At 66.9% G+C, this 55,919-nt stretch carries 55 protein-coding genes and 1 tRNA gene (2 of these 56 running past the window's edge); 19 read left to right on the top strand and 37 right to left on the bottom strand.

Translation table 11 applies throughout. The features are described from left to right. Window positions 1-417, bottom strand: partial view of a catalase family peroxidase gene (locus tag U5798_RS12580; RefSeq protein ID WP_322082193.1) — the beginning only. Its footprint begins 672 nt before the window's first position; the window shows 417 of its 1,089 coding nt (coding positions 1-417); its start codon is at window positions 415-417; its stop codon lies beyond the left edge, outside the window. A gap of 157 nt (window positions 418-574) precedes the next feature. Between U5798_RS12580 and U5798_RS12575 the strand changes: the two genes are divergently transcribed. Continuing rightward, window positions 575-1,096, top strand: a complete 522-nt coding sequence (locus U5798_RS12575) for a sigma-70 family RNA polymerase sigma factor (RefSeq protein ID WP_124454496.1) — start codon at window positions 575-577, stop codon at window positions 1,094-1,096. After that, window positions 1,093-1,851, top strand: coding sequence for an anti-sigma factor (locus U5798_RS12570; protein WP_322082192.1), 759 nt, complete (start codon window positions 1,093-1,095; stop codon window positions 1,849-1,851). The genes U5798_RS12575 and U5798_RS12570 overlap by 4 nt, the downstream gene beginning before the upstream one ends. A 561-nt stretch (window positions 1,852-2,412) precedes the next feature. Here U5798_RS12570 and U5798_RS12565 read toward each other — a convergent pair. From U5798_RS12565 to U5798_RS12555, 3 genes are all read right to left on the bottom strand, one after another. Beyond that, the gene (locus tag U5798_RS12565) at window positions 2,413-3,033 is read right to left on the bottom strand and encodes a hypothetical protein (protein ID WP_322082191.1); all 621 of its coding nucleotides are present in this window, start codon (window positions 3,031-3,033) and stop codon (window positions 2,413-2,415) included. A gap of 113 nt (window positions 3,034-3,146) precedes the next feature. Further along, window positions 3,147-3,464, bottom strand: coding sequence for a hypothetical protein (locus U5798_RS12560; RefSeq protein ID WP_322082190.1), 318 nt, complete (start codon window positions 3,462-3,464; stop codon window positions 3,147-3,149). Window positions 3,465-3,685: 221 nt separating this feature from the next. Then, window positions 3,686-3,925 (bottom strand): hypothetical protein, encoded by a 240-nt coding sequence (locus U5798_RS12555; RefSeq protein WP_322082189.1) that lies wholly within the window; start codon window positions 3,923-3,925, stop codon window positions 3,686-3,688. Window positions 3,926-4,527: 602 nt separating this feature from the next. On the opposite strand from U5798_RS12555, the gene U5798_RS12550 reads away from it, so the two are divergent. After that, window positions 4,528-4,604, top strand: a tRNA-Val gene (locus U5798_RS12550). Window positions 4,605-4,899: 295 nt separating this feature from the next. Beyond that, window positions 4,900-5,415, top strand: a complete 516-nt coding sequence (locus tag U5798_RS12545) for a DUF2628 domain-containing protein (protein ID WP_124454507.1) — start codon at window positions 4,900-4,902, stop codon at window positions 5,413-5,415. Between the two features lie 94 nt (window positions 5,416-5,509). On the opposite strand, the gene U5798_RS12540 is transcribed toward U5798_RS12545, so the two are convergent. Together U5798_RS12540 and U5798_RS12535 are read right to left on the bottom strand one after the other, a co-directional pair. After that, on the bottom strand, window positions 5,510-6,391 hold the full coding sequence (locus U5798_RS12540; protein ID WP_322082188.1) for a sigma-70 family RNA polymerase sigma factor: 882 nt from the start codon (window positions 6,389-6,391) through the stop codon (window positions 5,510-5,512). Then, window positions 6,391-6,867, bottom strand: coding sequence for a carboxymuconolactone decarboxylase family protein (locus U5798_RS12535; RefSeq protein ID WP_322082187.1), 477 nt, complete (start codon window positions 6,865-6,867; stop codon window positions 6,391-6,393). The genes U5798_RS12540 and U5798_RS12535 overlap by 1 nt, the downstream gene beginning before the upstream one ends. Window positions 6,868-7,440: 573 nt before the next feature. Here U5798_RS12535 and egtB point away from each other — a divergent pair. The 5 genes from egtB (at window position 7,441) to U5798_RS12510 (ending at window position 11,116) form a co-directional block, all read left to right on the top strand. Next, a complete protein-coding gene (gene egtB, locus U5798_RS12530; protein ID WP_322082186.1) occupies window positions 7,441-8,667 on the top strand; it encodes an ergothioneine biosynthesis protein EgtB in 1,227 nt (408 codons plus the stop codon). Further along, window positions 8,651-9,664: an L-histidine N(alpha)-methyltransferase gene (gene egtD / locus U5798_RS12525; RefSeq protein ID WP_322082185.1), complete on the top strand. Its 1,014-nt coding sequence runs from the start codon at window positions 8,651-8,653 to the stop codon at window positions 9,662-9,664. The genes egtB and egtD overlap by 17 nt, the downstream gene beginning before the upstream one ends. Window positions 9,665-9,956: 292 nt before the next feature. Then, window positions 9,957-10,262, top strand: coding sequence for a hypothetical protein (locus U5798_RS12520; protein ID WP_124454516.1), 306 nt, complete (start codon window positions 9,957-9,959; stop codon window positions 10,260-10,262). Window positions 10,263-10,299: 37 nt separating this feature from the next. Beyond that, a complete protein-coding gene (locus U5798_RS12515) occupies window positions 10,300-10,554 on the top strand; it encodes a hypothetical protein (RefSeq protein WP_322082184.1) in 255 nt (84 codons plus the stop codon). A gap of 187 nt (window positions 10,555-10,741) precedes the next feature. Next, window positions 10,742-11,116, top strand: coding sequence for a hypothetical protein (locus U5798_RS12510; protein ID WP_124454519.1), 375 nt, complete (start codon window positions 10,742-10,744; stop codon window positions 11,114-11,116). A 184-nt stretch (window positions 11,117-11,300) separates the two neighbouring features. On the opposite strand, the gene U5798_RS12505 is transcribed toward U5798_RS12510, so the two are convergent. From U5798_RS12505 to U5798_RS12425, 17 genes are all read right to left on the bottom strand, one after another. Continuing rightward, on the bottom strand, window positions 11,301-14,327 hold the full coding sequence (locus U5798_RS12505) for a type III restriction-modification system endonuclease (RefSeq protein WP_322082183.1): 3,027 nt from the start codon (window positions 14,325-14,327) through the stop codon (window positions 11,301-11,303). Continuing rightward, the gene (locus U5798_RS12500) at window positions 14,327-16,345 is read right to left on the bottom strand and encodes a site-specific DNA-methyltransferase (protein WP_124454523.1); all 2,019 of its coding nucleotides are present in this window, start codon (window positions 16,343-16,345) and stop codon (window positions 14,327-14,329) included. Before U5798_RS12500 ends, U5798_RS12505 begins: the two co-directional genes overlap by 1 nt. Window positions 16,346-16,647: 302 nt before the next feature. Continuing rightward, window positions 16,648-17,778: a porin gene (locus U5798_RS12495; protein WP_322082182.1), complete on the bottom strand. Its 1,131-nt coding sequence runs from the start codon at window positions 17,776-17,778 to the stop codon at window positions 16,648-16,650. A 280-nt stretch (window positions 17,779-18,058) separates the two neighbouring features. Next, window positions 18,059-18,736 (bottom strand): response regulator, encoded by a 678-nt coding sequence (locus U5798_RS12490; protein WP_041492705.1) that lies wholly within the window; start codon window positions 18,734-18,736, stop codon window positions 18,059-18,061. A gap of 13 nt (window positions 18,737-18,749) precedes the next feature. Beyond that, complete coding sequence (locus U5798_RS12485; protein WP_322082197.1) at window positions 18,750-20,117, bottom strand: sensor histidine kinase; 1,368 nt, start codon at window positions 20,115-20,117, stop codon at window positions 18,750-18,752. Window positions 20,118-20,205: 88 nt separating this feature from the next. After that, a complete protein-coding gene (locus U5798_RS12480) occupies window positions 20,206-21,063 on the bottom strand; it encodes an ABC transporter permease (protein ID WP_124454528.1) in 858 nt (285 codons plus the stop codon). A gap of 38 nt (window positions 21,064-21,101) precedes the next feature. Then, window positions 21,102-21,899 (bottom strand): ABC transporter ATP-binding protein, encoded by a 798-nt coding sequence (locus tag U5798_RS12475; RefSeq protein ID WP_027788757.1) that lies wholly within the window; start codon window positions 21,897-21,899, stop codon window positions 21,102-21,104. 113 nt (window positions 21,900-22,012) lie between these two features. Further along, window positions 22,013-23,017: an ABC transporter substrate-binding protein gene (locus U5798_RS12470; protein ID WP_322082181.1), complete on the bottom strand. Its 1,005-nt coding sequence runs from the start codon at window positions 23,015-23,017 to the stop codon at window positions 22,013-22,015. A 184-nt stretch (window positions 23,018-23,201) separates the two neighbouring features. Next, complete coding sequence (gene fliR, locus U5798_RS12465; protein WP_226122164.1) at window positions 23,202-23,984, bottom strand: flagellar biosynthetic protein FliR; 783 nt, start codon at window positions 23,982-23,984, stop codon at window positions 23,202-23,204. A 28-nt stretch (window positions 23,985-24,012) separates the two neighbouring features. Continuing rightward, window positions 24,013-24,285, bottom strand: coding sequence for a flagellar biosynthesis protein FliQ (gene fliQ, locus U5798_RS12460; RefSeq protein ID WP_124454534.1), 273 nt, complete (start codon window positions 24,283-24,285; stop codon window positions 24,013-24,015). Window positions 24,286-24,304: 19 nt separating this feature from the next. Beyond that, on the bottom strand, window positions 24,305-25,066 hold the full coding sequence (fliP, locus tag U5798_RS12455; RefSeq protein WP_124454536.1) for a flagellar type III secretion system pore protein FliP: 762 nt from the start codon (window positions 25,064-25,066) through the stop codon (window positions 24,305-24,307). Window positions 25,067-25,102: 36 nt separating this feature from the next. Further along, window positions 25,103-25,669, bottom strand: coding sequence for a flagellar biosynthetic protein FliO (fliO, locus tag U5798_RS12450; protein WP_322082180.1), 567 nt, complete (start codon window positions 25,667-25,669; stop codon window positions 25,103-25,105). Beyond that, the gene (fliN, locus tag U5798_RS12445) at window positions 25,666-26,157 is read right to left on the bottom strand and encodes a flagellar motor switch protein FliN (RefSeq protein ID WP_124454539.1); all 492 of its coding nucleotides are present in this window, start codon (window positions 26,155-26,157) and stop codon (window positions 25,666-25,668) included. The genes fliO and fliN overlap by 4 nt, the downstream gene beginning before the upstream one ends. After that, entirely contained in the window at window positions 26,150-27,148 is a 999-nt protein-coding gene (fliM, locus tag U5798_RS12440; protein WP_124454541.1) for a flagellar motor switch protein FliM, read from the bottom strand. Before fliM ends, fliN begins: the two co-directional genes overlap by 8 nt. 22 nt (window positions 27,149-27,170) lie before the next feature. Continuing rightward, window positions 27,171-27,707, bottom strand: coding sequence for a flagellar basal body-associated protein FliL (gene fliL, locus U5798_RS12435; protein WP_322082179.1), 537 nt, complete (start codon window positions 27,705-27,707; stop codon window positions 27,171-27,173). Between the two features lie 162 nt (window positions 27,708-27,869). Beyond that, window positions 27,870-28,592 carry an LrgB family protein gene (locus U5798_RS12430; protein WP_322082178.1) on the bottom strand — a complete coding sequence of 241 codons (723 nt, stop codon included), beginning with the start codon at window positions 28,590-28,592 and terminating at the stop codon, window positions 27,870-27,872. Between the two features lie 12 nt (window positions 28,593-28,604). Further along, window positions 28,605-29,075 carry a CidA/LrgA family protein gene (locus U5798_RS12425; RefSeq protein WP_124454547.1) on the bottom strand — a complete coding sequence of 157 codons (471 nt, stop codon included), beginning with the start codon at window positions 29,073-29,075 and terminating at the stop codon, window positions 28,605-28,607. Window positions 29,076-29,215: 140 nt separating this feature from the next. On the opposite strand from U5798_RS12425, the gene U5798_RS12420 reads away from it, so the two are divergent. Beyond that, complete coding sequence (locus U5798_RS12420) at window positions 29,216-30,142, top strand: LysR family transcriptional regulator (RefSeq protein WP_322082177.1); 927 nt, start codon at window positions 29,216-29,218, stop codon at window positions 30,140-30,142. Between the two features lie 71 nt (window positions 30,143-30,213). Here the strand turns inward: U5798_RS12420 and U5798_RS12415 are convergent, their stop codons facing one another. Next, window positions 30,214-31,776: a DHA2 family efflux MFS transporter permease subunit gene (locus tag U5798_RS12415; protein ID WP_124454551.1), complete on the bottom strand. Its 1,563-nt coding sequence runs from the start codon at window positions 31,774-31,776 to the stop codon at window positions 30,214-30,216. Window positions 31,777-31,953: 177 nt separating this feature from the next. After that, window positions 31,954-32,439, bottom strand: coding sequence for a MarR family winged helix-turn-helix transcriptional regulator (locus U5798_RS12410; protein WP_124454553.1), 486 nt, complete (start codon window positions 32,437-32,439; stop codon window positions 31,954-31,956). Window positions 32,440-32,613: 174 nt separating this feature from the next. Here U5798_RS12410 and U5798_RS12405 point away from each other — a divergent pair, with 174 nt between their 5' ends. Together U5798_RS12405 and U5798_RS12400 are read left to right on the top strand one after the other, a co-directional pair. Then, on the top strand, window positions 32,614-32,898 hold the full coding sequence (locus tag U5798_RS12405; protein ID WP_322082176.1) for a multidrug ABC transporter ATPase: 285 nt from the start codon (window positions 32,614-32,616) through the stop codon (window positions 32,896-32,898). Window positions 32,899-33,175: 277 nt separating this feature from the next. Beyond that, complete coding sequence (locus U5798_RS12400; RefSeq protein WP_322082175.1) at window positions 33,176-34,714, top strand: efflux transporter outer membrane subunit; 1,539 nt, start codon at window positions 33,176-33,178, stop codon at window positions 34,712-34,714. A 562-nt stretch (window positions 34,715-35,276) separates the two neighbouring features. On the opposite strand, the gene U5798_RS12395 is transcribed toward U5798_RS12400, so the two are convergent. The 8 genes from U5798_RS12395 to gspG are packed head-to-tail and all read right to left on the bottom strand — an operon-like array spanning window position 35,277 to window position 41,275. Beyond that, window positions 35,277-36,065: a type II secretion system protein N gene (locus U5798_RS12395; protein WP_322082196.1), complete on the bottom strand. Its 789-nt coding sequence runs from the start codon at window positions 36,063-36,065 to the stop codon at window positions 35,277-35,279. A gap of 35 nt (window positions 36,066-36,100) precedes the next feature. Beyond that, a complete protein-coding gene (gspM, locus tag U5798_RS12390) occupies window positions 36,101-36,607 on the bottom strand; it encodes a type II secretion system protein GspM (protein ID WP_124454559.1) in 507 nt (168 codons plus the stop codon). After that, window positions 36,604-37,974, bottom strand: coding sequence for a type II secretion system protein GspL (gspL, locus tag U5798_RS12385; protein WP_322082174.1), 1,371 nt, complete (start codon window positions 37,972-37,974; stop codon window positions 36,604-36,606). Before gspL ends, gspM begins: the two co-directional genes overlap by 4 nt. Window positions 37,975-38,000: 26 nt before the next feature. Further along, window positions 38,001-39,140, bottom strand: coding sequence for a type II secretion system minor pseudopilin GspK (gene gspK, locus U5798_RS12380; RefSeq protein ID WP_124454563.1), 1,140 nt, complete (start codon window positions 39,138-39,140; stop codon window positions 38,001-38,003). 2 nt (window positions 39,141-39,142) lie between these two features. Next, on the bottom strand, window positions 39,143-39,802 hold the full coding sequence (locus tag U5798_RS12375; protein ID WP_409364432.1) for a type II secretion system protein J: 660 nt from the start codon (window positions 39,800-39,802) through the stop codon (window positions 39,143-39,145). Between the two features lie 7 nt (window positions 39,803-39,809). Continuing rightward, window positions 39,810-40,217, bottom strand: coding sequence for a type II secretion system minor pseudopilin GspI (gspI, locus tag U5798_RS12370; RefSeq protein ID WP_409364431.1), 408 nt, complete (start codon window positions 40,215-40,217; stop codon window positions 39,810-39,812). After that, window positions 40,214-40,783, bottom strand: a complete 570-nt coding sequence (locus tag U5798_RS12365) for a GspH/FimT family pseudopilin (RefSeq protein ID WP_322082173.1) — start codon at window positions 40,781-40,783, stop codon at window positions 40,214-40,216. Before U5798_RS12365 ends, gspI begins: the two co-directional genes overlap by 4 nt. Window positions 40,784-40,822: 39 nt before the next feature. After that, window positions 40,823-41,275 (bottom strand): type II secretion system major pseudopilin GspG, encoded by a 453-nt coding sequence (gene gspG / locus U5798_RS12360; RefSeq protein ID WP_124454568.1) that lies wholly within the window; start codon window positions 41,273-41,275, stop codon window positions 40,823-40,825. A gap of 174 nt (window positions 41,276-41,449) precedes the next feature. Here gspG and U5798_RS12355 point away from each other — a divergent pair, with 174 nt between their 5' ends. Then, window positions 41,450-41,860, top strand: coding sequence for a type II secretion system protein N (locus tag U5798_RS12355; protein WP_322082172.1), 411 nt, complete (start codon window positions 41,450-41,452; stop codon window positions 41,858-41,860). A gap of 39 nt (window positions 41,861-41,899) precedes the next feature. On the opposite strand, the gene gspF is transcribed toward U5798_RS12355, so the two are convergent. Genes gspF through gspD form a run of 3 tightly spaced genes read right to left on the bottom strand, consistent with a single transcriptional unit; the run spans window position 41,900 to window position 46,963 of the window. Continuing rightward, window positions 41,900-43,117 (bottom strand): type II secretion system inner membrane protein GspF, encoded by a 1,218-nt coding sequence (gene gspF / locus U5798_RS12350; RefSeq protein WP_124454572.1) that lies wholly within the window; start codon window positions 43,115-43,117, stop codon window positions 41,900-41,902. A gap of 4 nt (window positions 43,118-43,121) precedes the next feature. Further along, window positions 43,122-44,621, bottom strand: a complete 1,500-nt coding sequence (gene gspE, locus U5798_RS12345) for a type II secretion system ATPase GspE (RefSeq protein WP_322082171.1) — start codon at window positions 44,619-44,621, stop codon at window positions 43,122-43,124. Continuing rightward, window positions 44,618-46,963: a type II secretion system secretin GspD gene (gene gspD, locus U5798_RS12340; protein ID WP_322082170.1), complete on the bottom strand. Its 2,346-nt coding sequence runs from the start codon at window positions 46,961-46,963 to the stop codon at window positions 44,618-44,620. The genes gspE and gspD overlap by 4 nt, the downstream gene beginning before the upstream one ends. 368 nt (window positions 46,964-47,331) lie before the next feature. On the opposite strand from gspD, the gene U5798_RS12335 reads away from it, so the two are divergent. Beyond that, complete coding sequence (locus U5798_RS12335; RefSeq protein ID WP_124454578.1) at window positions 47,332-47,784, top strand: lytic transglycosylase domain-containing protein; 453 nt, start codon at window positions 47,332-47,334, stop codon at window positions 47,782-47,784. 159 nt (window positions 47,785-47,943) lie between these two features. Further along, complete coding sequence (locus U5798_RS12330) at window positions 47,944-49,257, top strand: GTP-binding protein (protein ID WP_322082169.1); 1,314 nt, start codon at window positions 47,944-47,946, stop codon at window positions 49,255-49,257. A 129-nt stretch (window positions 49,258-49,386) separates the two neighbouring features. Here U5798_RS12330 and U5798_RS12325 read toward each other — a convergent pair whose 3' ends face one another. Beyond that, on the bottom strand, window positions 49,387-49,665 hold the full coding sequence (locus tag U5798_RS12325; RefSeq protein WP_006401505.1) for an HU family DNA-binding protein: 279 nt from the start codon (window positions 49,663-49,665) through the stop codon (window positions 49,387-49,389). Window positions 49,666-50,053: 388 nt separating this feature from the next. Here U5798_RS12325 and mnmC point away from each other — a divergent pair, with 388 nt between their 5' ends. The 4 genes from mnmC to U5798_RS12305 all read left to right on the top strand — a co-directional run. Further along, window positions 50,054-51,985 carry a bifunctional tRNA (5-methylaminomethyl-2-thiouridine)(34)-methyltransferase MnmD/FAD-dependent 5-carboxymethylaminomethyl-2-thiouridine(34) oxidoreductase MnmC gene (gene mnmC, locus U5798_RS12320; protein ID WP_322082168.1) on the top strand — a complete coding sequence of 644 codons (1,932 nt, stop codon included), beginning with the start codon at window positions 50,054-50,056 and terminating at the stop codon, window positions 51,983-51,985. A 672-nt stretch (window positions 51,986-52,657) separates the two neighbouring features. Then, window positions 52,658-53,872, top strand: coding sequence for a cation:proton antiporter (locus U5798_RS12315; RefSeq protein WP_124454584.1), 1,215 nt, complete (start codon window positions 52,658-52,660; stop codon window positions 53,870-53,872). Between the two features lie 14 nt (window positions 53,873-53,886). After that, on the top strand, window positions 53,887-55,002 hold the full coding sequence (locus U5798_RS12310) for a YbdK family carboxylate-amine ligase (RefSeq protein ID WP_006490006.1): 1,116 nt from the start codon (window positions 53,887-53,889) through the stop codon (window positions 55,000-55,002). A gap of 507 nt (window positions 55,003-55,509) precedes the next feature. Next, window positions 55,510-55,919, top strand: the 5' portion of a protein-coding gene (locus tag U5798_RS12305) for a MarR family winged helix-turn-helix transcriptional regulator (RefSeq protein ID WP_124454588.1). Its footprint extends 229 nt past the window's final position; 410 of the gene's 639 nt are visible here — the first part of the coding sequence; its start codon is at window positions 55,510-55,512; its stop codon lies off the right edge, out of view.

The following is a 55,919-nucleotide window of genomic DNA, read 5'->3' as shown; positions in this document are numbered from 1 at the left end:
CCCGGTTCGCCATTGCTGGCCGTCCGGCGCGGTGAGCCTCAGTGCGAGGCTGCGGATCGGCACGCTGCTGTCCGGCGCATAAGGATTCCCGCCCGGTAACGCGAAGCGCCCGACCACCGGCGTGCGTACCGCCTTGAAGAACGGCGCGACCGAATACGCGCTCGCGGCGCCGTTGCCTTCGAAGTAACCGGTCACGCACACGCCCTTCGCGTGATTGCGCCGGAAGCCGGGATGGATGCCGCTGTTGGTCTGCAGCGCGTCGACGAGCCGGTGCGGGGTCAGACGCGCCGGCGCCAGCCAGCCGCCCGCATAACCAAACGCGACGGCCACGCCGGCCACCGCGCCGCCGATCACGGCCCAGCGCCACCACCCGCGCCCAGGCTCGCGCTGCGGCGAAGAAGAAGAAGGTTGCTTCATGAATGCGCTCCCGATCATCAGATCATTGTCGATCGCGCGTAGGACGCCGCCCGCGTCGCTTTATTCCACAGAAAATTCTTTCGTATGCTGGAGGGAATAATCGATGCCGTCCGGCGTCCTACGCGGCATCCACGACCCTTTCGGCAACCGGCCGGCCATGCCCTCCACCGCCCTCGACGACGACGCATTGCGCGAACTCATCCCCAGGCTGCGACGCTTCGCGCTCTGGCTGGCGCGCGACGTCCACGCGGCCGACGATCTCGTCCAGTCGACGCTCGAGCGCGCACTGTCGCGCTGGACAAGCCGTCGCGACGACGCGTCGCTGCGCAGCTGGCTCTTCACGATCCTGTACCGGCAGTTTCTCGACGGGAAACGCAGCGCGAAGCGCTATTCGTGGCTGCTCGGCCGCATTCGTGACGACGACGAAGCGCACTGGCCGTCCGCCGAACGCGAATTCACGGCGCGCGCGACGCTCGAAGCGTTCGGCCGGCTCTCGGACGAGCAGCGCAGCCTGCTGCTGCTCGTCGCGGTCGAGGGCTTCACCTATCAGGAAGTCGCCGACCTGCTCGAAGTGCCGATCGGCACCGTGATGTCGCGCCTCTCCCGCGCGCGCCAGGCGCTGCGCCAGCTCAGCGATGGCGAACTTCCCGCTCCTTCTTTGCGATTGATGAAGAAATGAACACGCCTCCGAACGAACATGACCTTCAGGCCTATGTCGACGGCCAGCTCGACGACGATGCGCGTGCCGCGGTCGAGCGCTATCTCGCGCTGCATCCGGAGCGCGCGGAACAGGTGAAGCAATGGCAGCAGGATGCGCAGCGGTTGCGGGCCGCGCTGGAGAGCGTGCGGATGCCGGCCGATAATCCTGCGCTGGATCCGGCCGTGATTCGCGGCCGACGGGCCGAGCGCTCGCGGATGCGGTTCGCGATGGCGGCCTCATTCGTGTTCTGCGTCGGGTTGGGGACGTTCGGCGGATGGCAGGCGCGCGGGTGGAACGCGGCGCCGCCGATCGCGCCGATGAGCGATGCGGTCAAGGCTTACCAGATGATGGTGGTCGATCGGACGGCCAAGGTCGATTACCGGCCGACCGGTGCGGGCGATTTGCAGGGATGGCTCACCAAAGGCGTCGGCGCATCGGCGAAGCTGCCGGATTTGAGCGCGGCGGGGTTCAGGCCGGTCGGTGGGCGGTTGTTCACGACGGACAGCGGCGCTACTGCTGCGATGGTGCTCTATGAGGACGACGCCGGGCGGACACTGAGCTTCTATCTCCGGCCGGCGGAATCGAAACATCGGCTGCTGCCGAACGGGCAACGCGTGGATGGCGCGTTGCTCGCGCGGTATGGATCGGTGAACGGGCTAAATTATGCGGTGGTCGGGCCGGCGGGGAGTCTTGGGGAAAAGGCGGTCGTGCAGGCGCTCGATCAGCAGACTTGAAGTGGTAGGATGCGCGCCCGGTTGGCGGTTGGTGGTAGCCGCCTGCGTCTTTTGCCGGGCGACTTGGCGAGCTTGAGCAGGCTCATGCTCACCACTTGAATGCACAGCGTTTCGACTGACTTTCCCGGGCTGTTATTCACATCAAAACCGCGCCGGCGCCTTCACTTTTACCTTTAGAATCACAGGGTTTCGAGTCGCCGCGGGGCGGGATATCCACATCGATCATTGCGGTGATTCAGGCTGACCTCGATTGGTCCGCACAGCGTCTCGGGTTGTTTGCAGTATCGATGTCCACAATCCGGATGATTGACCGACCGTCTTCGCCAGATTCCACTGCCATCACCAGCTGAATGCACAGGATTTCGAGTGACTTGGGGTGGCGGTATCCACAAGGCCATCGACTTTCGAACGTCGCCGGTGATTTGTTCCCTTCTCTCTTCCATTGTCGTCAACGCCTTGCCAAGCAAGGCGTTCGGGCTGACGAGTCCATCGAAACCGAGACACTCACCTGTCGGATGCACAGGGTTTCAACTGGATCGCGTGCCGGTTGTCCACATGCGGTTATTTTCTGGTCTGCACGAACGTACTGCCGTCATAGCGATACTCACGCGTCGCCGGGCCGGCATCGTCGATGTTCGTCCACGAAACCTCGAAGCCTGCGGGATCGGTGATCCATTCGATCGCAAGGTAAGGCGATCGATTGCCCCCGTCGGTGTCGAGCGACACGCTATCCACGCAACTCTGCACCGGCATTGCATAGCTCGACGCCGCAGCGCTGCCCTTGATCTGCAGAACGTAGAGCGTGCTTTCCTCGCCCGCGCCGCAATAGCCCATCGGGTTGCGACTCGACGACTGGCTCACGACGATCAGCACGAACTCCTTTCCATCGATGATGCTCGATCTCGCCGACGGGAAGCCGACGCTCGACGCCGACGCCACCGCCCGGCGCAGTGCAGCCGGCAACCGCACCGTACTCGCGCGGTGACGCGCGACGTCGACCTCGACCAATCGTTTTTCGTCTTGCTGCAGTTCACGTCCGTTCGAGAGCCGCACCGCGGCCGGTGCATCGCTTGCCGCGAATGCAGTCGCGGCAAGCGCGACAGCTGCGATGCAAAGGGTCCACCTGATGACCGAAGACATGATCGACATGGAAAGTCCGTGTGAGGTGTGGAGTTCAAGCATGGGCGAAGCAGACCTGTCTTGCATGATTCGCGTCGATGCTCACCGATCGAACGCACAGTGTTTGGATCTGTTTCGCGGGTCGGTTATCCACACACCTCCGTCCAGGCTCCGGGTCACTTCGTCCCGAATATCCCGAGAATTTCACCTGTTTCCGACGCGATGACATAGTGGATCGACTTCCCGAGCCGGTTTGCATTGCCGAGCCCGCGCATGCCGGGAGTCAGCTTCGCCATGAACGTAATGGTGATGACATCGTCGTCGGGCCCCGGATCCGCCGTGGATGCCTTTTTATCCGTGATGCAGATCTCGAAGTTGCGCAGATCCTGCCCGGTCGCCGCAAAGTCTTCGTAGGCCGCTTTCAGGCCGAGCAGCGTCGCGGTGTTGAGCGTGACCGAACAGCGGTCGATCGTGCCGAAATTCAACGTGCTCATCGTGTTCTCCGAATTCATGCGTGAGTGCCTGCGGCATGCACGTCATGGTCGCTCCGGTGTATTCATGTCAGCATGTCGCCGTTGCCGAGGTCGATGCGTTTCAACGTTTCGCACAAACAATCGGTCCCATCACCAGCTTCGTTTGCGAGCGTTGCCCGCATCACCCTGCTCGTTCCTCGGTTTCATGTCGCTGGTTCAAGGTTCGAGTCAGTTCATCCCGTTCACATCGTGGCGAGCCATCCGACGACCGCCGCGATGTCGTCGTCGGAAACTTGCCCGACACGCTCGGCACACACGCCGTAGTCGAGATCGAACTTCACGTTGAATCGCTCGCCCTTGTAGCGGCAACACAGGACCTCGGCTTCCGGTATCGACACGCGCTGCTCGAACACGATGTCGCCCGGATGGTGCTGCATCCGGCGTACGACGGTGTCGATATCGAGCGCCTGGAGATGGGCCAATGAAGCATCGATCATTTGTCGCGAACCCGTTCGCCGGGTCTTTGCACGCTGGATGCCGGCGATTCTACAGACATGAAGGCTCACGCACCGCGCGAACGCTTCACAGCGTTCCGTTTCGTTTGTCCTCGCGCCGCACGCAGTGCATATCCCGAGCAGATCACAGTCGACGGACTGTGCTTATCCAAAGGTGTTAACAGGGTTCGTATATATACGTAGTGGTAGTTAACAAGCGCTGTGCCCCACAGTGGATAACCTCCGTAACGCACTGAATTTTCAGCTCGAAGCGGGATGCATAACCATGGGTGTGGCACGTGAACAGTGCTGCGCAGCACAGAACAACTTTTCGTCGATTCACAGCGTCGCCGACATATCCTCAATCGTTCCACTGTGAATCCAGAGGCTTGCCGGATGGTTATCCAGAGGGCAATGTGGATAACACCACAGCGCATCGACGCGTTTTGCTGTGATGCGAACAGGTGAAGCCGACGCTCCCGGCATCGCCACGCACCATCGATCGTCAGCGTCCACACGCGCCGTTTCAAAAAATTTTCACGAAGGGGCTTGTGCTCCTCCAAAACCCTCTCTATAATTCGCGGCTTCTTAGGCTCGTAGCTCAGTTGGTTAGAGCACCACCTTGACATGGTGGGGGTCGTTGGTTCGAATCCAATCGAGCCTACCAACGAACAAATGAAGGGGTCTGGCAGCACAACTTGCCTACAGGCAATGCGGCTCGCCAACATACAAACGCCACGCGGCAACATCGCGTGGCGTTTTTCTTTTCCGGTCCGAAACAACGCGTGAAGCCCCGATGCGTTGTGCGATATACGGCCCGGTATCGCATCGTCTCCGACAATCCGCTCCATCACACAACTGCCGCTGCACGGCGCGTAGAATCGTGTGCGCATCGACGCGGCTGTTCCGACCGTCGCTCGATCTTCACCGCATCAAAACAACAACGCCGAGAGCACACGATCATGTCCGAGGTCACGACCGCCGCACCGTCCGCAAGCAACGACGAAATCGCCGCTTACGTCGGCAAGAAAGCCGCCTGGTTCGAGCACAAATGGGCGATCGCCGAATCGCGCAAGAACCGGCTGTCGTGGAATTGGGCCGCGTGCTTCCTCGGCCCGGTCTGGCTGGCATACCGATGCATGTACTGGCAGGCCGCCGCGGTGCTGGGTGCCACGCTCGGCATCACGCTGGTCGAGTTGCTGTTTTTTCCCACATACTTCGAATCGAGCACGGTCGACCCGGTCACCATCGGGATCGCGGTCTCGCTCGGCTGGTGCGGGAACAGCCTCTACAAGCGGCACGTCGAACGCGGGATCGAAAAACTCCGCCCGAGCGCGACGTCTCGCGAATCGCTTCTCGCGCTGCTCGAGGCGCAAGGCGGCACGAACTGGCTGGCGGCGGCCGGCTTCGCCGTCGCGACGCCGCTGCTCGGCGTACTGCTGTACATGATCGGCAACGCCGGAGGCGCGATGTACTGATCACGGTCGCCGCGATCAGCGAAGCAGAAAGAAGAGGGCGGACGGCGCCGTCGCCATGCATCCGCATGGCATGCGGTGCAGGCTCGCGCCACCTTCAATGCAGATGCTTCAACTTGTCAGGATTCCGCACGACATAGATCGCGACGATCTTCCCGTCGTCGATCTCGAGCGCGGTGGTCTGCAGCTCGCCATCGGCTTCCAGCGTGACGAAGCCCGGCAGCCCGTTGATGAACCCGGCCCGCACGAGTTTCGACGCATGCGTCGCGAACAGCCCGGCCAGGTACTCGTGCACCTTCATCACCGGCTCGAAGCCGAACACCGGCTTGCCTGCGGCCGTGCGCTTGCCGCCGCCGTCGGAATGCAGGCTCACATCCTCGGCGAGCATCGCGCCGAGCGTGCGCATGTCGCCGCTGCGTGACGCCGCGAAAAACGCCTCGGCCAACTCGATTCCGCGCTGCTTCTCGACCTGAAACCGCGGCCGCGCCTCGCGCACGTGCGTACGTGCCCGCGCGGCGAGCTGCCGGCACGCGGCCGCATCGCGCTGGATCGTCGTGGCCACTTCGTCGAACTCGAGGCCGAACACGTCGTGCAGCAGGAACGCCGCGCGTTCGAGCGGCGAGAGCCGTTCAAGCGCGAGCAGCAGCGGCAGCGTAACGTCTTCCTGTTCATCTTCCTCGACGATCGGCTCGGGCAGCCAGGGGCCGATATAGGTCTCGCGCTGGTGCCGTGCAGACTTCAGCTGGTCGAGGCACATGCGCATCACCATGCGGCGCAGGAACGCCTCGGGCACGCGCACCTCGGTGCGGTCGACGTCCATCCAGCGGATGAACGCGTCCTGCACCATGTCCTCGGCATCCGCGACGGAACCGAGCATCCGGTACGCGACGCGGATCAGCGTGCGACGCAGCGGATCGAAGCTCGCCGCCGCGTCGGCCCGTGCTTCGGTGTTGCCCTTGGCCGGGTCGAGGTTCGTCATCAGGCCACCATCTTCGCGGCGGCGGCCTTCGCGTCGGCCGGCTCGATCCACAGCCCGAAGCCGACGGCGAGCCGGTTCCAGCCGTTGATCACGTTGATCATCAGCGTGAGTTTCACCTGTTCCTCCTGGCTGAAGTGGTCGTTCAGCGCCGCGTAGGCCGCTTCGTGCGCCGCGCGGCCCTCCGACAGCCGCGTGAGCGCTTCGGTCCAGCCGAGCGCCGCGCGTTCGCGGTCGGTGTAGCAGGGCGCCTCGCGCCACGCGGACAGCAGGTAGATGCGCCGCTCGGTCTCGCCTTGCTCGCGTGCCTCGGCGGTGTGCATGTTAATGCAGTTCGCGCACGCGTTGATCTGCGATGCGCGGATCTTGACCAGCTCGATCAACGTCGGCTCGAGGCTGCCGGCAACGGCGACCGATACGGTCATCCAGTTCTTCATCAGCGCGGGGGCGGCGGCAAACGGATTCAGTTTCGCAGTCATGGTTCCTTCTCCTTTCGTGTGGGTTCCGGTGATATGACGAGCGAGCCCCCCGCGCGTGTGACATCGACACAAAAAATTTTTGCAGCCGGAGAAGCAAGCAAAGAGCAGGGCGCCGAAGGTCGCGGCGCCCGCACGCGGACAGCAGGCGAATCGGCTGCACGACGCCGTTCCTCCGACGAAACCGTGCACGCCCGCTACCTTTCATGCGCGCCGCGCGGCTGTCACCGGACGTCAGTAGCGCGCAGGTGCAGGCATGCGTATTGTTCTCTTCGCAGAGCCCCCGCCATGGCGGGGACGGGCCGGATGTCACGCCGGCGGCTGGCATGCGGCGAATGCTTTCATTTTTCTTTCGCGTTCGTTTCACCGGAAATCCGATGCGCGACGTTCACATTTCTGGCCCATACTGTTCTGCACGGGCAGATGAAGTGACGCCGCACCTGCGGCCCGGCGCGCGCGCCGGCTGCCCGACGACGCAGCAGCAGCAGGTCGCACGTCAGCCGCGCGCATCCGAGCGCAAGGCTTTCCCTTTTCCGGCAACGCAACGCAGCGAATCGCGACGTGGACGGTAAACCGATGAGCCTTCTTGCATCACAGCTTCAGCGCCGTTACCAGGACGTGCGCACCCATAGCGTCGCACTGACCGCGACGCTGTCCGCCGAAGACCAGGCCGTGCAGTCGATGCCCGATGCGAGTCCGACGAAATGGCACCTCGCGCATACGACCTGGTTCTTCGAAACCGTCGTGCTGATGCGCCGCGTGCCCGGCTACGCGCCGTTCGACGACGCCTTCCAGTTCCTCTTCAATTCCTATTACGAAGCGCTCGGCCCGCGCCATCCGCGGCCGCAGCGCGGGCTGCTCACACGTCCGTCGCTCGACGAGGTGCACGCGTACCGGCAATACGTCGACGACGCGATGCTGCGCGCGCTGGCCGGCGCCGATGCGGCGCTGCTCGACGCGATCGCGCCCGAGCTCGTGCTCGGCCTGCATCACGAGCAGCAGCACCAGGAACTGATCGTCACCGACATACTGCACGCGTTCTCGTGCAACCCGCTGAAGCCGGCGTTCCGGCCGCGCGACGGCGCCGACGCGGAACGCGCGCTCGCCGCGGGTGACGCCGGGCCATTGCGCTGGCTGCATCAGCCGGGCGGGCTGGTCGAGATCGGCCACGACGGCGACGCGTTCTCGTTCGACAACGAACGGCCGCGCCACACGGCGCTCGTGCGGCCGTACGAGATCGCGAGCCGCCTCGTGACGAACGCGGAATTCGCGACGTTCGTCGCCGACGGCGGCTATGTACGGCCCGAGTTCTGGCTGTCGGACGGCTGGGCGACGGTGCAGCGGGAAGGGTGGCAAGGGCCCGCGTACTGGATGCCCGACGACGACGATGCGGCCGGCACGCGCGTGCGGCGCACGTTCGGCCTGCACGGCGTCGAGCCGCTCGCGCCCGATGCGCCGGTGTGCCACGTGAGCTTCTACGAAGCGGCCGCGTATGCGGAATGGGCCGGTGCGCGGCTGCCGACCGAATTCGAATGGGAGACCGCGTTCCCTGCCGAAGGCATCCAGCAGATGCTCGGGCACGTCTGGCAGTGGACGCGTTCGTCCTACGAGCCGTATCCGGGCTTTCGGCCGCTCGCCGGGGTAGCAGCCGAATACAACGGCAAGTTCATGGTCGGCCAGCAGGTCCTGCGCGGCAGCAGCATCGCGACGCCGCCCGGGCACGAACGGCCGACGTACCGCAATTTCTTTCCGCCGGCGGCACGCTGGCAATTCACGGGAGTGCGACTTGCGCGAGACGTCTGAGCAGACGGCCACGAGCGGTGGCCAGCAACCCGCCCGCGATTCGCGGCCGAGCGCGTTCGAGCGCGACCTGATCGACGGACTGTCGCGCACGCCGCGCAGCATTTCGCCGAAATACTTCTACGATGCGGCCGGCTCCGAGCTGTTCGACCGCATCTGCGAACTGCCGGAGTACTACCCGACGCGCACCGAGCTCGGCATCCTGCGCGATCGCGCGGCCGAGATCGTGCAGCGCGTCGGCCCGCATGCGGACATCGTCGAATTCGGTGCGGGCTCGCTCGAGAAGATCCGCGTGCTGCTCGACGCGTTCGCGGGCAACTATGCGAACGCGCCGGCGCGCTACGTGCCGGTCGACATCTCGGCCGACTACCTGCAAGTTGCCGCCGCGCGGCTGCGGTCGGCCTATCCGTGGCTCGACGTCGCGCCGCTCGCGGCCGACTACACGAAGGCCGAGCAGATGGCCGTGCTGACCGAGACGCCGCGGCGGCGCATCGGCTTCTTTCCCGGCTCGACGATCGGCAATTTCTCGCCGGAAGAAGCCGACACGTTCCTGCGCGACGCCGCACGGCTGCTGCGCGGCGGCGGCCTGCTGGTCGGCGCCGATCTCGTGAAGGACGAGCGCACGCTGCATCACGCATACAACGATGCGCAGGGCGTGACCGCGCAGTTCAACCTGAACCTGCTGGTGCGCGCGAACGCGGAGCTCGGTGCGGATTTCGATGTCGACGCGTTCTCGCATTGCGCGTTCTACGACCGCGAGCGGCAGCGCATCGAGATGCACCTCGTCAGCGACGTCGCGCAGACGGTGCACGTGCGCGGCCACGCATTCCGCTTCGAAGCCGGCGAGCACATCCATACGGAGAACTCGCACAAGTTCACGATCGACGGCTTCCATGCGATCGCGCGCCGCGCAGGTTTCGAGCCCGACACCGTGTGGACCGACGCGGACAACCTGTTCAGCGTGCACTGGCTGCGCAGCGTCGACGATATCCGCGCGTAACGACCGCTGTTGCGAACCGTTCGCACCGCACGGTGCGGGCGGTTCACCTCCCGCGCACACCGGCGATTGCCATCGAATCGCCCGGTTTCGCGCCGAAACGCCCGTTTTACCGGCCCGATGCACCGCTGCAACGGTGTTTCGAGTGCGGCCTCTCCCTTGTCCGGCAAGGCTTTGCGGGCATCCGTAAACGTCCGTTACCTGTCTCGCATACCCGTTTCACCTGTGTCTGTGTCCGGTGCCTAGACTTCGAACCGTATTCACATGAAGCACGACACGTGCAGGGAGTCGCGAGATGAGCAAGAAACTTATTCTCGGTGCAGTTCTCGGTGTAGCGGCGCTGGCAGCCTCGGGCGTCGCGTCGGCCCACGTCGACCTGTCGGTCGGCATCGGCGTGCCGGGCGTCTACGCGGCGCCCGCACCGGTCTACGTCGCGCCGCCGCCGCCCGTCATGTACGCGCCCGTCGGCTATCGCGATGACGGCTGGCGTGACGACGACTGGCGTCGGCGCGAATGGCGCGAACACGAGTGGCGCCGCCGTGAATGGCGCGAGCACGAGTGGCGCGACCGCGGCGGCTGGCGCGGCGGCCGCTGGGATTGAGCGGCCCGACTGATCACCACGAGAGGAGAGTGACAACATGATGCCCACTCGGCACATCAGGCTGTGCGCTGCCGCCACTGTCGTTGCGTTCGCAACGATCGGCAGCGCGCACGCGGCGGGCTGCATGAAGGGTGCGGTGGTCGGCGGGGTCGCCGGCCACTATGCGGGACACCACGCGGTCGTCGGTGCGGTCGGCGGCTGTATCGTCGGCCGTCACATGGCGAAGAAGCAGGCGCAGGAGCAGGCCGCGCAGCACAAGGCCGCCGCGCAGGGCATGCAGCCGGCGCAGTAAGCACTTCGTCACCGGGGCGGCGCCGAAGCGCCGCCACCGCCTGCTTCGTTCCCCGTTCTTGCACGAGCCGCATTGATCCGACGAATGCGCGCTGCGCGCATCGTTACGATCATTTACAACGTCGTGTGGCGCGAATTTCGCGCGTTCATAGAATGCAGTCATACGAACGCGCTCAAGGGAGCACAAGATGAAACAGCAACGATACCTGTCCGTATTGACGGCCGCGCTGCTCGCGCTCGGCTCGGTGTCCGCCTACGCGGCGGCCGGCGGCAATGGCGGTGGCAACGGCGGCGGTCATGGCGCAGGCGGCTTGGGCGGCAACGCGGGCGGCATGTCCGGCGGCCACATGAGCGGCCAGGCACTGAGCAACTCGAACGGCATGCACGCGGGCGACCGCGACAAGGGCCTGTCGCGTGCGGCCGACCGCTCCGATACGATCGCCGATCGCGCCGGCGTGCAGCCGGGTCACGGCCACACGCAAGGGCATGCGCATGGCCACACCGCGCATGCGTCGACGTCCACGCATCGTTCGCATCACAACGCATTCGGCCGCACGCTGTAAGCACGGCGCACGCATGCGATGAAAGGGCGCTTCGGCGCCCTTTTTTCATGGCGGAAACGCAACGCCGCCGTCGCGCGGAAACGTCGTGCCGACCCGATTTGCAACCAGCCGTAACCGCGTGGCGGAGATCCGCGGCACGATCGATCGACGCAGAAAAAAGGGCGGCTCATCGCCGCCCTTCGTATCACCGCCCGGTGCCCGCCAGCGGCACCGGCGGCTCGAACAATGCATCGGCCTGCCTGACCCGCACGAAGCGCGCGGCGCCGTCGCCGTCCACCAGCGCACGGAAATGCGCTTCGCCGCATGCGAGCTTCGCACGCTCGTGCTCGCTCGGCACGGGGCCGTCCGTGTTCGGCGTATCGACGACGAAGTACAGCCGCTCGCCGCCGTCCTGTTCCGCGAGCACGGCCCAGTCCGGGTGGTAGCTGCCGAGCGGCGTCTGCACGCGGAACCACGCGGGCAGCTTCGCGTACAGCTTCACGCCGTCGTGCGCTTCGAGCGCATCGGCGAACGCGCGCTCCGCGTCGGTCTCGCACACGACCGCTTCGTGGATCGACTTCTGTGCATCGGGCCGCAGGTTGCGCAGGTAACCGGTCAGCGCTTCGCTCTCGAACGATTCGAGCGCATGCACGTGGCGCTCGCCGAGCTTGCGGTACGCGATGCCCGCGACCAGCGCGTGGCGCTTGCAGCGGTTGATCGCATCGGCCGCGACCGCGATGAACTGCTGCGGATTCACGCGGAAGTCGTCGAGCCGGCCGCTGTCGGCCAGGATCGTCGCGAGCGAGCGGCGCGTGAGCTGCGTGCGGTCCTGCAGCTCGGTGAGCAGGTCGGGCAGCGGCAGCTCGCCTTCGTCGAGCAGCACGGTGCCGGCACCGGCCACCTCGATCGCCTCGATGCCGGCCTTGCCGATGTCGATCTCGGCCTTGCGCCACTGCAGCCGCGCACGCGCGATGTCCGGCGCGTCGTGCAGCGCGGCCGTGCAGTCGCGCACGAGCTTCGCGTTGTCGAACTCGACGCTGTACACGGTGCGATGCCGGATGCGATCCCACAACGCGCGGAAATCGTCGCCGAACACGACGGCCTTGCCCGACGCATCGCGCCGCAACGCGATCGCGCGGCGCTCGTCGGCGTTGCGCACCGCGAAGCGGCCCGACAGCTTGCGCAGCGTCGCGACGATCGGCGCACGCAGCATCTCGAACGCGTCAGGCAGCACCAGCGCGCTCTGGCGCAGCGCATCCTTCAGCCGGTCGAGCACCTTGCCCTGCGCGTCGACATAGCCCTGCTCGTGCAGGTGATTCCACAGCACGCGCGACAGCTCGATGCCGAGCGCATGCGCGGGGCCGTCGTCTTCCTGCACGGGCAGCGCCGCGAACTGGTGTTCCTCGACGATCCCGAAACGGATGCCGGTATCGGCCTCGATTTCCTTCTGCAGGTTCTCCGCGAACGACTCGTAGCGTTCGGTTGCGATCACGGTGAGCGTGTTCACGCCCGGATCGCGCACGCGTTCGCCGTCCTGGTCGACAGCGAGGCGCAACCCGCGGCCGAGCGTCTGGCGGCGCTCGCGCTCGGTCTGGATGTCGCGCAGCGTGCAGATCTGGAACACGTTCGGGTTGTCCCAGCCTTCCTTCAGCGCCGAGTGCGAGAAGATGAACTTCAGCGGCGTGTCGAACGACAGCAGCGCTTCCTTCTCGCGCATGATCAGGCCGTACGCGCGCTCGGCGTTCTCGCGGGCCGCCGCGCTGCTTTCGCTCGTGTCGGTCCAGCCGCCCTTGCGGTCGATCGAGAAGTAGCCGTTGTGCGCTCGCCCGACTTCGAGCGCGACGTCGACGCCGTCGAACAGCGCACGGTACGCCGGCACGCGCGCCGCCCGCGCATATTCCTCTTCGAAGATCAGCGCGTAGTCGCCCTTCACGGGCATCCCGTTCTCGTCGTAGCGGCGATAGCGTTCGACCGAATCGACGAAGAACAGCGACAGCACCTTCACGCCGCGCTCGGCGAGGCGCAGTTCCTTGTCGAGATGCTCGCGGATCGTGCGGCGGATCATCTCGCGCTGCACGGCGAGCGTGTCGATGTCGCCGAACGCCTCGCCGAGCGACAGGAACGCCTCGCCTTCCGGATGACGCAGCTCGACGTACTCGGCACCCTTCACCGCATGCACTTCGCCGATCCGCAGCCCCGCGTACAGCGCGCGCTTGGTCAGGCGCTCGAGATCGTCGCCGTCGGTGGCCGTCACGATCTGGCGCTTCACGCCGGCCGCCGTCGCGACGTCGAGCTCGACGCGCGCGCTGATCGCGCCGCGCCGGTTCGACACGCCGACGAGCCGCACGTACGGCTTGTTGTGCGCATCCTCGACGATCGCCGACGCGATCTCGATCTGCTTGACGAGCTTGCGCTCGTACGCGTCGACCGCGTCGAGCCGGTACACCATGTGGTGACGGTCGACGTGCGTGGCCGAATAGCGCAGCGTGCAGAGCGGCGCCATCGCGGCGAGCGCTTCGCGCCCGCGGCCCTCCAGGCCGCCGTCGACGCTCTGCGGCTCGTCGACGATCACGATCGGCCGCGTGGCGCGGATCAGGTCGATCGGCTTCTCGCCGCCGGTCTTCTCGCTGTCCTTGTAGAGGTTGTTGATTTCCTTCTTGTTGATCGCGGCAACCGTCATCACCATGATCTGGATCGCCGCGCTCGCCGCGAAGTGGCGCACCTGGCCGAGCTTCGCGGAGTCGTACAGGAAGTAGTCGTACGGCACGCCCGCGTACAGCGCGCGGAAGTGATCCTCGGTGATCGCGAGCGTCTTGTGCACGCCTTCCTTGATCGCGATCGACGGCACGACGATCACGAACTTCGTGAAGCCGTAGCGGCGGTTCAGCTCGAAGATCGTGCGCAGGTACACGTAGGTCTTGCCGGTGCCGGTCTCCATCTCGACGGTGAAGTCGCGCGAGCCGGGCAGGCCGGACGGCGGCAGCCCGCCGCGCAGCTGCACGTCGGCGAGATTGCGCGCGAGCGCGTCGTCGGTCAGCGACAGCCGGTTGCCGACGCCCTGTTCCGACACCGCGAAGCCGAGCGAGCCTTGCGCGGCGGCCGTCGTGCCGGGCGCCGCGTTCGCGAGCACGCTGAAGTCGCCGCGATACGATTCCTGCCCGCGAAACAGGTCGCAGACGGCGTCGATCGCCTCGCGCTGGTAGTCGAGATCCGCTTCGAAATGCAGCCGCATCACAGGCTCCGCACGCGCTTCACGCCGTGCTGCTCGAGCAGCGCGGCGAGATTGAGCTTCGCGACGTCGTCGACGAAGCCGCTGTCGCGGAACAGGCAGGTGACGTCGCGCGACGCGCCGGTCGCATCCAGCAGGTCGACGATGCCGTCGGCGAGCGGGCCCGCGTCGTCGCGCGAAATGCGCGCATCGAAGCACGCGACGATCGAGCGGCCGATCAGGTGCACGGTCTTGCCGGCCACCTGGTGATGCTCGACCGGCGTGCACAGGTCGAGGCCGAGCTTCAGCGTCAGCTCGGCGAGCAGGTCGTCCTCGGTGCGGCCGGTCTTCACGTGCTCGACGGATGCGAACAGCGCGTGGTCGAAGTCGTCGCGGCGCGGGTCCCACTCGATCACGTTGGTCGTGTCGAGCCGGTACACGCGGAAACCGAGGTCGCCATAGCTTTCCGGATAGTCGCGTGCGACCTGCTGCGCGGCGCGGCGCAGGCGTTCCTTGGTCACTTCGGCGAGCGTCAGCGGCTTTTTCAGCTTCGCGCAGAAATCGGCGGCCGCCAGTTGCGTCTTGTCGCGGCGGTCGAGCGCCTCGGGCAGCTGCACGAGGATGTAGCGGCGCGCGCCGCCGTCGGTCGCGTTCACCTGCATCACCGCGTGGCCGGTCGAGCCGGAGCCCGCGAAGCAGTCGAGCACGATGTCGTCGCCGCGCGTGCACCAGCCGATCACGGCCGCCGCGAAGTCGACCGGCTTCGGCAGGTCGAAGGGGATGCCGAGCGTCTTCAGCAGCGCGTCGTCGGAGCCGGCGAACGGCAGCACCGACGGCACGTTCTCGTACATGTTCTCGTCGAGGTAGTAGATCCGCTGCGGCTGCGTGGTTTCGTCCGCGCCGAATTCGATCTGGCCGCGCTCGATCAGCGCCTGCATCGTCGCGGGCGGGTTGCGCCAGCCGCGCGCCGGCATCGCGCACGGCTTGCCGGTGACGGGGTGGATCAGCGGCGTGAAATACTCTTCCGGCGCCTTCTTCTTGTTCGGCCAGGCCATCGACACGAGGCGGTACACGCGGCCTTCTTCCGACAGCCGGTCGTACATCACCTCGCCGCCGGACAGGTTGGTCTGCGCCTTCATCCATGCGCGGTACGCCTTCTGCGCGTCCTTCGCGTTGCCGCTGCGGTACACGGCGTCGTGCGCGGCGTCGAGCATGCGCTGCGCATTGCGCTTCGGGCGCTTGAGCGGCGCCTGTTCGAGCAGCGTCTCGGCATTGCGCGCGAACAGCACCAGCGATTCGTGCTGGTATGCGACGCCGCGCGCGTCGCCCTTCGGGTTGCGCTTGTCCCACACGGCCACGCCGAGCTCGTTCTCCTCGCCGAAGATCTCGCGCAGCATCAGCACGAGCGCGTGAACCTCATGCTCGTCGATGTGCACGGCGATCAGCCCTTCGTCGGACAGCAGCGCGTGCGCGAGCTTCAGGCGCGGATACATCATGTTCAGCCAGTCGGTGTGGAACCGGCCGTTCGCCTCGGTATTGGTGCTGCGCTTCACGCCGCCCTGGGTCTGCCCGGTCATCGCCAGGTAGTGGCGGATGCTGTCGCTGAAGTCGTCCGGATAGACGAAATCGCTGCCGGTGTTGTACGGCGGGTCGATGTAGACGAGCTTCACCTTGCCGGCGTAGCTCTTGTGCAGCAGCTTCATCACGTCGAGGTTGTCGCCCTCGATCACGAGATGGCGCGTGTCGTCCCACGCGACGCTGTCGTCGGGGCAGGGTCGCAGCGTGCCCGTCGACGGCGTGAGCGCGGCCTGGCGCGCGCTGCGCTTGCCGTGCCAGTGGAAGCCGTAGCGCTCGTCGGCGTCGCCGACCGTGCGGTCGCCGATCAGCGCCTTCAGCACGTCGACGTCGACCGACGCGCCGTTCGGGCCTTCGGTCACGAGTTCGGGGAACAGCGCCTTCAGGCGCGCGACGTTGTCGGCGGTGAAATCCGTCGACATCGCCTGCGGGCTGGCCGCATCGAGTTTCTGCATCGTCTTTTCCATCGGAGCCCGGCCGCGCGCGCCAGGACGTCGGGCGCGCTCACGGCACCGGCGGCAATGGCCGCCCGGGCAAACCCGAAACGCTAGCGAGTCGGTCGGCGCAGGTCAAGCGCCGATGTGGGCCGAGCATCCGCGCATCGGCCGCGATCGCCCGCCGGACGGGCCGCAAGCGGTTTCGGGCCGGTTGTCGCACGGGCCGGCCGGCGGCACCGGGAGCAGGAGGAAAAACGGACGAAAAAAAGGGCACGGTCGGCGCCAAGCGCCGGCGTGCCCGCATGGAGAATCCCGGATCGACCGCCCCGAGGTCAGAAGCGCGTACGGATGCCCGAGGTCAGTTCGAGCTGGTTCTTCGCGCCGAACGTCGACGACACCGTGTAGCCGCCGTGCAGCTTCATGTAGTCGCCGGCGAGGTACACCTCGGTGCGCTTGCTCAGGTGATAGAACACCGACCCGTAGATCGTCTCCTTGAAGCCGTTGGCGACGCCGTTGGTCAGGCTGAACGCGCCGAGGTTGGCGTTCGGCGTGAAGCCGTCCGCGTTGTTCGCGGCGTTCTTGATGCGCATCTGCTGGTAGCCGAGCTCGTAGTCGAGCGCGCCCTTCGGCGCGATCTTCATCGACACCGTCCACGAATCGTCGTGACGCTGGCCGAGCGCGCCCTGGTCGCCGTTGTAGCGGAAGTAGCCGGCGTTCAGGCGCACGATGTCGAACGTGTAGTTGCCGCCGACCGAGAACGTCTGGTTCCGGTAGCCGTTGTGGTTCACGTGGTTGTAGAAGCCCGACACGTTGAACGGCCCGCCGTTGTAGCCGAGCGCGGCCTGATACGCGGAGCCGGTTGCGAACGAGGTCGAGTTGCTGAACTGGTAGCCGGCGCTTGCGAAGATGCCGTTGCTGAACAGCTTCTTCCACGCGACGCCGTTGTTGTAGCGCGTGCCGGTCGGGCCGGCCGCGTAGAAGATCATCTGCTTGAAGTTGTTCGAGTTGGTCCAGCCGCCTTCCTCGGTCGACAGCCTCGCGGAGCCGTACGCATCGCCGTAGATCGTGGCCGCATCGCGGGCGATCGTGTTCTGGAAGCCGGCCGTCAGCTTGCCGAAGCGCTCGTCCTCGACGCCCACCCACGCGTCGCGGTCGAAGATCTGGCCTTCATCTTCCATCTGGCCGTTCGCGACCACGAATTCGCTTTCGAGGCGGAAGATGATCTTCGTGCCGCCGCCGATGTCTTCGGCGCCTTTCAGGCCCCAGCGGCTGCCGCTGAACCACGGCTCGCCTGCGTTGCCCATCCCGATCACGTGATTGCCGTTCGCGTCGGCGTGGGTCCGGTAGGTCGGAAAGCTCAGGTCCATCAGGCCGTAGAGCTGCACGCTCGACTGCGCATGCGCCTGGGTGCCGGCGCACAGGCCAGCCGCCGCGATGGAAAGGGCAAGGGTTTTTCGTTTCAAGATCGTCTCCTCCGAGCTGCCGCATTGAAATCTTGTCGTTTGCAGTACGTAATGTATGCCGACTCTTGCCGGCCACAGCGAGAGGGCCGACGCGTAGCATCGTAGAACGTGCAATCCTTCACGCCGCTTTCCCGGACGCAGGAATCGGATCGGTGAAAACACCGAACGCGCAACGATCACGGATCAGGCAGGCGTGCACAAGCGGGCCTGCCGGGCATCCGGCTGGCCTGAACGACTTTTCGTGCTACGAATCGATGCTCCCCGCGTCGGGGCGTACCCGTCAGTCCTGCGTGCTCTTCATGCGCAGGATGTAACCGAGCCCGCGCAGCGTGATGATTTCGGCCGTGCTGCCCGCGAGATGCTTGCGCAGCCGGTGGATGTAGATGTCGATCGCGTCGGCGCTCGGCTCGTCGTCGAGCGCGAACACGCTGTCCATCAGCCGCGCCTTCGATACGGTCTTGTTCTGCTGCAGCATCAGCGTTTCGAGGATCGCATGCTCGCGGCGCCGCAGCGCGAGCACCGTTTCGCCGCAGCGGAATTCGCGCGTGCCGAATGCATAGACGAGGTCGCCGCACACGAGCTGCGTCGTGCCGACGCCGGCCTGCCGGCGGATCAGCGCGCGGATTCGCGCGACCAGTTCGCGCGATTCGAACGGCTTCACGACGTAGTCGTCGGCGCCCGCGCCGAAGCAGTCGACCTTGTCGTCGACCGAACCGTGCGCGGTCAGCATCAGCACCGGCACGTTGTCGTTGCGGCGCCGCAACCGGGCGAGCACCTCCTTGCCGCTGATGCCGGGCAGGCGCATGTCGAGCAGCACGGCGTCGTAGCGTTCGGTCTTCAGCACGGTGTCCGCGCGTTCGCCGTCGCCGACGCTGTCGACCGCGAAATCCTCGCCGCGCAACAGGTTCACGATCCAGTGCGCGAGCTCGGCGTTGTCTTCGACCAGCAAAAGTTTCATGACGGCGTTCTCTTCAATCGAAAGCGGGCAACCGCACGGTCACGACGATACCGCGATTGCCGGCTCCCGGCGCGAGCGATGCGCTGCCGCCGTGCGCCTGCGCGATCTCGCGGACGATCGCCAGCCCGAGGCCCGAGCCTTCGGTGTCGGCCGACACGCGGTAGAACCGCTTGAACACGTGCGGGCGCGCTTCGGGGGGGATGCCGGGGCCGTTGTCGACCACGTCGAGCACGACCGCGTCGCCGTCGCGCCGCGCGCAGACGGTCACGCAGCCGCCCGGCTGCGTGTAGCGCACCGCGTTGTCGACGAGGTTCATCACCAGCGCGGTCAGCAGGCTGTCGCTGCCCGCGACGTCGAGCCGCTCGCCGAGATCGGCGCCGAGGTCGATGTCGCGCCGCTGCGCGAGCACGATCGTCTCCTCCAGCACGCTCGACACCACCGCGGCAAGATCGACGCGATGGGTCAGCAGCGTCGACGGCGTCGCTTCCGCATGCGCGAGCAGCAGCAGCTTGTCGGTCACGTCGGCCATCTTGCGGCTGCTGCGCTGCATGCTGTCGAGCACCGTCGCGAGTTCCGGATCGTCCTGCCCGCGCCGCTGCGCATACTGGATCTGCGTATCGAGCACCGCGATCGGCGTGCGCAGCTGGTGCGCGGCATCCGCGATGAAGCGGCGCTGCGTGGCCGTGTGCGTGTTGAGCCGCGCGATGCACTGGTTGATCGCGTCGACGATCGGCCGCAGTTCGTGCTGCAGCCGCTCGGGGCGGATCGGCTCGAGTTCCATCGGCCCGCGGTCGGCCACATCGTCCTTCAGCTTCATCAGCGGGCGCAACTCGAAGGTGAGCCCGAGGTAGACGAGCACCACCGCGAGCACCAGCATCAGCGACAGGCGCACGAGCTGCGGCCGCCAGATCGTTGCGACCATCGCGCCGTGCGAGCGCGTCGTCTTCGCGACGACCACCGTGACGGTTTCGACCTGTCCTTCGTCGTACAGCTGGCGGTCGTAGGCCACCGCGCGCAGCGGCACGTTGTCGAGCGACGTGTCGTACAGCGTCGGCTCGACGCCGTGCCGCGCGGGCAGGTCGAGCGCCGGATTGCCGGCGAGCAGGCGGCCGTGGCCGTCGATCACCTTGTAGAACACCGAATCGCCCGACGGCGACTCGAAGATCTCCAGCGCGGCCGGCGGCACGTCGGCCGCCGGCCGCCCGTTGCGCCATTCGACGTCCTCGCCGATCGTGCGAGCGGACGCGACGAGCGCGCTGTCCTGCACGAGCGCGGCCGTGGTCCGCGCGGTGTCGTACGACATCGCGCCCGCGATCAGCACGAACACCGCGAGCGGCAGCAGCAGCCACCACAGCAGCCGCCCGCGCAGGCTGTGCGCCATCCCGTTGCGCTCCTTCTCCGAAATGCCGAACCGCGCCGGGGTCGCCGGCGCGGTCGGGTGTGTCATGTCAGGCGTGCGCCGGCGGCGTTCAGAACGCCGCGGGCCGCCACTTCAACAGCCGCTTCTCGAGCCAGGTCAGCAGGTAGTCGGCGGCCAGCGCGACCACGGCCAGCACGATCATCGCCGCGAACACGCCGCTCGCGTTGAACGCACCCTGGGCGGTGGAGATTAGCAGCCCGATGCCCTGTTTGGAACCCAGGAATTCGCCGACGACCGCACCGACCAGCGCGAAGCCGAAGCTCACGTGCAGGCTGGCGAGAATCCAGCTCAGAGCGGACGGGATCACGACGGACGTGGTGATCTGCCGGCGCGACGCGCCGAGGATCTGCGCGTTCGCGATCAGGTAGCGGTCGGCTTCGCGCACACCCTGGAACGCGTTGCCGAACACGACGAAGAACACCATCACGACGGCCAGCGCGATCTTCGACGCCATCCCGAGGCCGAGCGCGATCACGAAGATCGAGCCGAGCACGACGCGCGGGATCGAGTTCGCGATCTGGATGTAGAGGCCGAACACGTCGGCCATCAGCTTGTTGCGGCCGAGCACGATCCCGCAGATCACGCCGGCGACCGAGCCGATCACGAAACCGATCCCGGTTTCCTCGAGCGTGACCCACACCTGCGTGAGCAGCGGGCCCTGCGACGTGCCGTTCGCGAACCAGTCCTGGAGCTGCGCGAAGATCAGCGTCGGCTGCGAGAAGAAGAACGGGTCGATCCACTTGAGCCGCGCGGCGAGTTCCCAGCCGCCGAGCGCGACGACGAGCACGGCGATCCGCAGGCCGATGATCAGTTGCCGGCGGCGGCGCAGCCGGGTTTGAGCGGCGCGCGACTCGTCCTCGAGCGTCGTCGCCGGAATGGCGGTGGGGGGAAGCGTCATGTCGGTCATGCTCCTGTCCTTGCTGTCCTTGCCGTGCGGCGTATGCGTCAGCCGATCTGCACTTCTTCGCGCAGGTCGTGCCAGATGTCCTTGGAAATTTCGATGAAGCGCGTGTCGTAGCGGATCTCCGACGTGACGCGCGGGCGCGGCAGGTCGATCTCGTACACGCGCTTGAGCGTCGCGGGGCGCGCGGTCAGCACGAACACGCGGTCGGCGAGCGCGATCGCCTCTTCGAGATCGTGCGTGACGAACACGACCGAGCCCTTGTTCGCGGACCAGAGCTGCAGCAGCTCGTCCTGCATCAGCGTGCGCGTCTGCATGTCGAGCGCGGAGAACGGCTCGTCCATCAGCAGGATTTCGGGCTGGTTGATGAAGGTCTGCGCGAGCGCGACGCGCTTGCGCATCCCGCCCGAAAGCTGGTGCGGGTAGTGCTTCGTGAACTTGTCGAGGCCGACCTTGCGGATCCATTCCTCGGCCTGCGCATACGCGACGTCCTTCGAGCGGCCGCGAAACAACGGGCCCGCCGCGACGTTGTCGATCACGTTGCGCCACGGAAACACCGCGTCGGCCTGGAACACGAAGCCGATGCGCGGGTCGATCCCGTCGACCGGGCGGCCCATCACGCGGACTTCGCCCGACGCGGGCTTGAGCAGCCCGGTGATCAGGTTCAGCGTCGTCGACTTGCCGCATCCGGTCGGCCCGACGATCGCGATGAACTCGCCGCGCGCGACGCTCATGCTGAAGTCGCGCAACGCGACGGTGGCCTTGCCTTCCGGCGAAATGAAGCGGCACGACACGTTGCGAAACTCGATCGCCGGTGTGCTCGGGGAGACTGCCTGGTTCATCGCATGAATCCTGCGGGTGAAGAGGGCATCGCATCGTGGCGACGCCGGGCCGGCCAGCCGGACCGGAACGGGGGAGCGCACGGCGGCGGGATCGCCGCCGCCGGCGCCGCTGCTTACTTCGCGTTCACGAAATCGTTCGTGAAGGTGCGCGCGAGGTCGATGTGCTTGCCCTTCACCGACGGGTTGAACGCCGACAGCACCTTCAGCACGGTCGCCGGGCCGTCGGCCGGCATCTTCGCGTCGGCCGTGTACATCGGCAGCGACGCCTTCAGCGCGGACACGTACAGCGCCTTGTCCTTCTGGTAGTCGGCCGGCATCTTCGCGGCGATTTCGTCGGCGCTGTGCGTGTGGATGAACTGCATCGTCTTCGCGAACGCGTGCGCGAGCTTGGTCGCTTCCGCCTTGTGCGAATCGGCCCAGGCCGACTGCACGTACAGGCTCGCGGCCGGGTAGGTGCCGCCGAGCGCGGCGCGCGTGCCTTCCAGCGTGCGCAGGTCGACCAGCACCTTCGCGTCGCCCATCTTCTCGAGCGCGGACACCGTCGGCTCGGTCGTCATCCCGGCGTCGATCCGGCCCTGCTTGATCGCGGCGATGAAGCTCGCGTCGGCACCGACCGGCAGCATCGTGTACTGCGTCGACTGCACGCCATGCTGCAGCGCGAGGAATTGCGTGAGGAAGCTCGTCGACGAGCCGAGGCCCGTCACGCCGAGCGTCTTGCCTTTCGCGTCGGCCATCGACTTGAACGTCGGCGCGGCCTTGGTCGACACCATCTCGACTTCGCCCGGCACCTGGCACAACACGGCGATCGCCTTTACGTCCTTGCCCTTGCTCTGCAGGTCGACCGTGTGGTCGTAGAAGCCGACGACGCCCTGCACGGCGCCCGCGAGCAGCTCGTTCTCGGCGTCGACGCCGGCCGGCTGCGACAGCAGCTCGACATCGAGCCCTTCCGCCTTGAAGTAGCCGAGTTCCTGCGTGAGCCGCGCGGGCAGGTAGATCAGCTTCGCGATCCCGCCGACCATGATCGTGATCTTGCCGCCGTCGTCGGCGAAGGCGGGGTGAGCGGCAAGCGCGCAGCTCAGGCTGGCTGCCACGGCGAGGGTGCGCAGGATGGGTCGCATCGGGTCGTCTCCGTTCGTTGTATTCGTCTGGCGCGATGCTTGCTGCATCGTCACGACGAGTATAGGGACGCGAAACCTTCCGCTACCTTTCGCGGGCCGGCGATTCTTTTAGGGGTTTTCCAGCAACGGGGGGCGGAACGGGCGCGACACGCGCCGAAGCGGGGCGAAAGCGGCCTGCCGGGCGTCACCGCCAGCCGATCAGCACCCGCCCCATCGCATCGAGCCCCATGTCGAACAGGTGCGACACGAACGGCACGAGGTTCGGGATCATCAGTTGCACGAGCAACAGCCCGACGATCAGCGTGACGGGAAAGCCGATCTGGTACATGCCGATCTGCGGCGCCGCGCGGTTCAGGATGCCGAGCGCGAGGTTCGCGATCAGCAGCGCCACGACCACCGGCAGCGACAGCAGCAGCCCCATCTCGAACACGGTTACGCCGAACGCGGCAAGCGTGCGCCAGCCCGGCGCGTGCAGCAGGTCGGCCGACACCGGCAGCGACTGGAACGACGCGGCGAGCGCGGCGAATACCTGCAGGTGGCCGTCCACGGCCAGGAACGCGAGCATCGCGACCGCGTTCAGGAACCGGCCCATCGCGGGCGTCGCGCCGCTCGAATGCGGATCGAAGAAGGTCGCGAAGCCGAGCCCCATCGACAGCCCGATAAAGTCGCCGGCCGCCTCGACGGCCGCGAACACGAGCTGCATCGTGAAGCCCATCGCGACGCCGATCAGGAACTGCGTGACGACGATCCAGATGCCCTGCGCGGAGAACACGGTGACGTCCGGCATCGCGCCGAGCGTCGGCGCGACGACGAGCGCCATGAACGCGGCGGCACCGATCTTCACGCGCACCGGCACGGCCGCGTGGCCGACCATGGGCGCGGTCGCGACGAGCGCGAGCATCCGCACGAACGGCCACAGGAAGGCCGTCAGCCAGCCGTTGAGCTGCGCGTAGGTGACCGAGAACATCGTCGTGGAACGGCGCCGGACGCGCGGCTCAGCCGACGCCGAGCGTCGCGACGTGCAGCAGCGTCTGCCGCAGGTAGTCGAGCATCGTCGTCAGCATCCACGGACCGGCGATCACGAGCGTCGCGGCGACCGCGAGCAGCTTCGGGATGAACGACAGCGTCGGTTCGTTGATCTGCGTCGCGGCCTGGAACAGGCTCACGACGAGGCCGACCGCGAGCGCGACCAGCAGCAGCGGGGCCGCGAGCAGCAGGCCGATCATCATCGCCTGGTGCGCCAGCGTCATCACTTGTTCGGGCGTCATCGCGCGAATCCTCCGCCGCTTAGGTGAAGCTCTGCGCGAGCGAGCCGATCAGCAGCTGCCAGCCGTCGACCAGCACGAACAGCATCAGCTTGAACGGCAGCGATACGGTGGACGGCGACACCATCATCATCCCCATCGACATCAGCACGCTCGCGACGACCATGTCGATGATCAGGAACGGGATGAACACCGTGAAGCCGATCTGGAAGCCGGTCTTCAGCTCGCTCGTGACGAACGCGGGCACCAGCAGCGACAGCGGCACGTCCTCGGGGCCCTGCATCGGCGCAGCCTTCGAGATCTTCGCGAACAGCGCGAGATCGGTCTCGCGGGTCTGCTTCAGCATGAAGGTCTTGAACGGCGCGATGCCGCGCTGCACGGCCTGCTCCATCGGCAGCGAGCCGTCGGAGAACGGCTTGTAGCCGTCGTTGTACGCACGGTCGAGCACCGGCGACATCACGAAGAAGGTGAGGAACATCGCGAGGCCGACGAGCACCTGGTTCGGCGGCGTCGTCGCGGTGCCGAGCGCCTGGCGCAGCAGCGACAGCACGATGATGATGCGCGTGAAGCTCGTCATCATCAGCAGCATCGCCGGCAGGAACGACAGCATCGTGAGCAGCAGCATCGTCTGCACGCTCAGCGAATAGGTGGTGCCGCCGTGCGGGCCCGGGCTCGTGTTGAACGCGGGCAGGCCGTTCGCCTGCGCATACGCGAACGCGGGGGCGAGGCAGAGGATCAGCACGGGCGCGACGCGCGCCGCGTGATGCAGGAATGCGTGTTTCATCGGAATGCGGAGACGGAAAGAGGGCGCGGCGCCATGTCAGCGGTCCTTGCCGCGACCGAGGCGTTTCGCGGCTTCGCCCGCGAGCGCGTCGCGAAACCGCGAGCCGAACGTGCCGGGCAGGGCGCCGTCGGACGGGTTGCCGCCGGCGGGTGCGTCGGCCGACGTGGAAGCCGTTGTTGCCGCCGGGCCGGCCGGCAGCGTATGCAGCAGGCGCACGTTGCCCGGCGCGACGCCGAGCACGAGCCAGGTGTCGCCGATCTCGACGATCGTCGCGCTTTCCTTCGCGCCGACCGCGACGCTCGACACGACCTTCAGCGGGCCGCCGCGCCGCGCGGGCTGGAACCCGAAGCGGCGCGCGAGCCACGCGCATGCGAACACGAGGCCGATCACGACCGCGAGCCCGACGAGCGTCTGCAGTACCGCGCCGATGCCGAGCGACGGCGCGGCCGAGCCGACCATCACGCTCGACGCGATCGAACCGGCGTGGTTCACCGCGTTCATGTCGGCGGCGCCGGCCGGCGCGCACGCGAACGATGCGGCAGCGGCGAGCGCCGCCGCTGCGATCGTGCGGCGCACGCGGTGGCCAGGCTTCACGACATTCACCGGTTCAGCTTCCGGATGCGTTCGGCCGGCGTGATGATGTCGGTCAGGCGGATGCCGAACTTGTCGTTGACGACCACGACCTCGCCCTGCGCGATCAGGCAGCCGTTCACGAGCACGTCCATCGGCTCGCCGGCGAGGCCGTCCAGCTCGACGACCGACCCCTGCGCGAGCTGCAGCAGGTTGCGGATCGCGATCTTCGTGCGGCCGAGCTCCACGGTCATCTTGACCGGGATGTCGAGGATCATCTCGATGTCGTTGTGCGTCGAGCTCGGCGCGGCCTTCGACAGCGGCTGGAACACGCCGGCGCCCGTCGCGCCCGCCTGCACCGGCTGCTCGTTCTGTTCGGCGAGCGCGGCCGCCCAGTCGTCCATGCCAGGATCTTCCTCCGCCGCGGCCGGGGCAGCGTGCGTGTCGGCGGCCGAAGCCGCGAGGGCCGCGTCGGCCATCGCCTGGATGTCGTCGTCGGGCGTCTGGTTCAGCTCACTCATATCCACCTTCCTTCATCGTATCGCCCGCGCTGATCATCTTCTGCACGCGCAACGCATATTGACCATTGAAAATTCCGTAGCCGCATTCCATCACCGGCACGCCGTCGACCTTCGCGGTGATCGTGTCCTCGATCTCCAGCGGCAGCACGTCGCCCGCGCGCAGGTTCAGGATCTTCTCGAAGGTCGACGAGATCTCGGCGAGATTCGCGCTCAGCTCGACCTCGGCGGCCTGCACCTGCTGCGACAGCACGCGCACCCAGCGGCGGTCGACTTCGAGCGCCTCGCCCTGGATCGGCGACGCGAGCACGTCGCGGATCGGCTCGACCATCGAGTACGGCATGCAGATGTGCAGCGTGCCGCCCGTCGGCCCGAACTCGATCGAGAACTGCGTGACGATCACGATCTCGTTCGGCGTCGCGACGTTCGCGAACTGCGTGTGCATCTCCGAGCGCACGAATTCGAACTGCAGCGGCCGCACGCTCTTCCACGCGGTCGTGTAGTGCTCGAACACGAGGTTCAGCAGCTTGCCGATGATCCGCTGCTCGGTGGCCGTGAAGTCGCGGCCTTCGACGCGCGTGTGAAAGCGCCCGTCGCCGCCGAACAGGTTGTCGACGACGAAGAACACGAGGTTCGGGTCGAACACGAACAGCGACGTGCCGCGCAGCGGCTTCACGTGCACCAGGTTCAGGTTCGTCGGGATCGGCAGGTTGCGGGTGAACTCGCTGTACTTCTGCACCTTCACCTGGCTGACGGAGATTTCAGCCGTGCGCCGCATGAAGTTGAAGATGCCGATCCGCAAGAGGCGCGCAAAACGGTCGTTGATGATCTCGAGGCCGGGCATCCGGCCGCGGACGATCCGCTCCTGCGTCGCGATGTTGTAGGGGCGGACGCCCGAATTGTCGCGCTGCTCGTCGACAGAATCGGTTTCGCCCGTGACGCCCTTGAGGAGGGCATCGACCTCCTCCTGGGACATGAACTCCTGGTGACCCATACGCGCTCCTTTCTCGGCCGCGTTACTGGACGACGAACTCGGTGAACAGCACGTCGTCGACCTTCGCGCGCTGGTTGCCCGGCTGCGTCGGCTGCTCGATCAGGGCCCGCAGTTCCTTCGCGAGCGAATGCTTGCCGTCCGGCGTCGCGAGATCCTCGGGATGCTTGTTCGACAGCGCGAGCAGGATCCGGCTGCGGATCTCCGGCATCCGCGCGGTCAGTTGCTCCTGCGCCTTCGGGTCGGTGAGCTTCAGAGACAGGCCGACGCGCAGGTAGTGCTGCGCGCCGTCGTCCGACTGCAGGTTCACGGTCAGCGGGTCGAGCGGGAAGAACACCGGCGCGGCCAGCGGCGGCGGCTCGGCGGGCGCGCTCGCATGGCCGACGCCTGCCTTGCTCAGGAACACGTACATGCCGCCGGCGGCGGCAGCGGCTGCGCCCAGCGCGACGATGGCGATGAGTGCGATGCGCTTGAACTTGCCGGACGAAGCCGGCTTGTCGGCGGTCGGGTTTGCGGTCGTGGAGGCCATGTGAATGCGTGCGTGATGTCTCGTAGCATGCATTGTTCGGCATCCGGGCCGAGCCCGATGGGCGGAACAGAGGGGGGATTTGCGGCTATCTCAGCCGATTGTCGGCCGGGTGTCGGCCGGATGCAGGGTGGCGGGGCCGGCGAAACGCGGCGGGACGGCACGCGGGGTGGGCGTCGGCCGCCCCGCGCGCGGGTGTCAGATCGGCAGCAGCGTCAGCAGCGGCGCGATCAGCACCATCGCGACGCCCGCGATCATCATCGTGAGGCTCGACACGACGCCTTCCTCGTTGCCGATCTCGCGTGCCTTCGCGGTACCCACGCCGTGGGCGGCCGCGCCGAACAGCGCGCCGCGCGCGAGCCGCGTGCGCATCGGCACGAGTGCGAGCACGAGTTCGCCGAGCAGCATCCCGCAGATGCCGGTCGCGATCACGAACAGCGCCGTGAGGTCTTTCGGCGCGTGGATCCTGTCCGACACGGCGAGCGCGAACGGCGTCGACACCGAGCGCGTCATCAGCGAGCGCTGCAGCTCCGGCGACAGGTGCAGCAGCTTCGCGAGCAGCAGCGACCCGCACACGCCCGCGCCGATTCCGACCGCGACGCCGACCGACAGCGACAGCCAGTGGCGGCGGATCAGGTCGCGATACTCGTAGATCGGCACCGCGAACGCGATCGTCGCCGGGCCGAGCAGCCACATCAGCCAGCGCGTGTCGCGGAAGTAGACCGAATACGGGATGCCGGTCACCAGCACGAGCAACACCAGCACGCCCGGCACGAACACGAGCGGCGAGAACAGCAGCGTCTTCTTGTACGCGTAGAGCCGCTTCGACAGGAAATACAGCACGACCGTCAGCACGAAGCAGCCGACGGAGATCGCGGTGTTCACGCGGTCGGCGGACAGGTTCGATAGCGCGGCAAGCATGGCGGCTCCGGCTCAGTGCGCGGACACGGCGCTCAGGCGCGTGCGGCGGCGTTCGGCGAACACGCGCTGCGCGGCGAGCCGGCGTTCGAGCTTCGCGGCGAGATCGACCGCGACGGCGACCGCGACCATCACGAACGCGGTGCCGGCGAGCATCACCAGCGCGATGCGCCAGCCGTCCTCGCGGAACAGCCCGCCGTACTGCACGGCCGCGACGGCGGCCGGCACGAAGAACAGCAGCATGTCGGACAGCAGCCAGTTCGCGCCGTCCTTCACCCACGCGGGCGCGACGCGGCCCGAGAACAGCAGCGCGAGGAGCACCGCGAGGCCGATCACGCCGGAAGGGATCGGCAGCCCGACCTTGCGCACGGCCCAGTCGACGGCCATCCACAACACGCCGAGCGCGGCGGCCTGCAGCACGATCCGGCCCGTATGCGCGAGGCTGCCCGAAGCGGCAGGGCGGGCGGCGGTGGTCGGCTTGGTCATGGCGGGCTCCATACAGATCGTGCGTTGATGGTGTGAGTATAGGGTTTCCCCTAACCATAAATAAAATGACTTGTCTCTATCCTTGTCATTCCAATTCGGAATTCAGCTTGGGATCGCCGCACCAATTTGGGGAGATATCGATGGAATTGCGCGCACTGCGGTACTTCGTCGAGGTGGTCCGCCAGCAGAGCTTCACGGCGGCCGCCGACAAGCTGTTCGTGACGCAGCCGACCATCAGCAAGATGGTGAAGGCGCTCGAGGACGAGATCGGTTCGCCGCTGCTACTGCGCGACGGCCGGCAGATGGTGCTGACCGATGCGGGGCGGATCGTGTTCCAGCGCGGCCAGGACGTGCTCGCCGCGCAGGCGCAGCTGCAGTCGGAGCTGAAGGATCTCGGTACGCTCGGCCGCGGCGAGCTGACGATCGGCATCCCGCCGCTCGGCGGTTCGCTGTTCACGCCGATCATCGCCGCGTACAAGCAGCGCTACCCGAACATCGAGCTGAAGCTGTTCGAGCAGGGCGCGCGGATGATCGAGGCCGCGCTGACGTCGGGCGAGCTGGAGCTCGGCGGGTTGCTGGAGCCGGTCGATCCCGGCACCTTCGAGCGGCTGCCGATGGTGCGCGCGCCGCTGTGGCTCGTCGCGCCGCGCGAGTCGCGCTGGGAGGATCACGCGGCCGTGCCGCTCGCCGATCTCGCGCGCGAGTCGTTCGTGTTCTATGCGGAAAGCCTCGCACTGCACGACGCGGTGCTCGATGCGTGCCGGCAGGTCGGCTTCACGCCGTCGATCGTGAGCCGCAGCGGCCACTGGGATTTCATGGCCGCGCTCGTGCATGCGGGCGTCGGCATCGCGCTGCTGCCCGAGCCGTATTGCCGGCGGCTCGACGCCAGCCAGTTCACGTGCCGGCCGATCGTCGAGCCGGAAATCACGTGGGCGATCGCGCTCGGCTGGCTGAAGAAGGGCTACCTGTCGCACGCGGCGCGCGCGTGGCTCGACGTCGCGCGGGCGACGCTGCCGCTCGCGCCGGCCGACGATCTGGCGTTCGGGGGATTGCGGGCGAGGGAGTGAGGTCGGACCACCGGGCGATGAAGCGAACGGTGAAACAAAAAGGGCGGCCATGATGGCCGCCCGTCGGGTCCTCAATGCCCCATCGCGGGCCCCGCCCCCTTCTTCGGCTTCGTGATCCACACGAGCGCCGCGAGCGCGATGAACATCACCGCCGACAGGTGGAAGAAGTCGTTCGTCGCCATCATGAAGCCCTGCTGGGTGACGAGCTGGTTGAGCTGCGCATTGGCCGTCTGCCCGACGATGCCGAGCTGCGCGAGCGCGCCCTGGTAGTCGGTCGTGTTCTGCGCGTAGATGCTCACCGATTCCGACAGCCGCGCATGGTGGTAGATCGCGTCGTTCTCCCAGAACGTCGAACTGGCCGCGGTGCCGATCGCGCCGGACAGCGTGCGCAGGAAGTTCGACAGCCCCGACGCACTCGCGAGCCGCTCGTCGGAGATGCTCGACAGCGTGATCGTCGTCATCGGCACGAAGAAGCACGCGACGCCGATCCCCTGCACGAGCCGCGGCAGGATCACGTGGTTGAACGGCACGTCGAGCGTGAACGTCGCGTTCCACAGCGACACGCCCGCGAACACGATGAACGCGAAGCTCGCGACCATCCGCAGGTCGAGCCGGTGCATGTTGCGGCCGATCAGCGGCGACAGCACGAGCGCGAGCAGCCCGACCGGCGCAGTCGCGAGGCCGGCCTTGCCGGCCGTGTAGCCCATCACCGTCTGCAGCCACAGCGGGAAGATCACGACCGAGCCGAAGAACGCCATGAAGCCGAACGAGATGATCAGCGCGCCGAGCGCGAAGTTGCGGTCCTTGAAGAGCGTGAGGTCGACCACCGGCTCCTTCTCCGTCGCCTCCCATACGAGCATGAACGCGATCGACACGACCGCGATCAGCGCCAGCGCGACGATGAACGACGAGTTGAACCAGTCGCGGTCCTTGCCGAGGTCGAGCATCATCTGCAGGCACGACACGCCGATCACGAGCAGCGCGAGGCCGATCGCGTCGATCCGCTGCTTCGACGTCTTCGTCTCGCGGCCGCGCAGCAGGAAATACGCGCAGGCCGCGGAGAAGATGCCGATCGGCAGGTTGATGTAGAAGATCCACGGCCATGTGTAGTTGTCGCTGATCCAGCCGCCCAGCAACGGGCCGAAGATCGGCGCGACGATCACCGTCATCGCCCATAGCCCGAGCGCGAGCCCGCGCTTCGCGGGCGGATAGCTGCGCATCAGGATCGTCTGCGACAGCGGCACCATCGGCCCCGACACGAGGCCCTGCAGCAGCCGGAACGCGATCAGCGTCTCGAAGTTGGTCGCGAAGCCGCACAGGGCGGACGCGATCGTGAACGCGAGCACCGACAGCGTGAACAGCCGCACCTCGCCGACCCGCCGCGCGAGCCAGCCGGTGAGCGGCACCGCGATCGCGGATGCGACCGAATACGACGAGATCACCCAGGTGCCTTCGCTGGTCGCGACGCCGAGGCTGCCCGAGATGGTCGGCACCGCGACGTTCGCGATTGACGTGTCGAGCACCTCCATGAAGGTGCCGAGCGCGAGCCCGACGGTGAGCAGCGCGAGCGTTCCGCCGGACAGCGGCGCGGGTTCGGCGGCGGGGGAGGCGGCGGATGCCGTGGTGGCGGACATCGGAATCTCCTAGACGCGGCGCACACGAGGCGCCGGCACAACGCACGGGCGCGCGACGCAGCGCGGCCCGGCCGGGTGGAACGAAAAAGGGAAAAAGCGGAGCGCGTGTCCTGTCATCTTCTGCCCAGACAGAGAAATAAGCGAATGCTTAACCTAGACATGGGGCCTCCGCGCACATCAGGCGTCTTCGTCGGGCTTCGGACAACCGGGCGTGCCGAGCCCGTTGGCGATGAAGCGCTGCAGCAGGCCGGTGAGCGTCGCGAGTTCGTCGGCCGAGAAGCCTTCGAGCTGCGCGTTGAGCACGGTCGCGACCAGCGACGGCAGCGCGCGGGCGGCATCGGCACCGCGCTCGGTCAGCGTCAGCTCGATCATCCGGCGGTCCTGCTCGCTGCGCGAGCGTGCGATCAACCCCTTGCGTTCGAGCCGGTCAAGCATCCGCGTCATCGAACCGCTGTCGTACGACATCTTGCGCGACAGCTCGAACGGCGTGCGCGCATAACCGCGCGACAGCAGCAGGATCACGCCGATCTGCTGCGCGGTGAGATCGAGCGGCTCGAGCGCGCGATCCATCCGCTCGACGAGCGCCTGCTTCGCCTTCGACAGGTAATAGCCGAGGCTCGTTTCAAGCGCGATGTTCTCGGGATCGTAGAGGCCGCCGGTCATACGATTGCGCGCGCAGCAATAGTGCGTTTCAGGTTAAAACGCGCCCAGTATCTTGAAAAATGATTGCTTAGTCAATATTATTTCAGTCAACCAGTTACGACGTGCATGCTGCACTGCGGAGACGATGTTCTGACCGATGCGCCCGCGCTGCCGGGCACCCCGAGGATGTTCGCGATGCTGTTCCTGAAAAATGCCGCCGGCGCGCTGCGCCGCAACCTGACCGATACCGCTCATCATGTGTTTTCCGGGCCGCACCGCGGCTGGAAGATCGCGCTGTACGTGACGATGCTGGTCGTGCCGGGCGGCTCGCTCGCGGCGCTCGGGTTCGCGTGGTTCGATCATCGCCGGCAGCGCAACGCGAAGGACGGCGCCCGCCGCACGAGCCAGCCGGCCGCCACGGAGCCGTCGCCATGGCGGCCCGCCGCCGAGCCCGTCGCGGTGCCGGTGCGCTGCCACTGACCCTTCACCCGCTGACTTCACCCACTGTCCCGCCTGATCCGGCCCGGCGCCTGCTGCGCCCCGCGCGGCAGGCGTCGCACGTCCGTTTTCCCGCAAGCGATCCGTAATGGCCGGTAAACCGGCCAGCCGCGCCGGTAACACAATCAGGCCTTCGCGCACCGTACCCTTAGGGCTGCGCAGCTTCTCCGCCGTCAGTTACCATTTGTCCGCCAGCGGCATGACGACCGCATCGCGCGACGCCGCTCGCCGGCCGTCACGCCCAGACAGGAAAACCACCATGCCGTACGCCCCCCTCCCGCGCGCCCTTCGCCCGCTGAGCGCCGCCGTCGCCGTTGCGACGGCCGCGCTGCTCGCCGGCTGCGCCGTCGGGCCCGACTATCATCGGCCCGACACGTCGATCCCCGCCGCCTTCAAGGAAGCGCCGGCCGGCTGGAAGGTCGCGCAACCGGCCGACCGCGGCGACCGCGGCCCGTGGTGGGCGGTCTACAACGATCCGCAGCTCGATACGCTGATCGGCAAGCTCAACGCGTCGAACCAGACCATCGCGCAATCGGCGGCCGCCTATCGGCAGGCGCGCGCGCTCGTCACCGAAGCGCGCGCCGCGTATTTCCCGACCGTCGGGCTGACCGCGTCGGGCTCGCGTGCCCGCTCGCCGCGCACGTCGGTGTCGTCGGGCTCGTCGTCGAGTTTCGGCAGCGGATCGACCGGGTCGATCAACAACAGCTACAGCGTCGGCCTCGACGCCAGCTGGGAACCCGACCTGTGGGGCAAGGTGAGCCGCACCGTCAGCGCGCAGCGCGCCGGCGAAGCGGCGGCCGCGGCCGACCTCGCGAATGCACGGCTGTCGCAGCAGGCGCTGCTCGCGCAGACCTATTTCCAGCTGCGCACGTCCGATGCGCTGCAAAAGCTGCTCGACGACACCGTGAAGTCGTACGAACAGTCGCTGAAGCTCACGCAGAACCAGTACGCGCAGGGCGTCGCCGCACGCGCCGACGTGATCCAGGCGCAGACGCAGCTGCAGAGCGCGCAGGCCGCGCAGATCGACAACGGCGTCGCGCGTGCGCAGTACGAGCATGCGATCGCGACGCTGATCGGCGAACCGGCGTCGACCTTCTCGCTGCCGCCGAACCCGCTCGCGTCCGAGCCGCCGATCACGCCGGTCGACGTGCCGTCCGCGATCCTCGAACGCCGGCCCGACATCGCGGCGGCCGAGCGCCGCGCGGCGGCCGCGAACGAGCAGATCGGCGTCGCGATCGCCGCGTTCTTCCCCACGCTGACGCTGTCGGCCACCGGCGGCTTCCAGAGCTCGGTGTGGTCGCAGCTGTTCACGCTGCCGGCGCGTTTCTGGACGGTCGGCCCGCAGCTCGCGGCCACGCTGTTCGACGCAGGGCTGCGCGCCGCGCAGACCGATGCCGCGCGCGCGACCTACGACCAGGACGTCGCCGCGTATCGCCTCGCGGTGCTCACCGCGTTCCAGGACGTCGAGGACAACCTCGCGTCGCAGCGCATCCTCGCGCAGGAAATCGACGTGCAGCGACAGGCCGTCGACAGCGCCGAGCATTCGCTCGCGATCGTCACGAACCAGTACAAGGCCGGCACGGTCGCGTACCTGAACGTGCTGACCGCGCAGACCACCGCATTCACCGCGCAGCAGAAGCTCGCGACGATCGCCGGCCAGCGGATGGTGTCGTCGGTCGGGCTCGTGAAGGCGCTCGGCGGCGGCTGGGACGTGGCGGACATGACGCGCGAGAACGGCGGCATGGCGGCGCCGGTGCCCGCGAGCGGCGCAGCGGCCACGCCGGTCGCTCAGAAATAAAAGTCACGCTCGGTCGAACGACTGCATGCCATATCGCTTTGCAAAGAGAATGGTGAAAATGGCATCTTTCGTTCACGTCCTAAAAATCGATAATTAAATTCGACAGGCGATAGATAAAAGTTGATTTTTTCGCCTTCCAATTATCTCAAAATAAAATCGTTGAACTTATTAACGTCTCAGCTTACGAATTCACTGCATCAGCGCCATGATGCGAATTCAACATTAATAAGGAAACGACTAAAATGACCGCAAATATCGGAGAAAAATGCCCGCAGGGTGGTACGTGGCATCCCGTTGGAAATCCGAGTGACACACGCTCCATCGGTATCGGCAATATCATGCCGCCCACGCCTAACGGCGAACGGCACTGGGTTCTGAAAACGCCGACGGGCGACAAGTAAGTTGCGAGGGCCGGCTTTGCCGGCCCTTCGTTTCATTGCCCGGCGTCTTGATATCTGAATCGATAGACGCGCCGGTGTATTGCAACCCTGCCGGCGGCGATTTCAGTAAAAATAATCCCCGTTGATCGCACATTAGTGTGCGCATGTGCGCACCGCGCGCGTCAGCGCTGCGCGTCGCCGAAGATCAGCGATACCTCGTTGTTCCCGATCGGATGGCCGAGCAGGTTCAGCAGCCCGGCGAGGTTCGCCTGCTGTTCGGGCGCCGCATGCGCGGTGCCGCGGAACGATCCCTGGCCGGGACCGAAGTTGCCGTGCCCGTCGAGGAACAGCGGGCCCTGCGTCGTCGACAGGTCGAGATCGGCGCCCACACCCTTCGCCTGCAGCACCGCGCGGTACGAACCGAGCGGCTTCACGCGCGACACGCGCGAACTCATCGAGTCGATCGTCACCGTCAGCTGGCCGAACGCGTTGTTGCCGAACAGGCGCCAGTCGCTCCAGCCGACCCGCACGTCGCCCTGCAGGTCGAGCGTGTTGAACGGCGTGCCGAGCCCCGCGAGCAGCGACGCGGGCACGGCCATCGTGCCCGCCGACAGCACCGCGCCGTGCCACGTCGCATCGAGCGTGACGGCATCGGGCATCGCCTCGGTCTGCCGCATGCGCATCTGCACGCGCCCGGTCAGCAGCGGCCAGAAGCGCGTGGTCCATTCGACCCGGCCCGGCAGCAGCGTCGCCGCGCTCTGGTCGGCGCCCGGCGCGAGCATCAGCGTGCCCGAACCGTGCCACAGCGACCCGTCCGGGTCGACGAGATTCACGTGCCCGCCGGTCGCGCGTGCGAACTGCGGCGCGATCCACGCGGCCGGCGCGAGCGCGACGAGCGTCACCGCCGTCGCCAACCCGCCCGCCAGCACCCACGGCAATACGGCGGCGAGCCGTTTCATCCCCGGCCTCATCGGCCGACCGTCGCTTGCGTCGTCCACTGCGTCATCTATTTCTGTACGGAAGGTTGCATCACGGCCGTCAGGTCGACCTGGCCGTCGTCCTTCAGCGCGGTCGCGTGCGCCTCGCCGACCTGCACCTTGAACTGCCGGCGCGCATCGTCGAGCCACTGCGTCCACGCCGGGAACGACACGTTCTTCATCTGGATCTGCACGCCGTTGCCGACGATCTGCACCTGCGCGCCCTGCAGCCCGTGATCGGACAGCGACGCGGTCAGCGCGTCCTTCAGCGCGAGGCCGGTCGGCGCGACGCCCTGCGCGGCGGCCGTCAGCGACTTCGCCTCGTTCGCCTGCGCGGTCATCTGCGCGAGTTCCTGGCGCATCGTCGGCAGCTCGCGCTGGATCCGGGCGCGGCCTTCCTGCGCGGGCGACCACAGCACCGAATACGCGATCGCGACGGCCAGCACGGCGCCGCCCCAGCCGAGCAGCGTCTTCTCGCGCGGCGAGCGCTCACCCCAGAACTGGGCCAGCGTCTGGTTCAGTTGTTCGGTTTTCATGAGCGGCTCCGGATCGTCCATTTGCCCGTGTTGCTGTCGACTTCGCCGGACAGTCCGTTACGTGCGAGGCGCTGCGTGAAATCGGGATCGACCTTGACCTCCGGCTTGAAGCCGACGTCGAGCCGCCGGTCGTGATAGTCGAGCGACGCGATGCCGTTCAGCGGCAGCGCGCCCATCGAGCGCGACAGCCCGCTCGACAGCGCGAGGAAATCGTTCGGCGACAGCTCGCCGGCCGCGAGGCGCAGCTGGTCGAGCTGGCGCTGCATCTGCGCGGGCGGATCGAGCACCGTCGTCGTCTTCGGGAACGCGGACAGCAGCGTCTCGGTAATCTGCGCGGACAGCGCATCGCGCTCGCGCGACAGCTTCCACCAGTGCAGGTTCATCCCGATCACCGCGACGCCGAGCGTCGCCGCGGCGAGCGCGAGCGGCACGCGCAGGCGCTTCACCGTCGCGCGGTCGAAGCGCCACGGCTGCGACTCGAATTCGAACTGGCACAGATCGAACTTCTCGGTGAGCGCGCGGCGCGCGAACGTGTCGAACGGCAGCGGGGCGGCGCCCGGCAACAGCGCCGAATCAGGTCGGCCGACCGATGCGAGCCGCGGCTCCGCGCCCGGTTCGCCGAGTTCGTACAGTTCGACGTCGCCGCCGCGTGCGAGCGCGGCCAGCGTGCCGGCCGCGCGCGCCGCAGGCGCCGCGAAGCCTTCGCCGAGCGCGCCGCGCGCCACGGCGAGTTCAAGGCGCGGCGCACCGGCTGCGGCCGGCTGCGCGCCGGCCTCGACGAGCACCGGTTCGACCGACGTCGCGAGCCCGAGCACCGCGGCGACCGTCGCCGGACGGGCGGCCGGCTCGACGGCATCCGTGGCGAGCGCGGCGACGGTGCTCTCGCCGTCGGCCGGCGCGGCCGCTGCCGGTTCGGCCGACGCGCGCGGCGCCGGCAGGCAGCGGGTGGCGGGCACCGCGCTCAGGTGCCGGTGGCCGGCGGCCGTGAACGCGTCGAAGATCGTGCGGAACCACGCGCGATCGACGACGGCCAGCACGCGGCGCCCGTCGGGCAGCGCGGTGGGATCGAGTGCGATGTGGCAGCCGAGCGGATCCTGGATCAGCTGATCCTCGACGATGTTGGGCAGCGCCTGGCGCAGCTTCGGCCCCTTCAGCGGCGGCACGGTCGCGGCCAGCAGCAGCACGTCGCGCGCGGCGACGATCAGCACCGTCGCGTTCGCGCGCGGCAGCAGCGCGAGCGCGGCGCGCCCCGCACGCTGCACCTGGCCGGCCTTGTCGACGAGCGTGAACGGCAGCTCGGGCCACTGCCATTCCTGCAACGGCACGGCAGGCTCGCGCGGCGGCAAAGAAACAATCAACGTGCTCACAAGAGCTCCTCTCCCGATTGGCGTCGTTATAGCTGGTCGCGGATACGCACGACCCGCGTCGAGTGCGTGGTCGGATCACGATACACGAGCGAGGTGCGGTCGACCTCCGCGCGATCGTGCTGGATCCGGCCGTGCACGATGAAATAACTCGAATTGACGTCGACGAGGCTCGAGTCGATCGTCACGTTCGGCGGCGCGCCGGCGCCGCGCAGCGCGAGCTGCACGTCGCCGACGTTCCGGAAAAACACGGTCTCGCGGCGCGACACGAGCGCCTGCGCGGACGACACGCTCATCCCCGGTATCAGCGCGGCGATCACTTCGGCCGGCGCGGTATTCATGTTCACGGGCGTCGTGGTCGGCAGCACGGTAACGAACGGGCGCAGCCGCGCGACCATCTCGGGCGTCACGCCGTCGACGTCGAGCAGGCTGTCGACGCTCGTCATCATCAGCGGCGCGGGCCCGCGATCGCCGCCGGAAAGCCCGGGATCGTCGGTGAAGCCGCTGCCCTGCAGGTCGCCGCTCGTCACCGGCGCAGTCGCGGCGTTCGCCGCGGTGCCGCCGCCGCCGGGCAGGTTCGGCATCTGGAAGCGCGTCGCCGAATGCAGCAGGCCCGCGCGCACCTGCAGCGCGATGCGCTTCGCGAACGCGCCGTCGTAGCCGAGCGTCGTCAGCAGGCGCTGGAATGCCTGGAGCTGCGTGACGTTCAACTGCAGCACGCCGGGCGCCGGCGACGACACGAGGTTGCGCAGGTTGAACTTCGCCTGCGCGTCCTCGATCGAGCCGGAGATATAGGTGTCTTCGCCGCCGCTGTCGTTGGGTGCGCCGATCCGGCCGAGGAAATCCGACAGCTTCGTCTTCGCGATCGGCACGCCCCAGATCCCGCCGAGATAGGTGATGCCGGGCGCCGTATCGCCTTCGGAGCGCAGGATCATCCGCGTCCAGTCGAGCGCGCCGCGCGCGACCCACTGCGCCTGCGCGATCACGCGCTGGTTCTCGATGCGGCGGATCTGCACCTGCTGGCGCCACAGCATCCCCGAGACGAGGATCGCGGACAGCGCGACGACCAGCAGCGCGGTGATGATCGCGGCGCCGCGCTGGCGGCCGCGTGCCTGCATGCGTGCGGCAGCACGGTTGAACGAGGAGCGACGGGAAGGGCGCGCGCGCATCGTCATTCCCCGACGAGGAAGATGCGCGTGACTGGCACGCGCAGCGACGTCGCGCCGATGCTGACCTGCAGCCCCGTCACCGCGCGCGCCGGCGGCGCGTTGCCGATCTGCGGCACCTTGAGCGCATCGTTGTTCTGCGCGAGCGCGTCGTCGGCCGTCTGCAGGTTGGTGGTCCAGCCCACGCGCGGCACGTACAGCTTCGCGTCGATCGCGCCGACGCCGCCCATCAGCGCGACCCAGCTCCAGCCTTCGACGCTGCTGTCCTTCAGCACGGTGCGCAGCCGGTTCGCGTCGTCGATCGGCGGCGATGCATAGCGCACGACGCGCCCGCCGGCGATCCGGTAGCGGACCACCTGCAGCCGCGGCGCGGCGCCCGGCACCTCGAGTTCGCGCACGATCTGCAGCGTATTGCCGGCGACGCCGATCGCCGGCTGGCCGGCCTCGTCGTCGGTCGCGGCGAGCCGCGCGTCGATCCGCATCTGGTCGAACATCTGCGCGAACACGCGTTCGTCTTCCATCGCGGCCGCCACCTTGTCGCGGCCGCGCATGATCTGGTCGAGCCCGCGCCACGCGAGGATCGCGACCACTGCGAGGATCGCGATCGCGATCATCAGCTCGATCAGCGTGAAGCCGCGGGCGCGGCGGGCGGACGGGCGGCGCATCGGCGCGTCAGAGCGGACGGCTGGTTTCATTCGCGACCACCGTCACCATCTGCGCGAGCACGCCGGACTGGCCAGGCATGCTCACCGAAATCCGCACGCGCCGGAACACCGGGTTCGGCGTCGTGCTCACACGCTGCGTGCAGACGAGCTGCACGTTGCCTTGCGAGCAGTCGAAGCTCTGCTCGCCGACCTCCGGCCACGCATGCGTGAGCCGCAACTGCGCGAGCGCGTTGTCGGCGCTCCAGCCGGCCAGCAGCCGGCGATGCAGGTCGGACGCGTTGTTCGCCATCGTGCCGACCGCACGGATCGACGCGGCGAGCGCGACCGCGATGATCGCGAGTGCGACGAGCACCTCGATCATCGTGAAACCGCGCGATGAAGAAAGGGAGGAGGGCAGGCGACGACGCATCGTCATTGCACCTCGTAGCGGCCGTTGCCGGTGCCGACGATCGTCGCGCTGCCGGCGGTTGAATGCAGCGTCACGCGCACCGGTGTGTCGATGCTTTCGGTACCGAACACGACGCGATTCGCATGCGTGTCGGAACCCGGGTAGTCGATCTCGGCGCCCGTGACGCCGCCGTCCCAGTCGCGCGGGCGCAGCAGGTCGTCGCGCAGCGTGCGCCAGCCGTCGGGCGAGCTCACGTCGAACCGGAAACCGTGCTCGGTCGGCTGCCATGCGATCGGCCGCGCGCGCACCTGCGCTTCGTCGCCGGCCGTCTCGAACAGCAGCGCGACGCGCTGCGCCTCTTCACGCAGGTCGGTACGCGGATTGCGCGTCAGCGACAGCGACGCGAGCGACACAAGCAGCCCCGCAATCACCAGCACGACCAGCATTTCGAGCAGCGTGAAGCCACGCGCGCGACGCCGCGGCGCGCCGTGCTTCATCGGGCCGCCGTCGGCACGTGCCGGTACGGACGACAACGCGCCACGACGCACACGGCGATCGCGACCGCAGCGGGAGGCCGTGCGAATGGCGGGCATGAAGAACGGAAATGGAACGTCGGGTCGATCAGTGCCGGCTTATTGCCACGAACCGATGTCGGTATCGTTGCCTTCGCCGCCTTCCTTGCCGTCGGCGCCGTAGCTGAACACGTCGATCTCGCCGTGCACGCCCGGGTTCAGGTACTTGTACCCGTTACCCCACGGGTCGTTCGGCAGGCGTTCGAGATAGCCGCCGTCCTTCCAGTTGTTCGGGATCGGATCGGTGGTCGGCTTCTGGACCAGCGAATTCAGGCCCTGCTCCTGGGTCGGATAGCGGCCGTTGTCGAGACGGTACAGCTTGAGCGCCTGCATGATCGTGCCGATGTCCTGCTTCGCGGCGATGCGGCGCGCCTCGTCCGGGCGGCTCATGATCTTCGGCACGATCAGCGCCGCCAGGATCCCGAGGATCGCGACCACCACCATGATCTCGATCAGCGTGAAACCGCGCTGACGACGCACGGCCGCGTTGCGGCGAGTGATCCACGTTTGCATGACTGACTACCTCTTCCAAAAAATGTCGTCGATTGAGTGACGCACCCCGCGCACCGGACGATTGCCTGACGACAAGCTTCCGGTCCCGCGGGCGCGGAGCACGCATTGTAAGGCGCGCATCGTCGAGGGCTTTCACCCAACGCAAATTTCATATACATCCGTACAATAGCGCGCATGAACGCGCTCTCGATCCGGATCCTTTCCCTAGCCCTCTTCGCGGGTTTGTGCGCGACGGCCACCTACTGGGTCGTCACGCTGTCGGCCCGCGAAGCGCCGCTGCCCGCCGCCGCCGCGCGGCTGCCGATCCGCACCGAGGACGCCGCCGCGCTCTTCGGCGGCCAGCTCGACAAGAATCCCGTCCAGGACATCCACCTGTTCGGCATTCTCGCGCTCGATCATGGCGGTGCCGCGATCGTCGGCGTCGGCGGCGAACCGCCGCGCGCCGTGTCGCTCGGCGCGGAGGTCACGCCCGGCGCGAAGCTCGCCGAAGTCCGCCCGCGCTCGATCATCGTCGACCGCAACGGCGCCCGCGCCGAAATCCAGCTCCCGGCGAACACGCCGTCCCCCGCGATCTACATGCGTTGATGCGCTGAACGGTGACGGCCTGACAGTCAGGCCGTCACGTCACTGCACCATGTTGTTCAGCTCGATGATCGGCAGCATCACCGCCAGCACGATCACGAGCACGATGCCGCCCATCGCCAGGATCAGCAGCGGCTCCAGCAGGCTCGTCAGGAACATGGTGCGACGCTCGAGCTCGCGCGCTTCACCTTCGGCTGCGCGATCCAGCATCGTCGTCACGTCGCCCGTCGCCTCGCCCGAACGGATCAGGTGCACGAGCACCGGCGGAAACGTCTTCACGTTGTTCAGCGCGCGCGACAGCGCGGAGCCTTCGCGCACGCGCACGATCGCATCGTCGATGTTCGCGCGCATCGCGCGGTTCGACAGCGTCTCGCCGGCCGCCTGCAACGCGCGCAGGATCGGCACGCCGGCCGCGGTCAGGATGCCGAGCGTGCTCGCGAAGCGCACCGTGTTGTAGCCGCGCACGAGCTTGCCCGCGAGCGGCGCGGTCAGCACCCAGCGGTCGAACGCGAGCCGCGGCCCGTCGCGCGACAGCGTCGCCTTCACGAACCACACGACCAGCACGAACGCGATCAGGATCGCCCACCACCAGTGCCGCACGAAATCCGACAGCGCCATCATCACGACCGTGAGGATCGGCAACTGCTGCTTCGTGCTCGCGAACACGTTGACGACCTGCGGCACGACGTAGCTCAGCAGGAACGTGACGATGCCGAACGCGATCAGCGTGACGATCCCCGGATAGGTGAACGCCAGCAGGATCTTCTGCTTCAGCGCGTTGCTCTGCTCGATGTAGTCGGCGAGACGCGACAGCACGATGCCGAGCTTGCCGGTGTGTTCGCCGGCCGCGACCAGCGCGCGGTAGATTTCCGGGAAGTCGCGCGGATGCTGGCCCAGCGCATTCGCGAGCGAATGGCCGCCGAGCACCTCGGCGCGGATCGCGGCCATCAGTTCGCGGATGTAGTCGCGCTCGGCCTGCTCGGTCAGCACGCCCAACGCCTCGTCGAGCGGCAGCCCCGCGATCAGCAGGCTCGCGAGCTGGCGCGTGAGGATTGCCTGTTCGCGCTGCGACAGCTTGCGGCCGAACGCGAGCCGCTGCGAACGCGCGCCGCGCGTCGCGCTGGCGGCCGGCTCGACGACGAGCGGCGTGAGCCCCTGCGTGCGCAGCTGGCCGCGCGCGGCGCGCGCGCTGTCGGCGTCGATCACGCCCTTCTGCGCGCGTCCCGCCGAATCGATTGCTTCGAAACGAAATGCCGGCATCGCGCTATGCGCCTCCCGTCACGCGCAGCACTTCCTCGAGCGACGTCGCGCCGGACGCGAGCCAGCGCTCGGCATCGTCGCGCAGCGTGCGCATCCCTTCCGCACGGCCGGCGGCGAGAATCTCGGCATCGGCCGCGTTGCGGTGGATCAGCGTGCGGATCGATTCGTCGACCAGCAGCAATTCGTACACGCCGCGCCGGCCCGCATAACCCGAATGCCCGCACTTGTCGCAGCCGACCGGATGCCACACGGTGCGGCCGTCCTCGTGCCGCTCTTCCTTGCATACGGGGCAGAGCTGGCGCACGAGGCGCTGCGCGAGCACGCCGAGCAGCGACGACGCGAGCAGGTACGGCTCGACGCCCATGTCGGTCAGGCGCGTGACGGCGGACGCCGCGTCGTTCGTGTGCAGCGTCGCGAGCACCAGGTGGCCCGTGAGCGACGCCTGCACCGCGATCTGCGCGGTTTCGAGGTCGCGGATTTCACCGATCATGATCACGTCCGGATCCTGGCGCAGGATCGAGCGCAGCGCACGGGCAAAGGTCATCCCGATCCGCTCGTTCACCTGCGTCTGGCCGATGCCGCCGAGGTCGTATTCGATCGGGTCCTCGACGGTCATGATGTTGGTCGTCGCGGTTTCGAGCCGCGACATCGACGCGTACAGCGTGGTCGTCTTGCCCGAACCGGTCGGGCCCGTGACGAGCACGATGCCGTGCGGGCGGGCGATCAGCTTGTCGAACTGGACGAGCGTGTCGCGGCCCATCCCGAGCGCCTCGAGGTTCAGGCGCTGCGCGTCCTTTTCCAGCAGACGCAGCACCGCGCGCTCGCCGTGCCCGGTCGGCAGCGTCGACACACGCACGTCGACCGGCCGGCCGCCGACGCGCAGCGTGATGCGGCCGTCCTGCGGCAGGCGTTTCTCCGCGATGTCGAGCTGCGCCATGATCTTGATCCGCGAGATCAGCGCGCCGTGCAGCGCCTTCTTCGGGCGCACGACGTCGCGCAGCGTGCCGTCGACGCGAAAACGCACGACCGACGCATTCTCGAACGGCTCGATGTGGATGTCCGATGCCTGCTCGCGCGCGGCTTGCGTGAGCAGCGCGTTGATCATCCGGATGATCGGCGCGTCGTCTTCCGACTCGAGCAGATCCTCGACTTCGGGGATGTCCTGCATCAACCGCGACAGGTCGACTTCGCCCTCGACCTCGCCGACCACCTGCGCAGCGCTGCCGTCCTGGCGCGCGTACGCCTGGTTGATCGCCTGCGCGAGCTCGTCGGCCGGCACGTGGTGCACGGCGATCGAGCCGAAGTTGCGCGCGATTTCCGCGAGCGCGGCATCGCTCGTGCGTTCGCTGATCCACACCTCGAGCGTGTCGTCGAGCTGGTGCGCGATCAGCACCTGGCCGCTCTTCGCGAAGCCGTACGGCAGCATCCGCGCGGCGAGCGGCGACGGCGGCTGGCGTTCGCCCGGCGCGCCGTCGTGAGCGGAAGACGCGTGCACGTCGCTCACTGCGAGGCTCCCGGTGCGGTGGTCAGCGGCTGTTGCGGCACCGCCTGCTGCGGCACGCTTTGCGGCTGCGCGGGCGTGGCCTCGGGCAACGGCTGGGCCGGCACCGGCACGACCTGGCGCTGCAGCTGCTGGCGACGCATCTTGTCGAGATCGAACAGGTTGCCGGCGGCCGTGCCGCCCTGGCTTGGGCCGATCGGCATCGGCGGGACGACCGGATCGTCCTTGTCGCGGATCACGTTGTTGTCCGACTTGTACGCACCCGTCACGCCCTGGATGTAGTCGTAGCGGTTGGACGTGACTTCCTGCGCGGTATTGCGATCGGAAATGATCACCGGGCGCAGGAACACCATCAGGTTGGTTTTCGCGCGCACCTTCGATTCGGAACGGAACAGCTGGCCGATCCACGGGATGTCGCCGAGCAGCGGCACCTTGCTGTTCGATACCTGGTAGTTGTCCTGCATCAGGCCGCCAAGCACGATGATCTCGCCGTTGTCCGCGAGGATCGTCGACTGGATCGAGCGCTTCGTGAAGGTCGGGCCGGTCTGCGCGTTCGTGGTACCGCTGACGACCGCCGAATCCTCGGTATAGAGCTGCAGCTTCAGGATCCCGCCGTCGGTGATCTGCGGCTTCACGTGCAGCGTCAGGCCGACGTCGCGGCGGTCGTAGGTATTGAATGCGTTGCTCGTCGTGCCGCTCGTCAGGTTCGAATACGAGCCGGTCGCGATCGGCACGTTCTGGCCGACGACGATCTTCGCTTCCTCGTTATCGAGCGTGATCAGGTTCGGCGTCGACAGCACGTTCGCGTCGCTCACGCCCGCGAAGTATTGCAGCAGCGCGCCGAGCCCCTGCACGCCGAACATGTTGTGCAGCCAGCCGATATTGAGCCCCTGGGACAACTGCCCGAGATTGGAGGCCAGCCCGCCGCCGGTGACCCCGCCAGCTGCGTTGGTCAAGCCGCCCGCCGTCAGGTTGATGATGCTGTTGCCGAGGCCCAGCCCGGGGTTCAGGTTCGTGCCGCCGAGAAACTGGCCGCTCGCGACCTGCCACTGGATGCCGAGGTTGCCCTGCGACGTCGAGTTCAGCTCGACGATCAGCGCCTCGATATAGACCTGCGCACGCCGCGCGTCGAGTTGGTCGATCACCGAGCGCAGGTTGCGGTAAACCGGATCGGACGCGGTGATGATCAGCGAGTTGGTCGCCGAGTCTGCCTGGATCATCCCGCCCGGCTGGTTGTCGTCGCCGCTCTTGTCCTTGTCGCCGCCGAGCAGGCCGCCGGTACCGAGGCCACCGCCGGACGAGCCGCTGCCATACCCGGACGAGGACGACGAGCCGCCGAGGCCGCCCGACGGCAGCGGCGGCGTGCCGGACGTGCCGGTCGAGAAGTTGCCGCTCGACGACGAGCCGCCGTTCTGGTTGAAGCTGTTCGCGTCGTTGGACGATGCCGACGAACCGCTGTCGTTGCCGCCGCCCTTGCCGAGCATCCCGCGCAGCGTCTTCGCGAGCTTCACCGCATCGGCGTTGCGCAGCGGCACGACGTGCATGTTGCCGGGCACCGCGCTCGGCGCATCGAGCTGCTGCACGAGGCGCTTCGCGGCCGCGAGGCGCGACGCGCTCGACGCGCGCAGCATCAGCGAGTTGGTGCGCGGGTCGGCCGTGACCGACACCTTCAGCGTCGCGTCGCTGTTGCCGATCGCGCCCGGATCGAGCATTTTCTGCAGCTGCGCGGCTAGGTCGATCGCGTTCGCGTTGCGCAGCGGCACGACCTGCACCTGCGCGCCCGCGGCGCTGTCGACGCCCGAGATGATCTGCGCGATGCGGCGCACGTTGTCCGCATAGTCGGTCACGACGATCGTGTTGTTCGCCGGGTAGGCCGTCACCGTGTTGTTCGGCGAGATCAGCGGCCGCAGCACGGGCAGCAGGTTGTTCGCCGATTCGTTGTGCAGCTCGAACACCTGCGTGATCACCTGGTCGCCGCGGGCCTGCGGTGCATTGCCGACATAGGTCGGCACGCCCTGCAGCTTCGCATCGGCTTCCGGCACGACCTTCAGCACGCCGTGATCCTGCACGAGTGCGAAGCCCTGCATGCGCAGCGCCGACTGCAGCGTCTTCAGCGCCTGGTCTTCCGGCACCGGGCGTTCGGCCACGAGGTTGAGCTGCCCCTTCACACGGGGGTCGACGATGATGGTCTTGCCGGTCGCGGCGCCGATCGCTTTCGCGACCTGGTCGATGTCCGCATTCACGAAATTGAGCGTGACCTGAGCGTAGGCGGCCTGCGAGGCGATGATGCCGGCGACGAGGAGGGTCGTGGCAACGCGCCGCATAACGAAGCGATTTCTTGTCATGGATGAATGGGTCGATGCCGGCTCAGGCCACTTCCGGCGGTAGTGCTGGGATCCAAGTCCGAAAGAGGCGACATTAGCAGTTTTTCATGTCCGAAATATCACATTGATCCGAGGACTGTCTCACATACGACATGTATCCGGCGAATCGTATGCAATATGTAAGAATAGGCGCGGCTCTCCGCATGCCGGCCATCGGCCCCCGATTCGCGATGAACCGACATGGAAATGCGGTATAACCGGTCTGCCGTATTCCTGCCTGTCGCAATCTGACGGTCTGCCGGTATGATACGGGCGGCGCGTTTCTCGTCGCACGAATAACAGGCACGGGTTTTCCCGACCTTCGCGCAATTCCTTTTCGTTTCCGCACGATGAACAGACGACGGTTCGCTTCGATCGCGTTGATCGCCACTGGCGCGTGGTTCGCCAGCGCAAACGCTCGTGCGGATTGTTTCGACGAAGCCGCTAAATATCAGCAGGTCAATCCGCTGATCCTGCGCGCGATCGCGTGGCAGGAATCGCGCAACCGGCCCGGCGCGCTGAACAAGAATACGAACGGCTCGGTCGACTACGGCCTGATGCAGATCAATTCGATCCACCTGCCCGCGCTGTCGCGCTACGGCATCGGCCGCGACACGCTGATGGAACCGTGCAAGAACGTCTACATCGCCGCGTGGCATCTGAAACAGAAGATGAACCGCTACGGCAACACGTGGCAGGCCGTCGGCGCCTATCATTCCGAAACGCCGTCGCTGCGCGACAAGTATGCGCGGCAGATCGCCGGCATCCTGTCGCAGTGGAAGCTGCTGCCGCCCGTGCAGTGACGTCGCGCCGCATCGCGGCCCGACGCGGTGCCGGCCGGCCGGCGCGCGTTTGATGCACAATGCGGATCTCACGCCGCAACTTCGCCCGTCCGCGGGCCGATCGCGCCCCGGAAGGGCGCCGCGGCCGCTTTTTCATCTTCTCCGTTGGTGCATATCATCATGAATCCGGCAATGACCCAGCCGTTGCCCGTCACCGTGCTGTCCGGCTTCCTCGGTGCCGGCAAGACCACGCTGCTCAACCACGTCCTCGCGAACCGCGCGGGCCTGAAAGTCGCCGTGATCGTCAACGATCTCGCGGCGGTCAACATCGACGCCTCGCTCGTGCGCGACGCGCAGGCGCTGTCGCATGTCGAGGAACGCCTTGTCGAGATGTCGAACGGCTGCATCTGTTGCACGCTGCGCGACGACCTGCTCGTCGAGATCCGCAACCTCGCATCCGAAGGCCGTTTCGACGCGATCATGATCGAATCGACCGGTATCGCGGAGCCGATGCCGATCGCCGAAACGTTCACGTTCGTCGACGACGACGGCACGTCGCTGTCGACCGTCGCGCGGCTCGATACGCTCGTTACCGTGGTCGACGCGTACAACTTCCTGCGCGACTACGGCTCCGACGACGCGCTCGCGACGCGCGGCATCGCCGCGTCGGAAGACGACGACCGCACGCTCGTCGAGCTGCTGATCGAGCAGATCGAATTCTGCGACGTGCTGGTGATCAACAAGGCCGACCTCGTCAGCGCCGACGATCTCGCACGCCTGCAGCACATCCTCGCGCGGCTCAACCCGCGTGCGCACCAGGTCGTGTCGACGTTCGGCGACGTGCCGCTCGATGAAGTGCTGAACACCGGCCGCTTCGATTTCGACGAAGCCGCGAACGCACCGGGCTGGCTCGCGTCGCTCGATCACGATCACACGCATTGCGACGATCCCGACTGCCATGACGAACATCATGCGCACGTGCATGGCGAAGCCGACGAATTCGGCATCGGCAATTTTGTTTACCGCGCGCGCCGGCCGTTTCACCCGGCACGGCTCTGGGCGCTGCTGCATCAGGAGTGGCCCGGCGTGCTGCGCAGCAAGGGCTTCTTCTGGCTCGCGACGCGCAACGACATCGCGGGTTCGCTGTCGCAGGCGGGCGGCGTGTGCCGGCACGGTCCGGCCGGTCTCTGGTGGGCCGCGCAGGACCGCGCGGAATGGCCGGACGACGACGAGCTGCTCGGTGAAATCCGCGCCGAATGGCTCGGCGATCTCGACGATCGCACGGTCGGCGATCGCCGTCAGGAACTCGTGTTGATCGGTATCGCGCTCGACGCCGATGCATGGCGCGCGAAGCTCGACGGGTGCCTGCTGACCGATGCGGAATTCGCACTCGGCGCGGCGCAATGGGCGGCGTTCGACGATCCGTTCCCGGCATGGGACGTCGATTCTCACGACGACGACGATCACGGCGATACGCAGATCGTGCACCCTTGAGCGCGTCGTAACCGTTTGTAAAAGTAACCGTTAACTTTTGCAAGAGCGGCGCGGACTGTGGCAAAAATGCCGCGCGCGCCCAACAAAAAACCCGCCGAAAGGCGGGTTTTTCTTGGAACAGGCGCTGGTTTAACGCTTGTTGACGGCGTCCTTGAACGCCTTGCCAGCCGTGAACTTGACCGTCTTGGCTGCCGGGATCTTGATGGTTTCGCCCGTCTTCGGGTTGCGGCCCGTACGTGCTGCGCGCTTGCCCGAACCGAAGCTGCCGAAGCCGATCAGCTGAACCGCATCACCCTTCGACACGGCCTTCTTGATGACTTCGAGCAGCGTGTCCAGCGTTTCGCCGGTTTGAGCCTTGCTGGCGCCCGTTTGGGCGGCGACGGCGTCGATCAGTTCCTGTTTGTTCATTAAGGTTCCTTTATCAGGTTAGGTTGACACGAACAGCGCGAACGCGCCGATTATACGTGCGCGAACCGTGCCGTCGAGAGTCAGACTCCGACGGCACAGCGCCGAATCCTGGCCCGCGCGACGCGCCCTCCGGCTTGCCGGCGGCCACCCCGCGGTACGGCGTTGCTATGATAGCGCAGCGCAAACCCAATAACGACAAGGGTTTCAAAGATTTTCATCGGTATTTCGCCGAATGAATCGTCGATTGCCCGTTTTTTGACCTGCGCCAACCGGACAGGATACGCAGCGCGGTCCGACCGTGCGCCGCCCCGTTGCCCTTTTCCAACGGCCGGTCGGACGGCTCCGCGCAATCCCTTGCCAGGCTTGGCTGCCACGTTTTTTGTTTCGCATGCCCGACCGACTTGTACCCGCCACGCTCGCGCTTCGCGACGACGGCACGCTCGTCTCGCCCGAGTTCGGCGAGCTCCATCGCAGTGCATCAGGCACGCTCGCGCATCACGCGTTCGTCGCGGCAAACGGGCTGCCGGCACGCTGGCAGCAGCGCCGCACGTTCACGATCGTCGCGACGGAATTCGGCGCGGGCGCCGGCTTCCTCGCGACCTGGGCCGCGTGGCGCGACGATCCCGCGCGCTGCGACCGACTGCATTTCGTCGCGGTCGAACCGCATCCGTTCTCGCGCGACGACCTCCATCGCGCGGTTTCAAAACTGGTTGCGGATACAACCATCTCGGCGAAAGCGGATGCCGATGCATTGATCGACGCATGGCCGATGCTCGTGCCGGGCCTGCACCGGCTCGAATTCGACGAAGGGCGCGTGGTGCTCACGCTCGCGTTCGGCGATGCGATCGACATGTTGAAGAAGCTCGTCGTGCGCGCCGATGCGTTTTTTCTCGATGGCGCCGCGGCATCGGGCGACGGGATCCGTGCACTCGCAAAACTCGCCGGCGAACACGCGACGTTTGCGACGCATGCAACCTCCGACGACGTAAAACACACGCTCGGCGAAACAGGTTTCACGTGTCGCGAAGTCGACGATCGGCTCGTCGGCGAATATGCGCCGCGCTGGCGCTCGCGCCGGCACGAGCCGCCGCGCGCACTGCCTGTCGCGACGCGTCGCGCGATCGTGATCGGTGCGGGCCTCGCCGGCTGCGCGGTCGTCGAACGCCTGGCCGCGCGCGGCTGGGACGTCACGCTGATCGAGCGGCACGAACGGATCGCAAGCGAAGCGTCGGGCAATCCGGCCGGCGTGTTTCATCCGCTGATGACACGCGACGACAACGTCGCGAGCCGGCTCACGCGCAGCGGCTTCCTGCACGCGATCGCACGCTGGCGCACACTCGAACGCGCGGGGCATGCGTTCGCGCGCAGCACGCACGGCATGATTCATCTCGCCGAATCGGCCGACGACTTCGCACGGATGCGCGACGCATTCGATGCGTTCGGCGCACCGCCCGACTATGTGACGCTGCTCGATACCGACGCCGCACGTGCGCACCTGAACCTGCCGGTCGCGCATGGCGGCCTGCTGTTTCCGCACGGTGGCGCCGTCTGGCCGGCCGCGCTGTGCGCCGCGCAATACGCGGCGGCCGGCGAGCGCGTACGCCTGCTTGCGTCCACCGGCGTCGCGCGGCTCGAGCGGCGCGGCGATGCATGGCATGCACTCGACGATACGGGCGCGACGCTCGCCGAAGCGCCCGTCGTCGTGCTCGCGAACGCGGGCGACGCCGCGCGTCTCGCCGGGTTGCGGCATGTCGCGCTGCAACCGGTACGCGGGCAGCTGACGCTGTTGCCGCCGGGCACCACGGCGCCGCTGCCGTGCCCGACGATCGGCGACGGTTACGCGGTGCCGCTCGACGACGGCACGCTGCTGATCGGCGCCACGTTCGAACCCGACGACGTCGATCGCGCGATGCGCACGGCCGGCCATGTCGAGAATCTCGATCGTGTACGACACCTGCTGCCGGGCCTGATCGGCGACCTGCCGGACCCCGCGACACTGCGCGGCCGCGTCGCGTTCCGCTGGGTCGTCGGCGATCGCCTGCCGCTATTCGGTCCGCTTGCCGACGAAGCGCAGGCCCTCGCGAACGCACGCGCGCTGGGCGGCGCGCAGGCGCGCGACCTGCCGCGCACGCCCGGCCTCTACGGCGCATTCGGCTTCGGCTCGCGCGGCCTCGTATGGGCGGCGCTCGGCGCCGAGCTGATCGCATCGCAACTCGAAGGCGAGCCATGGCCGCTCGAGCGCGAACTCGCCGACGCCGTCGACCCCGCACGCTTCCTGATCCGTGCCCTGCGCGCGCGCCGCGCCGGTTCCGCTGGCTGACCGGCACGCGAATCGCTCACAGTTTCCCGATTTTTCTGTGCAAGGTTATCCACTCGACACTGTGGATAACCGCGCGGAATCCGCATGCACTTCGTGTGTAATCACAGTGGACGTAAACTGGGCAACTCGGCACAGCTGTGCAACGGCCCGAAAGTTGCTCAACTCAAATGTCTGTGCACGAACAGCCTGTGCAACCGGTTATGGTTTCGCCAAGGCATTGATCCGTCAGCGTAAACCGAAGTTATCCACAGAACTGTGCGTCCTTTGTTAACTTCTACTACGTATATATACAAGTAAACCTTTGAAACCAAAGACCTGTGGTGCCGCACAGCGCCGCGAGTCGATTCAATCGGTTCCAGAGCGAAAAAGCTGTGGCACAATCGGTTTCCTTCGCGTTCGTTCGGCCAGGCGCCGGACATGCTTCAATGGAACGGTCGGCACGATTTCGAATCTGAATCATCGAGATCTGCGCAGTCCGTTCACACACCAGGCCGACAATCCAGATCGGCAACCTGAACGACGTTCCACCCTGTGGCGGAACAGGCGGATCCCATGTACCGCCGTCGTCGAGCACAACAATCACATTCGGGGCGATTCCCAGCCGGCGCGCATCCATTACTGACGCTTGAACCCGTGTCGCTGGCGGTTGCTTCCAAAGGAGAAGTCACCACGATGAAGTCGGCGTTCTCATTCCTGCCCAACTGGCCGCTTGCGCCGGATGCCGTGTTCTGGGCCGGGCTCGCGCTGTTTGCGGCCGGCCTGTGCGGCGAGCTGTGCTATCGCGCATGGCGCCTGCCGCGTATCACCGGTTATGCGGTGATCGGTCTCATCGCCGGGTCGTTCGGATTCGGCGTGATCGATGCCAGCACCGACGAAACGTCGCGACTGCTGATGAATGTCGCGCTCGGCCTGTTGCTGTTCGAACTCGGCAGCCGTCTCGACCTGAAATGGATTCGCCGCAATCCATGGTTGATCGCATCGAGCCTCGCGGAGGCGACGCTGACGTTCGTGCTCGTGCTGTTCGTGATGCTCGCGCTCGGCGTGTCGGGCATGGTCGCGCTCGTGCTGTCGGCCATCGCGATCGCGACGTCGCCGTCGATGGTGATCCAGCTGAAGACCGAACTGCGCGCGGAAGGACAGGTGTCGCAACGCCTCATCACGCTGACCGCGCTCAACAGCGTGTACGCGATCGTGCTGACCAAGCTCGTGACGAGCTGGCTCCACCAGGAAGCGTACGGCAACGTTTTCGCGACGATCCTGCAGCCGCTCTACCTGATCGTCGGTTCGTTCATCGTCGCGTATCTCGTCGCGCGTTCGTGCAACTACCTGTTCCGCCACATGACCTCGACGATGCGCGACGAGCATTCGTTCGTCGCGCTGTTCGGGCTCGTGATGCTCGCGATCGCGGTCGCACAGGCATTGAAGCTGTCGACGCTGCTCACGCTGCTGCTCGCCGGCATCATCGTGAAGAACCTCGAGGCGCGGCCGCAGCTGTGGCCCGAGCATTTCGGCACGGCCGGCTGGCTGCTGACGGTGATCCTGTTCGTGCTGACGCTCACGTCGTTCACGTGGGGCGACATCGCGCTCGGCGGGCTGCTCGCGATCGTGCTGATCGTCACGCGGCTCGTCGCGAAGCTGGGCGGCGTCGCCGCGTTCGCGAAGCCGAGCGGCCTCGGGATGAAGCAGGGCATCGCGCTCGGCATCGCGCTCACGCCGATGTCCGCGCTGTCGTACCTGCTCGTCGACGATACGTACCAGCTCTACCCGAATTTCGACCCGCACCTGCGCGCGATCGTGATGTGTTCGATCGTGATCCTGCAGCTCGTCAGCCCGTTCGTCGTCTACCGCTGCCTGTCGGCGGTCGGCGAACGCAGCGACAGCAACTGATTCCGGAACCTGCCATGGCACTCGAAACCTTCGTCAATTCCGAACCGTTCACGTTCGGCGTCGAACTGGAGATCCAGGTCGTCAACACGCACAACTACGACCTGACCAAGGCTGCATCCGACCTGATGCGCCTGATCCAGGGCGAGACCTTCCCCGGCAACATCACGCCGGAAATCACCGAGAGCATGATCGAGCTGTCGACCGGCATCTGCCATTCGCACGAGCAGGCCGTCAGCGAGCTGCATGCGATCCGCGACGTGCTCGTGAAGGCGGCCGACCAGCTGAACGTCGGGCTGGCCGGCGGCGGCACGCATGCGTTCCAGCAATGGAGCGACCGGCAGATCTACGATGCGCCGCGCTTCCAGTACATCTCCGAGCTGTACGGCTATCTCGCGAAACAGTTCACGGTGTTCGGCCAGCACGTGCACATCGGCTGCCCCGATCCCGACAGCGCGCTGTTCCTGCTGCACTCGATGTCGCGCTTCATTCCGCACTTCATCGCGCTGTCCGCGTCGTCGCCGTTCGTGCAGAACGTCGATACGGGCTTCCATTCGGCACGCCTGAATTCGGTGTTCGCGTTCCCGCTGTCGGGCCGCGCGCCGTTCGTGCTGACCTGGGACAGCTTCGAGGAGTACTTCACGAAGATGGTGAACACGGGCGTCGTCAATTCGATGAAGGACTTCTACTGGGACATCCGCCCGAAGCCCGGCTACGGCACGATCGAGGTGCGCGTGATGGACACGCCGCTGTCGGTCGACCGCGCGGCGGCGATCGCCTGCTACATCCAGACGCTCGCGCGCTACCTGCTGACCGACCGGCCGCTGAAGCTGTCGGAGGACGACTACCTCGTCTACACGTTCAACCGTTTCGAAGCGTGCCGTTTCGGGCTCGAGGGCACCTGCGTGAATCCTCAGACGGGTGAGCGCCGCACGATCGCGGAAGACATCCTCGACACGCTCGACCGGATCGCGCCGCATGCGGCCGCGCTGGGTTCGCGCGCGGCGCTCGACGAGATCGGCGCACTCGCGAAAGCGCGCGTGAACGACGCATCGTGGTTGAGAACCGTTTTCAAACAGGAAAAATCGCTGAACGAGACGGTCCGGCAGCAGTGCTTACGTTGGCGTGAATGAAAAAATGTTTTGCAGATTGCAGGCTCGACCGCGTCGCGATTCGCTGAATGACGGCCGGCATCATTTCGGGCCGAAATCGTTGCCAGTCGTCCTGAAAATCTGTGGATAACCCGATATTCCGCTGCAAAGTCAACGATCTGTGCACGGGATAACCCGGTGGATCGATGCCATTCGACCGATGGCCGATCCGAACAGGAAAATGCCGGCGCGCCCCCTTCGGCGGGCGCGCGGCATTGCAGGCACAACGAAAAATTTCAGTTATCCAGCGATTTTCCACAGAATGCAGGGGATAACTTAGCTGTGCGATTTTCCGCTCTCGCTTAGAATGTCGGCTTTGCGGACACCGGAACGACGCGTGTCTCTCCGGTCGCCGCGAACGCGACCGCCGCGTGTGCCTCGCGACGGCCGTGCTGACGCACTCGAGAGAGAGCGTCTGTTTTGAGATAGACATTCGATCTCCACACTACGGCCGCTCGGCAACCCGGGCGGCGGCAAAGCGAAAAGACTATGAGCGAAGGCGTTTACGGGAATCAGGCTGCGGGACGTGTGACCCACAGCCTGCTGCGGTTGAGCACGGCCATGCGGAGCGAGGCATGGGATTGGGCGGAAGGCGCTGGCCTCACGCCGACGCAGGGCGAGATTCTCGTGCTGCTGCTGCAGCGCAAGGGCCCGATGCGGCTCGGCGAGATCGCGCGCGAGACGCAGCTCACCGCGGCCACCACGAGCGATGCGGTCAGCACGCTCGAGACGAAGGGGCTCGTCGAGAAGCGCCGTGCGCTGGACGACGGCCGGGCACTGGCCGTGCGCCTGTCGGCGCGTGGCCGCACGGCCGCGAAGAAGGCACTGCAATGGCCTGAATTCCTGACGAAGGCGGTCGGCAAGCTGGGCGCGGACGAGCAGGGCACGCTGTATCGCGC

This window comes from Burkholderia sp. BCC1972 (assembly GCF_905339605.1).
Lineage (GTDB): Bacteria > Pseudomonadota > Gammaproteobacteria > Burkholderiales > Burkholderiaceae > Burkholderia.
Note: the sequence above shows the minus strand (reverse complement) of the source record. Positions and strands in the feature narration are given on the sequence as shown.

Bases quoted from the DNA above. Each gene is read 5' to 3' on its own strand.
- U5798_RS12575 (WP_124454496.1), top strand. From the start codon at position 575: ATGCCCTCCACCGCCCTCGACGACGACGCATTGCGCGAACTCATCCCC.
- U5798_RS12570 (WP_322082192.1), top strand. From the start codon at position 1,093: ATGAACACGCCTCCGAACGAACATGACCTTCAGGCCTATGTCGACGGC.
- U5798_RS12565 (WP_322082191.1), bottom strand. From the start codon at position 3,033: ATGCTTGAACTCCACACCTCACACGGACTTTCCATGTCGATCATGTCT.
- U5798_RS12560 (WP_322082190.1), bottom strand. From the start codon at position 3,464: ATGAGCACGTTGAATTTCGGCACGATCGACCGCTGTTCGGTCACGCTC.
- U5798_RS12545 (WP_124454507.1), top strand. From the start codon at position 4,900: ATGTCCGAGGTCACGACCGCCGCACCGTCCGCAAGCAACGACGAAATC.
- U5798_RS12540 (WP_322082188.1), bottom strand. From the start codon at position 6,391: ATGACGAACCTCGACCCGGCCAAGGGCAACACCGAAGCACGGGCCGAC.
- U5798_RS12535 (WP_322082187.1), bottom strand. From the start codon at position 6,867: ATGACTGCGAAACTGAATCCGTTTGCCGCCGCCCCCGCGCTGATGAAG.
- egtB (WP_322082186.1), top strand. From the start codon at position 7,441: ATGAGCCTTCTTGCATCACAGCTTCAGCGCCGTTACCAGGACGTGCGC.
- U5798_RS12520 (WP_124454516.1), top strand. From the start codon at position 9,957: ATGAGCAAGAAACTTATTCTCGGTGCAGTTCTCGGTGTAGCGGCGCTG.
- U5798_RS12515 (WP_322082184.1), top strand. From the start codon at position 10,300: ATGATGCCCACTCGGCACATCAGGCTGTGCGCTGCCGCCACTGTCGTT.
- U5798_RS12510 (WP_124454519.1), top strand. From the start codon at position 10,742: ATGAAACAGCAACGATACCTGTCCGTATTGACGGCCGCGCTGCTCGCG.
- U5798_RS12505 (WP_322082183.1), bottom strand. From the start codon at position 14,327: ATGCGGCTGCATTTCGAAGCGGATCTCGACTACCAGCGCGAGGCGATC.
- U5798_RS12500 (WP_124454523.1), bottom strand. From the start codon at position 16,345: ATGGAAAAGACGATGCAGAAACTCGATGCGGCCAGCCCGCAGGCGATG.
- U5798_RS12490 (WP_041492705.1), bottom strand. From the start codon at position 18,736: ATGAAACTTTTGCTGGTCGAAGACAACGCCGAGCTCGCGCACTGGATC.
- U5798_RS12485 (WP_322082197.1), bottom strand. From the start codon at position 20,117: ATGGCGCACAGCCTGCGCGGGCGGCTGCTGTGGTGGCTGCTGCTGCCG.
- U5798_RS12480 (WP_124454528.1), bottom strand. From the start codon at position 21,063: ATGACCGACATGACGCTTCCCCCCACCGCCATTCCGGCGACGACGCTC.
- U5798_RS12475 (WP_027788757.1), bottom strand. From the start codon at position 21,899: ATGAACCAGGCAGTCTCCCCGAGCACACCGGCGATCGAGTTTCGCAAC.
- U5798_RS12470 (WP_322082181.1), bottom strand. From the start codon at position 23,017: ATGCGACCCATCCTGCGCACCCTCGCCGTGGCAGCCAGCCTGAGCTGC.
- fliR (WP_226122164.1), bottom strand. From the start codon at position 23,984: ATGTTCTCGGTCACCTACGCGCAGCTCAACGGCTGGCTGACGGCCTTC.
- fliQ (WP_124454534.1), bottom strand. From the start codon at position 24,285: ATGACGCCCGAACAAGTGATGACGCTGGCGCACCAGGCGATGATGATC.
- fliP (WP_124454536.1), bottom strand. From the start codon at position 25,066: ATGAAACACGCATTCCTGCATCACGCGGCGCGCGTCGCGCCCGTGCTG.
- fliN (WP_124454539.1), bottom strand. From the start codon at position 26,157: ATGAGTGAGCTGAACCAGACGCCCGACGACGACATCCAGGCGATGGCC.
- fliM (WP_124454541.1), bottom strand. From the start codon at position 27,148: ATGGGTCACCAGGAGTTCATGTCCCAGGAGGAGGTCGATGCCCTCCTC.
- fliL (WP_322082179.1), bottom strand. From the start codon at position 27,707: ATGCATGCTACGAGACATCACGCACGCATTCACATGGCCTCCACGACC.
- U5798_RS12430 (WP_322082178.1), bottom strand. From the start codon at position 28,592: ATGCTTGCCGCGCTATCGAACCTGTCCGCCGACCGCGTGAACACCGCG.
- U5798_RS12425 (WP_124454547.1), bottom strand. From the start codon at position 29,075: ATGACCAAGCCGACCACCGCCGCCCGCCCTGCCGCTTCGGGCAGCCTC.
- U5798_RS12420 (WP_322082177.1), top strand. From the start codon at position 29,216: ATGGAATTGCGCGCACTGCGGTACTTCGTCGAGGTGGTCCGCCAGCAG.
- U5798_RS12415 (WP_124454551.1), bottom strand. From the start codon at position 31,776: ATGTCCGCCACCACGGCATCCGCCGCCTCCCCCGCCGCCGAACCCGCG.
- U5798_RS12410 (WP_124454553.1), bottom strand. From the start codon at position 32,439: ATGACCGGCGGCCTCTACGATCCCGAGAACATCGCGCTTGAAACGAGC.
- U5798_RS12405 (WP_322082176.1), top strand. From the start codon at position 32,614: ATGCTGTTCCTGAAAAATGCCGCCGGCGCGCTGCGCCGCAACCTGACC.
- U5798_RS12400 (WP_322082175.1), top strand. From the start codon at position 33,176: ATGCCGTACGCCCCCCTCCCGCGCGCCCTTCGCCCGCTGAGCGCCGCC.
- U5798_RS12395 (WP_322082196.1), bottom strand. From the start codon at position 36,065: ATGAGGCCGGGGATGAAACGGCTCGCCGCCGTATTGCCGTGGGTGCTG.
- gspM (WP_124454559.1), bottom strand. From the start codon at position 36,607: ATGAAAACCGAACAACTGAACCAGACGCTGGCCCAGTTCTGGGGTGAG.
- gspK (WP_124454563.1), bottom strand. From the start codon at position 39,140: ATGCGCGCGCGCCCTTCCCGTCGCTCCTCGTTCAACCGTGCTGCCGCA.
- U5798_RS12375 (WP_409364432.1), bottom strand. From the start codon at position 39,802: ATGCGCCGCCCGTCCGCCCGCCGCGCCCGCGGCTTCACGCTGATCGAG.
- gspI (WP_409364431.1), bottom strand. From the start codon at position 40,217: ATGACGATGCGTCGTCGCCTGCCCTCCTCCCTTTCTTCATCGCGCGGT.
- U5798_RS12365 (WP_322082173.1), bottom strand. From the start codon at position 40,783: ATGCCCGCCATTCGCACGGCCTCCCGCTGCGGTCGCGATCGCCGTGTG.
- gspG (WP_124454568.1), bottom strand. From the start codon at position 41,275: ATGCAAACGTGGATCACTCGCCGCAACGCGGCCGTGCGTCGTCAGCGC.
- U5798_RS12355 (WP_322082172.1), top strand. From the start codon at position 41,450: ATGAACGCGCTCTCGATCCGGATCCTTTCCCTAGCCCTCTTCGCGGGT.
- gspF (WP_124454572.1), bottom strand. From the start codon at position 43,117: ATGCCGGCATTTCGTTTCGAAGCAATCGATTCGGCGGGACGCGCGCAG.
- gspD (WP_322082170.1), bottom strand. From the start codon at position 46,963: ATGACAAGAAATCGCTTCGTTATGCGGCGCGTTGCCACGACCCTCCTC.
- U5798_RS12335 (WP_124454578.1), top strand. From the start codon at position 47,332: ATGAACAGACGACGGTTCGCTTCGATCGCGTTGATCGCCACTGGCGCG.
- U5798_RS12330 (WP_322082169.1), top strand. From the start codon at position 47,944: ATGAATCCGGCAATGACCCAGCCGTTGCCCGTCACCGTGCTGTCCGGC.
- U5798_RS12325 (WP_006401505.1), bottom strand. From the start codon at position 49,665: ATGAACAAACAGGAACTGATCGACGCCGTCGCCGCCCAAACGGGCGCC.
- mnmC (WP_322082168.1), top strand. From the start codon at position 50,054: ATGCCCGACCGACTTGTACCCGCCACGCTCGCGCTTCGCGACGACGGC.
- U5798_RS12315 (WP_124454584.1), top strand. From the start codon at position 52,658: ATGAAGTCGGCGTTCTCATTCCTGCCCAACTGGCCGCTTGCGCCGGAT.
- U5798_RS12310 (WP_006490006.1), top strand. From the start codon at position 53,887: ATGGCACTCGAAACCTTCGTCAATTCCGAACCGTTCACGTTCGGCGTC.